Source organism: Arthrobacter sp. 01T428 (assembly GCF_056398685.1).
Genome location: NZ_JBFTPW010000010.1, coordinates 111,288 through 155,438 on the forward strand (window position 1 = coordinate 111,288; position 44,151 = coordinate 155,438).

Annotated in this window: 41 protein-coding genes and 1 pseudogene (1 of these 42 cut by a window edge); 27 read left to right on the forward strand and 15 right to left on the reverse strand. The window is 63.4% G+C overall.

The window, feature by feature from the left end; genetic code table 11:
* The 4 genes from aepY to AC1DJB_RS13330 form a co-directional block, all read right to left on the reverse strand.
* Positions 1–703 carry the 5' portion of a phosphonopyruvate decarboxylase gene (gene aepY, locus AC1DJB_RS13315; RefSeq protein WP_476910491.1) on the reverse strand. It extends 434 nt beyond the left edge of the window, so only the first 703 of its 1,137 coding nucleotides appear in the window; it begins with the start codon at positions 701–703; its stop codon lies off the left edge, out of view.
* Complete coding sequence (locus AC1DJB_RS13320; protein ID WP_476910492.1) at positions 682–1,539, reverse strand: isocitrate lyase/phosphoenolpyruvate mutase family protein; 858 nt, start codon at positions 1,537–1,539, stop codon at positions 682–684. The genes aepY and AC1DJB_RS13320 overlap by 22 nt, the downstream gene beginning before the upstream one ends.
* A 95-nt stretch (positions 1,540–1,634) precedes the next feature.
* Positions 1,635–1,856 (reverse strand): hypothetical protein, encoded by a 222-nt coding sequence (locus AC1DJB_RS13325; RefSeq protein ID WP_059389675.1) that lies wholly within the window; start codon positions 1,854–1,856, stop codon positions 1,635–1,637.
* A gap of 3 nt (positions 1,857–1,859) precedes the next feature.
* Positions 1,860–2,672, reverse strand: a complete 813-nt coding sequence (locus AC1DJB_RS13330; RefSeq protein ID WP_476910493.1) for a COG4280 domain-containing protein — start codon at positions 2,670–2,672, stop codon at positions 1,860–1,862.
* A 251-nt stretch (positions 2,673–2,923) separates the two neighbouring features.
* Here AC1DJB_RS13330 and AC1DJB_RS13335 point away from each other — a divergent pair, with 251 nt between their 5' ends.
* From AC1DJB_RS13335 to AC1DJB_RS13365, 7 genes are all read left to right on the forward strand, one after another.
* A complete protein-coding gene (locus AC1DJB_RS13335) occupies positions 2,924–3,562 on the forward strand; it encodes a Chromate resistance protein ChrB (RefSeq protein ID WP_476910494.1) in 639 nt (212 codons plus the stop codon).
* A gap of 264 nt (positions 3,563–3,826) precedes the next feature.
* Complete coding sequence (locus AC1DJB_RS13340) at positions 3,827–4,813, forward strand: ABC transporter substrate-binding protein (protein WP_476910495.1); 987 nt, start codon at positions 3,827–3,829, stop codon at positions 4,811–4,813.
* Between the two features lie 109 nt (positions 4,814–4,922).
* A complete protein-coding gene (locus tag AC1DJB_RS13345; protein WP_476910496.1) occupies positions 4,923–5,801 on the forward strand; it encodes a TauD/TfdA family dioxygenase in 879 nt (292 codons plus the stop codon).
* A 438-nt stretch (positions 5,802–6,239) separates the two neighbouring features.
* Entirely contained in the window at positions 6,240–7,082 is an 843-nt protein-coding gene (locus AC1DJB_RS13350) for a polysaccharide deacetylase family protein (protein WP_476910497.1), read from the forward strand.
* Positions 7,083–7,415: 333 nt separating this feature from the next.
* Positions 7,416–7,835 carry a MarR family winged helix-turn-helix transcriptional regulator gene (locus tag AC1DJB_RS13355; protein ID WP_476910498.1) on the forward strand — a complete coding sequence of 140 codons (420 nt, stop codon included), beginning with the start codon at positions 7,416–7,418 and terminating at the stop codon, positions 7,833–7,835.
* Positions 7,832–9,100, forward strand: coding sequence for an MFS transporter (locus tag AC1DJB_RS13360; RefSeq protein ID WP_476910499.1), 1,269 nt, complete (start codon positions 7,832–7,834; stop codon positions 9,098–9,100). Before AC1DJB_RS13355 ends, AC1DJB_RS13360 begins: the two co-directional genes overlap by 4 nt.
* Positions 9,101–9,104: 4 nt before the next feature.
* Positions 9,105–10,403: a hypothetical protein gene (locus AC1DJB_RS13365; protein WP_476910500.1), complete on the forward strand. Its 1,299-nt coding sequence runs from the start codon at positions 9,105–9,107 to the stop codon at positions 10,401–10,403.
* Between the two features lie 52 nt (positions 10,404–10,455).
* Here AC1DJB_RS13365 and AC1DJB_RS13370 read toward each other — a convergent pair whose 3' ends face one another.
* Complete coding sequence (locus AC1DJB_RS13370) at positions 10,456–11,466, reverse strand: PstS family phosphate ABC transporter substrate-binding protein (protein WP_476910501.1); 1,011 nt, start codon at positions 11,464–11,466, stop codon at positions 10,456–10,458.
* A 264-nt stretch (positions 11,467–11,730) separates the two neighbouring features.
* Between AC1DJB_RS13370 and AC1DJB_RS13375 the strand changes: the two genes are divergently transcribed.
* Positions 11,731–13,422: an ABC transporter substrate-binding protein gene (locus AC1DJB_RS13375; protein WP_476910502.1), complete on the forward strand. Its 1,692-nt coding sequence runs from the start codon at positions 11,731–11,733 to the stop codon at positions 13,420–13,422.
* Positions 13,423–13,440: 18 nt separating this feature from the next.
* Here AC1DJB_RS13375 and AC1DJB_RS13380 read toward each other — a convergent pair whose 3' ends face one another.
* Both AC1DJB_RS13380 and AC1DJB_RS13385 read right to left on the reverse strand, forming a co-directional pair.
* Complete coding sequence (locus AC1DJB_RS13380; protein WP_476910503.1) at positions 13,441–14,013, reverse strand: NUDIX hydrolase; 573 nt, start codon at positions 14,011–14,013, stop codon at positions 13,441–13,443.
* Entirely contained in the window at positions 14,010–14,141 is a 132-nt protein-coding gene (locus tag AC1DJB_RS13385) for a hypothetical protein (RefSeq protein ID WP_476910504.1), read from the reverse strand. Before AC1DJB_RS13385 ends, AC1DJB_RS13380 begins: the two co-directional genes overlap by 4 nt.
* A gap of 209 nt (positions 14,142–14,350) precedes the next feature.
* Here AC1DJB_RS13385 and AC1DJB_RS13390 point away from each other — a divergent pair, with 209 nt between their 5' ends.
* The 7 genes from AC1DJB_RS13390 (at position 14,351) to AC1DJB_RS13420 (ending at position 23,312) form a co-directional block, all read left to right on the forward strand.
* On the forward strand, positions 14,351–15,457 hold the full coding sequence (locus tag AC1DJB_RS13390; protein ID WP_476910505.1) for a YncE family protein: 1,107 nt from the start codon (positions 14,351–14,353) through the stop codon (positions 15,455–15,457).
* Between the two features lie 110 nt (positions 15,458–15,567).
* Positions 15,568–16,542, forward strand: coding sequence for a PstS family phosphate ABC transporter substrate-binding protein (locus tag AC1DJB_RS13395; RefSeq protein WP_476910506.1), 975 nt, complete (start codon positions 15,568–15,570; stop codon positions 16,540–16,542).
* Positions 16,543–16,999: 457 nt separating this feature from the next.
* Positions 17,000–18,028: a 6-phosphofructokinase gene (locus tag AC1DJB_RS13400; protein WP_476910507.1), complete on the forward strand. Its 1,029-nt coding sequence runs from the start codon at positions 17,000–17,002 to the stop codon at positions 18,026–18,028.
* Between the two features lie 845 nt (positions 18,029–18,873).
* Positions 18,874–19,044 (forward strand): hypothetical protein, encoded by a 171-nt coding sequence (locus AC1DJB_RS13405; RefSeq protein WP_476910508.1) that lies wholly within the window; start codon positions 18,874–18,876, stop codon positions 19,042–19,044.
* An 87-nt stretch (positions 19,045–19,131) separates the two neighbouring features.
* The gene (locus AC1DJB_RS13410) at positions 19,132–20,139 is read left to right on the forward strand and encodes a PstS family phosphate ABC transporter substrate-binding protein (protein WP_476910509.1); all 1,008 of its coding nucleotides are present in this window, start codon (positions 19,132–19,134) and stop codon (positions 20,137–20,139) included.
* 166 nt (positions 20,140–20,305) lie between these two features.
* A complete protein-coding gene (locus AC1DJB_RS13415; protein WP_476910510.1) occupies positions 20,306–21,952 on the forward strand; it encodes an ABC transporter substrate-binding protein in 1,647 nt (548 codons plus the stop codon).
* Between the two features lie 190 nt (positions 21,953–22,142).
* Entirely contained in the window at positions 22,143–23,312 is a 1,170-nt protein-coding gene (locus AC1DJB_RS13420) for an NAD(P)/FAD-dependent oxidoreductase (protein ID WP_476910511.1), read from the forward strand.
* Between the two features lie 720 nt (positions 23,313–24,032).
* Here the strand turns inward: AC1DJB_RS13420 and AC1DJB_RS13425 are convergent.
* A complete protein-coding gene (locus tag AC1DJB_RS13425) occupies positions 24,033–24,308 on the reverse strand; it encodes a hypothetical protein (protein ID WP_476910512.1) in 276 nt (91 codons plus the stop codon).
* Between the two features lie 32 nt (positions 24,309–24,340).
* Here AC1DJB_RS13425 and AC1DJB_RS13430 point away from each other — a divergent pair, with 32 nt between their 5' ends.
* The 6 genes and pseudogenes from AC1DJB_RS13430 to AC1DJB_RS13455 form a co-directional block, all read left to right on the forward strand.
* The gene (locus AC1DJB_RS13430) at positions 24,341–26,806 is read left to right on the forward strand and encodes a molybdopterin oxidoreductase family protein (protein WP_476910513.1); all 2,466 of its coding nucleotides are present in this window, start codon (positions 24,341–24,343) and stop codon (positions 26,804–26,806) included.
* Positions 26,803–27,285: a hypothetical protein gene (locus AC1DJB_RS13435; RefSeq protein WP_476910514.1), complete on the forward strand. Its 483-nt coding sequence runs from the start codon at positions 26,803–26,805 to the stop codon at positions 27,283–27,285. The genes AC1DJB_RS13430 and AC1DJB_RS13435 overlap by 4 nt, the downstream gene beginning before the upstream one ends.
* Positions 27,286–27,499: 214 nt before the next feature.
* Positions 27,500–28,174 (forward strand): acetate uptake transporter, encoded by a 675-nt coding sequence (locus tag AC1DJB_RS13440; protein WP_476910515.1) that lies wholly within the window; start codon positions 27,500–27,502, stop codon positions 28,172–28,174.
* 6 nt (positions 28,175–28,180) lie between these two features.
* A complete protein-coding gene (gene acs / locus AC1DJB_RS13445; protein ID WP_476910516.1) occupies positions 28,181–30,160 on the forward strand; it encodes an acetate--CoA ligase in 1,980 nt (659 codons plus the stop codon).
* A 264-nt stretch (positions 30,161–30,424) separates the two neighbouring features.
* Complete coding sequence (locus AC1DJB_RS13450) at positions 30,425–30,823, forward strand: hypothetical protein (RefSeq protein WP_476910517.1); 399 nt, start codon at positions 30,425–30,427, stop codon at positions 30,821–30,823.
* A 344-nt stretch (positions 30,824–31,167) separates the two neighbouring features.
* Positions 31,168–31,451 (forward strand): annotated as a pseudogene (locus tag AC1DJB_RS13455) (DUF4193 domain-containing protein); the annotation flags it as partial.
* A gap of 81 nt (positions 31,452–31,532) precedes the next feature.
* Here AC1DJB_RS13455 and AC1DJB_RS13460 read toward each other — a convergent pair.
* The 7 genes from AC1DJB_RS13460 to AC1DJB_RS13490 form a co-directional block, all read right to left on the reverse strand.
* Positions 31,533–32,990, reverse strand: a complete 1,458-nt coding sequence (locus AC1DJB_RS13460) for a purine-cytosine permease family protein (protein ID WP_476910518.1) — start codon at positions 32,988–32,990, stop codon at positions 31,533–31,535.
* A 394-nt stretch (positions 32,991–33,384) separates the two neighbouring features.
* Positions 33,385–33,651: a hypothetical protein gene (locus tag AC1DJB_RS13465; RefSeq protein WP_476910535.1), complete on the reverse strand. Its 267-nt coding sequence runs from the start codon at positions 33,649–33,651 to the stop codon at positions 33,385–33,387.
* An 811-nt stretch (positions 33,652–34,462) separates the two neighbouring features.
* Positions 34,463–34,681 (reverse strand): hypothetical protein, encoded by a 219-nt coding sequence (locus AC1DJB_RS13470; protein ID WP_476910519.1) that lies wholly within the window; start codon positions 34,679–34,681, stop codon positions 34,463–34,465.
* Positions 34,682–34,720: 39 nt separating this feature from the next.
* A complete protein-coding gene (locus AC1DJB_RS13475) occupies positions 34,721–34,951 on the reverse strand; it encodes a hypothetical protein (protein ID WP_476910520.1) in 231 nt (76 codons plus the stop codon).
* 181 nt (positions 34,952–35,132) lie between these two features.
* Positions 35,133–36,239 carry an ABC transporter substrate-binding protein gene (locus AC1DJB_RS13480; RefSeq protein WP_476910521.1) on the reverse strand — a complete coding sequence of 369 codons (1,107 nt, stop codon included), beginning with the start codon at positions 36,237–36,239 and terminating at the stop codon, positions 35,133–35,135.
* A 66-nt stretch (positions 36,240–36,305) separates the two neighbouring features.
* Complete coding sequence (locus tag AC1DJB_RS13485) at positions 36,306–37,178, reverse strand: ABC transporter permease (RefSeq protein ID WP_476910522.1); 873 nt, start codon at positions 37,176–37,178, stop codon at positions 36,306–36,308.
* Positions 37,179–37,204: 26 nt separating this feature from the next.
* Complete coding sequence (locus AC1DJB_RS13490; RefSeq protein WP_476910523.1) at positions 37,205–38,062, reverse strand: ABC transporter ATP-binding protein; 858 nt, start codon at positions 38,060–38,062, stop codon at positions 37,205–37,207.
* A gap of 195 nt (positions 38,063–38,257) precedes the next feature.
* Here AC1DJB_RS13490 and AC1DJB_RS13495 point away from each other — a divergent pair, with 195 nt between their 5' ends.
* The 6 genes from AC1DJB_RS13495 to AC1DJB_RS13520 all read left to right on the forward strand — a co-directional run bounded on the left by AC1DJB_RS13495 (position 38,258) and on the right by AC1DJB_RS13520 (position 43,918).
* On the forward strand, positions 38,258–39,913 hold the full coding sequence (locus AC1DJB_RS13495; protein ID WP_476910524.1) for an ATP-binding protein: 1,656 nt from the start codon (positions 38,258–38,260) through the stop codon (positions 39,911–39,913).
* Positions 39,891–40,559: a response regulator gene (locus AC1DJB_RS13500; protein WP_476910525.1), complete on the forward strand. Its 669-nt coding sequence runs from the start codon at positions 39,891–39,893 to the stop codon at positions 40,557–40,559. Before AC1DJB_RS13495 ends, AC1DJB_RS13500 begins: the two co-directional genes overlap by 23 nt.
* 634 nt (positions 40,560–41,193) lie before the next feature.
* On the forward strand, positions 41,194–41,463 hold the full coding sequence (locus tag AC1DJB_RS13505; RefSeq protein ID WP_476910526.1) for a DUF3040 domain-containing protein: 270 nt from the start codon (positions 41,194–41,196) through the stop codon (positions 41,461–41,463).
* A gap of 330 nt (positions 41,464–41,793) precedes the next feature.
* Complete coding sequence (locus AC1DJB_RS13510; RefSeq protein ID WP_476910527.1) at positions 41,794–42,156, forward strand: SPW repeat protein; 363 nt, start codon at positions 41,794–41,796, stop codon at positions 42,154–42,156.
* A gap of 797 nt (positions 42,157–42,953) precedes the next feature.
* Positions 42,954–43,370, forward strand: coding sequence for a PRC-barrel domain-containing protein (locus AC1DJB_RS13515; protein ID WP_476910528.1), 417 nt, complete (start codon positions 42,954–42,956; stop codon positions 43,368–43,370).
* A 287-nt stretch (positions 43,371–43,657) separates the two neighbouring features.
* The gene (locus tag AC1DJB_RS13520; protein WP_476910529.1) at positions 43,658–43,918 is read left to right on the forward strand and encodes an SAP domain-containing protein; all 261 of its coding nucleotides are present in this window, start codon (positions 43,658–43,660) and stop codon (positions 43,916–43,918) included.
* The last annotated feature ends 233 nt before the right edge of the window (positions 43,919–44,151 follow it).

The window sequence follows — 44,151 nt, forward strand, 5'->3', positions numbered from 1 at the left end:
CCAGGGATGAGACATGCCCCATCGATCCTTGCATGTAGAAATGCCCCGGCCGGTCCCCGGCATCGTGGAGGTAGCGCGAGGTGTAGCCGGTCGTTGCGAAGATCGCCGCGCCGGGCGGGCACGCGGCCACGACTGCGGAGGCTACCTCTGCAGTGTCGGGGCCGGCCGTACCGATGGCCGGCGAGGCGCCCGGGTGCTGGCCGATGGACCGGTGGGGAAGCAGGAGGAACGCGCTTTTCCCGCCGGAGATTACCTCGTTTGCCTGATCAAGGGCGGGTTCGAGGGATTCGGCGGTAAGCACGGTGTGCCAGACGCCGAGGGCCGACAGTATCGTTTCCGTCGTCTGGCCCATCAGCGCGTGCTGGGGCTCGTCTGCGCCGGTGTCCGGCCAGCCCCGCATACTCACGAGGGCAAGCACGGGAACAGCGTACGGTTGGCAAAGGGATGTCAGGGGATTGATGAGGTTCCCGATCCCGCTGTTCTGGAGGAAGACCGCCTCCCGGCGGCCGGCGAGCTGGGCGCCAGCGGCCCCGGAAAGAGCAAGGCCCTCGTTGGCCGCTGCCCGGTAGCGTCCGTATGCACTCAGGTGGGCGATGGGCCCTGCGAAGGTACTGCAAGGCACGCCGGACCCCTGGTTCCAGCCCCGGACCGCGAGGCCGGAGACGAGGTCACAGCAGGCGATCATGCTTCCAACTCCAGCCATTGGTCCATGCGCTGCAGGTCGAAGATCTCCTTCACACTGGCGATCTGTCCTTCAAGGGCGCTCGAGCAGCCGTCATTGAGCATGATGCTGAAAGCGGACATCATCGCCGTGACAGTGGCCCTGAGTCCCTGGTTGGCGTGGATGACAATCGAGGCTCCCGCGCGGCCGGCGTCGCTCGCGCTCCACTCGTAGTAGGTCGTGGGCACAATGACCACGGGAAGCCGCCCGCTCCAGCGGGACATGAACTCCTCGACCTCGGCGTGGGTCTTGGCTTTGGAGTGGATGAGGATGGCGTCCGCCCCGGCGTCGGCGTAGGCGTGCGCCCGGTCCATGGCCTCGTCCATGCCGGCTCCCGCGATGAGGGCCTCGGTCCGTGCGATCACCATGAAGTCCGGGTCCTTCTGGGAGGCCTTGGCCACGCTGATCTTGTGCGCGAACTCACCTGTGGGGGCGAGCATCTGGCGGTGGCCGGCGAAGCTGTTGACCTTCGGGAAGACCTTGTCCTCGATGCAGATCGCGGCGATGCCGGCCGCCTCGTACTGCTGGACGGTGTACGCGGCATTGAGCTCGTTGCCGAATCCTGTATCGCAGTCGGCGATGACGGGCAGTCCACAGGCCTGGTTCATGGTCCGGGCCGCGGCCAGATAGTCGCTGATACCCAGGAGCCCGATGTCCGGAACACCGTGGGCCGCCGATACCTCCAGCCCGGACGCCCAGACCGCACGGTACCCGGCCCGTTCGGCAAGGACCGCGCCGAGCCCGTCGTGGGCTCCCGCCGTCAGTACAGGGCCCCTGCCCTCTCGGATGAGGCTGCGTAAGTGTGCGGCTTTGGTCACGACGACTCCTTTTTCTACAACGGATATGGAAGCGGCCCGGTACCAGGACAAGCGCTGGCACCGGGCCACGTTCAGGGCAGAAGCGCTCCGGGCGGCTAGTCGCTCGGGTGCTGCTTCACGTCGATGGCCAGGGCCACGACGAAGGATGCCGCCAGCGCGACGGCCAGGACCGGGGGCAAAAGCAGCGACGCCTCGAATCCGTTCAGGACGAACCCTGCTCCGACAACGAGCGGGATGAGGACCGACACTGCAATCTTCCAGTCGTCGCCGATGATGAAGTCGTACCAGAATTCGAAGAATCCCTTGATGAATTTCATGGCCTAGACTTCCTCTCGCACACTGACAGGCTGGACGATTTCGATGACCGGGACTTGGTCTGCCGGTACCTTCAGGATCTTGACGAGGATCGCCGAGAGCAGCACCCAGCCGGCGAGGATCGGCAGGAGGACCATGTCCGAGAGCACCCACTCCAGGCTGGTGTGGGAGGGTGTCAGGGCGCCCAGGCCCTCCGTGGCCCAGAAGGTGCCGAAGGTGGTCAAGAGCAGCCCGACGCCGAATTTGAGCGTGTTTTCCGGGACCTTGGTCAACGGTGCGTGGATGACGATTGCAGCGAGCAGGACAACCACGACGGCCGCGACTGCACCCATGATGGCAACCGGCATGTTGTTGGCGTTGAGGCCAAAGGTGATGACGATGAAGACGACCTCCACGCCCTCGAGGAAGGTGCCTTTGAAGCTGACGACGAAGGAGAACCAGTCAAGCCCGAAGCGGACCTTGTTACCTGCCGCGGCCGCCGCGTTGACCTTGTTCTGGTAGATCCGAGCCTCATCGTGCATGGCCTTTCGGCCAGCAGAGCGCAGGATGGCCTTCTTGAGCCACTGCAGTCCGAAGATCAGCAGCAGGACGCCGATGATCAGCTGCAGGCTAGAGCGCGGCAGCCAGTTCGCCAACGCATACCCAGTCACCGCGGTGAAGCCGGTCAGTGCTACGAGCGCTGTCCCGACACCGTACAACGTGGACTTCCAACTCCTTGTCATGCCCATGGCGAGCACGATCGTCAGGGCCTCGACCATTTCCACGATCGCGGCCACGAACACGGAGATGGCCAAGCCCCAGTCGGTACTTGAACCCATGACAACCACCTTTCTGTATCTCTAAGAATGTGCGTTCGTTGAACATACTAACGGCCGTTAGATCTGTTAAGCAACAGAGAGTCGGATATTTAATTGATGGGTTATGCGGGGAACGGAACGGCTGATCACTCCATGGGGGAATCTATCGAGCATTCAGGACTTGGCGGTCGTCAAGGATTCAAGGGGTCGGTTGTCACGGTACTTTCGAGCGTGCGCGGGGTACGATTGACTAGCTCGAGTGAGGAGACCAGATGAGCGTCAATACGAACAAAGAGGCCCCATTGGATCTTGAGGCCGCGATCCCGGATACCGCAGCTGCGGCGCCCGAGCGGCAGGCGGGGGCCAGGGCCCAAGGTTCGCCCACGTGGCTGCTCCTTGTGTACCGCGTGCCAAGTGAGCCAACACGCCTGCGCGCCGCCGTCTGGCGCAAGCTGCGCAACCTGGGAGCGATCTACATGCAGAACTCCGCCGCTGCGGTGCCCCGCACCGCACAGAGTGAGCGGGCCATGAGGGCTCTCCGGAATGAAATCGTCGAAGCGATGTCCGGAAAGGCATTTCTCATCAATTCGACGTCGATCATCGGCGAAACGGATCTGGTCGAGATGTTCAATGCGGCCCGCAATGATGAGTATGAAGAGATCCTCGACAAGTGCGGGGACTTCCATGCCGGGGTTGAGAAGGAAGTCAGGGAGGAACACTTCACCTACGGCGAGCTCGAAGAAAACGAGGAGGACCTCGTCAAGCTCAAGGGGTGGTACCAGAAGGTCAAGGCACGCGACATGCTCGGTGCACCCCTGGCGGACAAGGTTGCGGACGCGTTGACGGACTGCGCCGCCACCCTGGAGGACTTTGCCGCCCGTGTCTACGAGGCTGACAGCGCCGGACTCTGACAGCGGGTCCGCTCACCGGAACGGCGGATGAGCGGCGCCCGGAGTCAAGGACTCCCGGCGCCGCTCTTCTTGCGCCCGACCGGGTGGAGGAAGACAACCCCTCGCTTCAATTCTCCGGCCTATTGCAGTCGCAATTTTTAAAAAGTAACAGCTGATAGATCTATGCATCGCATTTCGTTAGTGATACGTTGTAGTGCATTAGCGAACGCGAGCGGGCCGGTCCGCATCCCGCGACACCGGAACCCACTCCAGAAGGAGGGTTCAATGACTGAATCCCAGGAACCGCAGCTTCCGCTGCGGCTCGGCTCCAAGGCATCGTGGCTCGCCTACGTCGCCCAGCAGCTCGGGTACTTCAATGACGAGAATCTCGCCGTCACCCTGTTGAACAAGCAGGAAATCAAGGACCTCGAGGCCGGCGGTGGCCGCCTCGACGCCCAGGTGAACTGGTTCCAGCACGCAGTCTTCGGCGTGGTCAACGGCAAGCCGCAGGTCGCGGTCATGGTCCTGCACGACGCGCCCGGCATCACGGTAATGGTGTCGGAGGTGTCCAAGGGCGAGATCCGCTCCGCCGCAGACTTTGCCGGACGCCGGATCGCCGAGGGTGCCAGCCACTCGGCCAAGGGGATCGTGACAAGCTACCTCGCCAGCAGGGCCGGGTTGCCCAGCGGAAGCTACACTCCGGTGATGGCGGCGGTCGACGGCCGGCGTGAGGCCGTCACGCAGGGGCTGCAGGAAGGCACCGTCGATGTGCTGACCTTCATGGAACCCATGACGACCTACATGAAGGAAACCGGGCTCGTCTCCACGCTGTATGACCTGGCTACCCGCGAGAGCACGGTCGCCGAGCTCGGCGCGGTCTGGCCGGCGGAATCCTTGCTCGTCACCCCGGAATTCGCAAAGGACCACCCGGACATCGTCCAGCGTCTGGTCAACGCGATGCGCCGCACCCTCGAGTACGTCCGCTCAAGTACCCCCGAACAGATCGCCGAACTCCTGTCCTCCACCTACCTCGCGGGCAAGGAAACCGCTGATGCCGTCCAGGCCATCGCCAAGAGATGGCCCACCTTGTCCCAAGGCGACTACACGATCTCCCCCGGATCCGCGCAGCTCGTCATCGATGCGATCAAGTCCGCACCGTTCGATGACACCCTCAGCGGACAGATCCGCGCAAAGGTCAAGACCGTCGACATCGACGCCTCCACCCTCTACGCGAACGCCTTCGTCCAGGAGCAGAGTCCCGTCGCCTCCTGACCCCCGGATTGTCCTCCCTCCGGCGAAGGCCCCAGCCGCGGGCCTTCGCCGGAGCTGTATCCGTAGCGCGGCACCGCCGCGAAGAACCCGCCCTGTAAGGAGCCCGCCCATGGAACACCTGACATTCCCGCAGTCCGTCCTCGATGCCACCCCGGAGGGGCGCTTCGAGGACCCTTCTGTCCATGCCTTCCGGGAGGAAGTCTTCACGAGCCCGGGCTGGAGCGAACACGGCCTGGCAATCGTCGAGGGCATCCCGGTGGAGGATCCGGCGCTGGCGGCCCGGTGCGCCACTGCGGTCTCCTCCGCGCTCGGGCGCCTGCTTCCCCAGGACGGCGCCGGCCAGCTGGTGCGCGAGGTGAAATACCGCGGCGTCAAACTCGGCGAGGGCGCCACGGGACGGTACTCGGACAGCCGGGAAGGAGGGCAATTCCACACCGACGGCCCGCACCGGCCCGACACGGCGCCGGACTGGTTCGCCCTGCTGTGTATCCGACAGGCCAGGGTCGGAGGCGGCCTCATCCTTGTCCCTACCGGCGAAATCATCCGGAAGCTCGATCCCGACGCCCTTGCCGTGCTCCAGGAGCCGTTCCTCTTCGACCAGCGCGAGGACGGCGTGCCGCCCGTGCCGCGGCCCGTCCTCGTCCAGCAGCCCGATCGCCAATGGCACGTGAACTACCTGCGCGAGTACATCGAACTCGGGCACAGACACCCCCTCGGCACACCATTGACCGATCGGCAGGTCCACGCACTTGACCGCTTCGACCAGGAAGTGGCCTCAGCAGTGGCCAACCCCGACCGCATTGAGGTCAAACTGGCACCGGGCCAGCTGGCAGTGATCGACAACCGCCGACTTCTGCACGGTCGAACCACCTTCGGAGACGACCCCCAAGACCGCGACCGGCTCATGCTGCGGACCTGGATCCGCGAACTGATCCCGGCCGGATCCGCCGCAGCCGCCAGGCCCGATGTCATCATCAGTGACCGCTGAACAGACAAGGAAGCGGCTGCCTCCCCGAGGGGAGGTAGCCGCTTCTTCCTTTCGAGAGCACTTCTAGCCCACGGGCACGGAAGCGCCGCCCTCGAAAACCAATGCCCGGCGCCGGACCCAACCTTCGTCACCACACCACCCACCAAACGCCAGTCAAACCCCTGCGCCTCCCAAGCGCACTGCACCCGGCCGTGGGATCGCCCGAAACGGCGGGAATCAGGAGAACAGTTGAATCCATACGACGCGGACATCACGCGGCCTACACGGAGGACGGCCGGCCTTGGAGAACCCCCGCATGACCAGCACCCAGCGTCCCCATCCCAAGGGCACCCGGAAACGCACCGGACCGCTGCGCGACCCGGTGCGGTGCGGCTTTCCCGTCGATCCCTTCTCGCAGCTGTCGGCGCAGCAGCCGCGGGAGCGACGGGATGCGGACTCGTGGCACCGGCCTCGTCAGCCCCGACGACTACCCCGACGTCACGAGCGACCCCGACCGCGAAGGCAGCGGCCGTTCCGAGTCCGAAGACATCCGCCGCGTCGGCTGCACCGATCCCGGCCATCAGGGCCGAGATCGAGAAGCGCTTCGCCGGCCGCCCGCCGGGCCAATGGGGTATCGATCTCCCTGGGATCGTCACCCACACGGGTTCCCGGGCCGTCGCCCTAACGTTCGATGCCTGCGGGGGTCCCGGAGGATCGGGCTACGACGCCCAGCTAATTGATACCCTCCGCCGTCTGCGAGTGCCCGCAACCCTCTTCCTGAATGCACGTTGGATCAACACCAACCCATCGCTGAGCGGAGAACTCGCCTCCGACAGCCTGTTCGAGATCGGAAACCACGGCCTCGCCCACGTGCCGCTCTCCACGACCGGTCGAAGCGCCTACGGAATCGCCGGGACAAGAACGATCGATGGAGTGATAGACGAGGTCTCAGGCGGCGCAAGTCGAATCGTCGCCCTGACCCGGAAGCGGTCGTCGTGGTTCCGCGCCGGGACCGCGTTCTACGACGAAACCGCTGTTCAAGTCGTGCGCGCCATAGGCTTCACTCCCGTCAACTTCTCGATCAACTCCGACGGCGGAGCAACCTTCCCGCCCGGCACCGTCGCCGCGCAACTGGCCGGGGCCCAGCACGGAGACATCGTGATCGGCCACATGAACCAGCCCGGGTCAGGAACATCAGCGGGCTACGCGACGGCCTTGCCAGCGATGATCGACCAGGGCATGGACTTCACAACCCTGTCCCGCACCAGAATTCCCGTCCCAGGCCAACCCAGAATCGGATGACTAAACCGCGCACCGGCAAACCAGGACAGAACCTGCCCGTAACACGGGGTCAGCCGGGCGGGAACAGTGCACTCGTGACGCATCGATCGCCGCTGCCGTCGGGTTCGGGCTGCTCGCCTTCGCCCGCCTAAGAGCCGGCGAAGGCAGCAGACCGGGCAGCAAGGCTGGATGGTGTTTCTTGCTCCGATGCGGGTGCGTCACAGGGCGGTTGCAGTGCTGCCGGAGGCCACTGGCGGGGTCCGGTGGTCTTCCAGTGCCGTTACTCGGTGGCTTCCCTGAATATTGCTATGCCATATAGCTATGTAAGATAGCTATATGGATAGTGTGGAGGCAATGCGACTAGAGGACCAACTCAAGCGGTTCATCCGGTGGAACCGCTCAGCCCATCCACCCATCGAGGGACTGTCCCGAACGGCGATTTCAGTGCTCGCTGCGATCGTCCGCGCCGGGAGCCGGGCCTCTCGGCCAGGCGAACTCGCACGGGAGCTGGGCATGACCACTTCGAATACCGCGTCCGCATTGCGCGAGCTGGACGCAGGCGGGTATGTCACGCGCGGACGCGATGCAAACGATGGCCGCCGGGTCAACATCATGCTCACAGACAAGGGTAGGACTGCGATGGCCCACCGCCGGGCAACAAGATCCACCCACCTGCAGCACGCGATCGAGGCGACACTCGATGACCGCGAGCAGGGCGAGCTAGTGGCGGCCGGAAACCTGCTGGAACGCATCTCGAACTTTCCCGCCTCGTGACTTTCACGCGCGAGGCCATGCGTCTCAGGCTTGTGGCCGCGGGTAGTTCGCTACGCGTCCGCAACTACCGGCTGTATGCCGTGGGGCAGTCCGTGTCCATTGCGGGCAATTTCATGCAGACTTTGGCGATCGCGTTCCTCACTCTTCATCTGACAGGTAGTGGGAGCGCGCTCGGGTTGGCTGTGGGGGTCCGGCTTCTGCCGTATCTTGTTGCAGGGCCGATCAGCGGAGTGATAGCGGACAGGCACGACAAGCGCCGCATGCTGCTGTTCACGCAGACCGCATGCGCTTTCTGTTCAGTGGTATTCGGTGTGCTCGCCATGACAGGGTTGATGACGTATCCGCTCCTGCTCGGGCTGAGCTTCGGGCTTGGATGTCTGACGGTGTTCGACAACCCTGCACGCCAGAGCATTATCTCCGAACTGGTCGGCGAGTCCGAGCTGTCCAACGCCATCATCCTGAGTTCCGTCATGGTCAACCTGGCCCGCGTGCTGGGCTCGGGCATGGGTGGTGCGTTGGTCGCAATCATTGGCATTCCAGCGTGCTTCTTCTGCAACGCCGCGTCCTTCGGCTCGGTCATTGTGAGCCTCGTGATGATGCGTCCATCCGAGATGTTCCGGTCGGCCCGGGCCCCACGCGCACCCGGACAGGTGCGCGAGGGGATACGGTACGTATTCAGGACGCCCGGACTAGCGGTCACGCTCCTGATGATCACCGTGACCGGCACCCTTGCATGGGAGTTCCCGACAACGCTGCCCCTGTTGGCGACTGATGCGTTCGCGGGGAACGCGGCCACGTACAGTGCCTTGGTCATGGCGTTGTCCATCGGCTCCATCGTCGGTGGACTGTTTGCGGCCGGACGGCGCGCCGCGTCCCGCCCCATCATGCTGTCGCTGACAGCAATCGCCTGGGGGGCAACCATGATTTTCGCGGCGTTAGCCCCCACGCTTGCCCTGGCGCTGGCAGCCCTGGCACTCGTGGGAATTGCCAGCATTGCCTTCAACGCGGGTGCAAAGACCAATCTGCAGTTGACCTCGCGGCCCGACATGAGGGGCCGCGTGATGGCGTTGTGGGCCATGTGCTGGGGCGGAAGTGCGGTCATCGGGGCCCCACTGGTTGGCTGGATCGCGCAGGAGTTCGGGAGCCGGTGGGGGCTGCTGGCGGGCGGCATCCCGACGATGGTCCTCGGGCTGGTGCTCCTTCCGGTTCTGTGGCGCGATGGACGCGCCCGAAAGAGAGGCGAATCGAAACATGTTGGCAAATGAAGCTATGACGACCATTGGCTCGCGCGGGAAGCGGCCGAAGTTCGCGGCGGTGGTGAACGAGTTCTGGCCTGGATCGCACGCCGACCTCCTCGTGGGTCGCCTTCACGACGGCTATGAAGTGCTGTGGACGCCGACGGAACCGCTCTGCGAGCTGGCGTCGCTCCACGTGCTCGACCCCGGGCCAAGCGACCTCGGAGCGAGTCGTATAAGGGAATGGGACGTCCGCCCGGCCGGGAGATTGCGCGACGCGCTGTCCGGGACCGGCGGAGGAATCGACGTCGACGGTGTCGTCCTGATCGCTGAACGCAACCCGCGCTCGGGGCGGCCCGCGGAGTTCGACGAGCGAGGCAGGCCGAGGGACCGTCGCCACGAGATGTTCATGCAGGTCGCGCGGGAGTGCGAGCTGTCGGCGCGACCGGTTCCAATATTTCTCGACAAGCACCTGGGGAACACGTGGGAGGAGATCAGCGAGATCTACGAGACTTCACGGCGCTTGTCGATTCCGGTCATGGCCGGCTCCTCGGTTCCTGTGACCGTGCGCTGCCCTCCCGTCGAGATCCCGGTCGGATCACGGGTGAAGGAAGTCGTGGCCGTCGCTACCGGTTCGGGAGAGCCGCCCATCTTCCACCCGCTCGAACTGGTCCAGTCGATGATCGAACGGCGGGCAGGGTTCGAGACCGGCGTAGCGTCGGTGCGGTTCGTCTCCGGTGACCGGTTCTGGGATGCGTTCACGAACGGCGGGCTATGGTCCCGGGAGCTCGCCGATGCGGCGATCGAAGCCGTGCCCCACTATGCCGGCGGCGCCCGCGAGTACTACAGGAGGTATCCTTCTTCAATTGCCGACGGGCCGGCGAGCTCCCCGCGCGGACGAGAGGAGGCCGTCGTCGTGGACTATAACGACGGGACCCGGGTCAGTGTGCTGCTGCTGACAGGGTTCATGCTGCGCCGCGCCGTCGCCGTCCGAGTGGACGGGACGCGCGACCCCCTGGTCACCTGGACGCCCACCGGCTCCAAGCTCACCGATGTACCGATGATCGGGGCCAGCGTCGCGACGCCCGGACAGAAGAAGCCACCGACCTGGAACTTCGACCATCTGGCTGGATTCCTCGACCGATTCCTGTTCACCGGGCACTCGCCCTTCCCGATCGAGCGGACCGTACTCACCAGCGGTATCCTGGACGCCGCGATAACCTCACGCCAGTCCGGGGGCGAGGCGGTGGACACTCCGCACCTCGACATCGGCTACCGGCCGGCCACAACACCGGGCCAACTGGCGCGTCGGATCGAGAAGCAAAACGCATGACGGTGCTGCCGGGGCCCGTCCGTGACCCGGCCCCGGGCAGCACGACGCCGATCTACTCCGAGGGCGACGACAGGTTCATCAGCCGCTCGAGTTCCGGGCCTGCGATCGATTCGGGGAGTGGCAGGTAGTCGCCTTCCGCGGCGACCACGGATTGCCCCTCGCGGCTGAACACGAATCGCATGAACTCCTTGACCTTCGGATCCCACCGGGAATGGGGTGCCTCGCGGACGAACGCGTACACCGACCTGCTGAGCGGATACTCACGACTTGCTGTCGTTTCCCGCGTCCCCGCGACCGCAGGACCGGAGTCCTCGGCAATCGGAACGGCTTTCAAAGCCCCGGTCAGGTTCCGGAATCCCGCCAATCCGATTCCATAGCGATCATTCTCCAGAGTGGTGACAAGAGCCTCGGCGGCGTGCCCCCCGGACCCTGCGTACATCCGGGTCGGCGCACCCTCGGGAAGCATCGCCCGATCGGACCATGGTCCCTCCTGCAACACCCGCAGCCATATGTGCTGGGCCGTCCCGGTATCGCGGTCCAGGCCGTAAGCGTGGATCGGCGCGTCGGTCCACTCTCCGGTGAGACCGAGCTGACCCCAGCGGGTGATGGGCTCGGGACAGCCGCGCCGGCGCTCCGCCGAGTAGATGGCGTCCAGCTGGGAGAAACTCAACCCGGCGATCGGGTTTTCGGCATTGACCAGCACTGCGACCGCCACGGTTTTGGCGAATGTGTCGAACGCCCCGGTAGCGATCGCAAACCCCTCCGGCTGGTGATCGAAGATGCGCTTCCACGATGTGCGCTCCAGCTTGCGGATCTCCCGACCGAAGAGACCGATGTCCGCGACACCCGTGTAAAGGCCTCCCACGGCGGTCGACGTGCCACGGAGGAAGGAGTCGGGCTCCAGCCTGGGATGGAACTCCCCGAAACGGCGGATCCATCCGTCCCAGAGCTCCTGGAAGGCGGGGTCGCCCCAGGCAACGAGCCTGCCGCTCAACTCGCCGCGCGGCTCATACTCGGGCAGGGCCTTCCAGGATAAGGAGGCACTCGTCTGCACTGTCGACATGGTTTTCCTTTCATGAGGAAGGATGCCGTCTCACCTCGGCGGCGTCTTCCTCGCTCTTGGTTACGTTGCATTCAAACTCTAATCCTATTTCTGAAATAACGACGGTTAATTTATCTATTGCTACGATGTTGCATTAAGGTCTAATATCTTGTCTCTAAGGAATATAGCTTCCGTTAGATTCGCGTCGCCGTCGGGCCGCCTGGCTTTCCACCGTGCGGCACGATCACGCTCTGCGCGGTCGCCGCGCACAACGAAAGAAGAACAATGAAGTTCCTGACGACAACGAGTCCGCTGCTCCGGGCCAGGGTGACCATGGCTGCCGCCATGGTGGGTTGCGTGCTTGCGACGGCGGCATGCACCGGCACCACCTCAAGCGCCACCAACACGGCAGGCGGTACCCTCAAAGTGACCGCAGGCGCCTCCGGACCATTTACCGACAACTTCAACGCGCTCATAGCCAGTTCGTCGAGTGCATCCGGATTTGCGGCATACGCGATCTTCGAGCCGTTGCTGCAGGAGGACTTCGGCAGCGGCAAGACACGGCCGTGGCTCGTATCCTCATACACTTGGGGTCCGGACGGCAAAACCCTCACGCTGAAGACCAAGGAGGGGGTGAAGTGGTCCGATGGCGAAACGTTCACGGCTAAGGACGTGGCTTTCACCTTCAATCTGATGAAGGCGAACGCGGCGTTCAACGCAGTGTCCCTTCCGCTGACTGGAGCCGAAGCTACCGACAACACGACCGCCGTCATCCACTTCAGTAAGCCCGCCTACCAGGTCATGTGGTGGCGCACCGAGACCGTGCCCGAGCACATCTGGAAGGACGTCCAGGATCCGGTGAAGTACGCCAACCCCAACCCGGTCGGTACTGGCCCCTACATGCTCAAGTCGTTCACTCCGCAGGCCATCACGCTGCAGAAAAACCCGTACTACTGGCAGGCGGGGGGAAACTTTTCCACCGTGCAGTACCTTGCGGCCGATTCGTCCAGCAGCATGATCGCCAACCTGCAGTCCGGCGGCGCCGATTGGATCGGAACGGCTGGCATCGACGGCGCGACGGTCAAGAAGCTCGCCCCGAACGCGATCGACTACTGGAACACCACGATCAACCCGTCGGTCGCGCTCCTCCTGCCGAACTTCGCCCACGCCCCGCTCGACCAACTCCCGGTGCGCAAGGCGATCGATATCGCACTCGACCGTGACGAGATCTCCAAAATCGGCACCGCCGGTCTGAATGCAGCGGTTGAATCACCCACCGGGATGGACGTCAAAACGCGAGGTGATCTGATCGCCGCAAACTACTCCGATCAGAAATACGGCAAGGCTGATCCCGAGGCCGCAAAGAAGATTCTCGCCGCCGCGGGTTACCAGCTCGGCCCGGACAACGTGTTCGTGTCCCCGAACGGCCAGCGGCTGGACTTCAAGCTCACGGTGCCTACGACCTACCCGCAGGCTGACCTCTTCGGCATGACCCGCGTGATGGTGCCCGAGCTGGCGGCCGCGGGGATCAAGGTCACGGTGAAATCGGAGCAGCAGCAGGCCTATGTAAAAGATGTCGAGATGGGCAACTACGAGCTGACCATGCGTACAAACGGGGGAACACCCTCGGTGTACGACTTCTATAACCGGATCATCAACCAACAGCCGATCAGCGCCCCCGCCGGAACGGGGACCCAGCTCAACTACGAGCGGTACCCGAACTCGAACGCGCCCGCTTTGCTTAGCGCCTATGCAGCGGCGGCACCGGGCAGCAAGCAGGAGCAGAGCGCCGTAGGGGCGATCCAGAAGGTCATGGTTGATGACCTGCCCGGGATGCCCTTGGTGTTCTCGGGCGGTGCCGGGATGTGGCGGACCGATCGGGCGACTGGCTGGCCGTCGGCGTCGGACCCGTACGCCGCCCCGGTGCCGGGCAGCGTCAACGCCGAGCTGGTCCTTCTGAAACTGTCGCCCAAGTGAGGTTGTCCAGGCGACGTCCTACGGGTGATAAGCCGGAAGCTGGAGGAGAGTTTCGATGGTGTCGGCCTGATTGAGGACCCTGGCAGGGATTCCTCGTGCGTCAGGCTGCGTTGCGACCGTTTTCAGGGTGTTCAGATCGACGAGTTGTGCCTGGATCCGCTCGCCGCTGTCAGGGCTTGGCGCTGTCGCGTAGTCGAATCCGGTGGCCAGGAAGACGTAGACGAAGTGCTCTATCTTGGCGTGTGGCTGAGTCACCTCCAGTAGCCTCCAGTCAGAAAAGACCATGCCCGTCTCTTCCCGAAGTTCCCTGCGGGCCGCGTCGAGTTCTGTCTCGCCCTCCCGGTCATGCCTGCCGCCGGGGATTGAGAGGTACGGCAATCCTCCCGGTTGCCTTTCACGAAGAAGCACGATTGCGTCGTTCTTCACCGCGAGGATCTGAACGGTGTCCGGACGTTTCAACATCTCGAAGGTCTGGTACGTGCCGTCGAAGGTTCTTTGCCGCCACTGGTACGTGCGGTAAATCACGCCTTCAAAGGCGAGCCTCGCCTCCGGCGGGACGAGGACTGCGTGCTTCGGAAGGATGGTCCTCATTTGACGGCGCCTTCTCCGGGACGCTGCAGGTCCCCGGCCTGGGGGAGAAAACACGCGCCGGCCACCGAGGCGGCATCCGACGCAAGGGTGAGCAATTCAGCAATCGTCCATTGTTCATCTTCCGTCATGTTGTCATTCTCACACCCTGGTCAGTCTCTTAGCTATGTTTGCTCAGGTATTTTCTAACAGCTGTTTTCATTAGATCTAGCAATCGGCGCATTTTAAGGATAAGTTTCGTTTGATTGGTCTCTTGCGGTCGATCGTGTAAGGAGTCGGCGGACTCAAGGTCAGAACGAGAGGAACGAAGAACAATGACGATGATTCAAGAGGTCAACCGGTGACGCCGGCAGTGGGCACGGCCGTACGGTATCGGGAGGTCACGACCGTGGACGTGGGCCGTGGCCCGCACCTCCACATCGGATACGTGAAGGAGTCCGGCCACGTCTGGGTCTCGGACACCGGGGGAGACACCATCACGGTGCTCGACCACGCCGACGGTCGTGTGGTTGATCGATGGCACCTGGGCGGGGGAGCGGCGCACTTCTCCTTCGATGCTGGATGCACGGTCGGGGTGGTTGCGCTCCGTTCCGCGGATGAGGCGGTGATTGTCAGGCCGCAGACCCGTGAAGTGGTCAGGAGGGTCGCGCTACCGGCGGGATGTGCCCCGACCGGAACCATGCCCGCTTTCGACCGGGGTATTGTGTACACCCTCAACGAGGGAAACGGCACGGTGACTGCCGTCGAGGTGCCTTCTGCCCGGATCACTGCGTCGATCCCGGTTGGCGGCCTGCCCAAGTGGGGCCAGCCGTGGGGGGCAAGCTACAAACCGATCACCCAGCCCGTCGGCAAGACGTACGTCGTGAGCACGGAATCCGATGATGTAACCGTATTTGATGACAGCACCAACGAGGTCATCCGCAGGATTCCGGTGGGGCACCGGCCCAACCGGAATGCGATCTTCCGCGAGCATGGAAATATCTACATCTCCAATGAAGCCGACGATACCGTGACGGTCATTCGCATCGCCGATGATCAAGTGCTCGCTACCGTTCCGGTGAATCACCGCCCATTCCGGATGCTGCCGATCCAGGCCATCAATGGTCGGGACGAGATGTGGGTTCTGGGCGCTGGCGAGGCAAAAACGGGTGCCGGCACCGTGGCTGCGGTCTCCGGAACAGAACACATCGTCACCCGGACGATCGATGTGATCGATGAGCCGGCGAACTGGGTCGTGAACCCCCAGAAGCGACTCTTCATCGTCGGTTCATCCTGCCGTCAACTGATGGTCTACGACTTCGTGTCCGACGCCCCGGTCGGGCTTACGGAGCTTGGACACGACCCGGCGCCCGGAGCCATCAGCGGACTCATCCACACCTCCGCCGGGAGCCTTTTCATCCTGAACAACGACAGCACCGTCACAGTGCTGCGCGACCAAAACGAATGAATACCACCCCGAACAACCCCGGGTCTCGACTCAGAACAGTGATTGGTGGCTGAAAAACCGTGGAATACAGTGAAGAAATCGTGCGGTCGGTCGAGGATTTGCCGCCCTATGTGCCCAAAACCCGATTCTCCGGTGTGCTGCGGCATTACGGTGTTTCGCTCGCCGACATGGTTCCTCGGTGGGAGGAAGGCTTTCGTCGATTCCACCCGGACGCGCAGTTCGAAGACGACCTCTGCAAGGCATCCGGCGTCGTCGGCGTCATGGCTGGGAGCGCGGACCTCGGCGCGAACGGGCGGGAGCTGGTCCTCACCGAGTTCCTCTCGTTCGGGGAGAAGCTTCGACGCATGCCAGCCGAGATAGCAGTGGCCACCGGTGCGCTCGATGTCGCAGGAGGAAGCTACGGACTCGCTGCCTTCGTGCACACAAGCAATCCCATCGAGGGATTGACGATGGACCAACTGGACGGTATCTTCGGTGCCGAGCGGACGGGCGGCTTCAAAGAGATCCGCTGGAATCCAGAGGTTGCCCGCAGCGCGGAGCAGAACATCCGCGCGTGGGGCCAGCTCGGCTTGGGGGGCGAATGGGCCGATGCGCCGATCCAGACCTACGGCTTCGCCCAGACGGGGATGACCACCTTCTTCGAACGGGTGGTCTTCGGCGGCGGCCGCAAGTGGAACCCGAACTATCGGGAATACGTGGAGGCTGGATCGAAGCAGGTGTCCCCAGGGTCCCTGACAACGAAGGACATGATGACGGAGCTGTCCCAGGATCCCTTCGGAATCGCGCTTGCAGGCCTCTACCACGCGGAGGGGGTCGAGCAAGTCAAGCCGCTGCCGCTCGCGCCGCGAGGCAGCGACAAGTTCTACGCCGCAGACGTTGGTTCCTTCGGGACGCGCAAGTACCCGCTGGCCCGCAACGTCTACCTCGTCATCGACCCGGGAGCAGAGGGACCCCAGGCTGAGGGAGCGCGCGAATACCTGCGTTACGTGCTCAGCCGTGAGGGTCAGCGAGCCATCCTTGACCAAGGCGTCTACTTCCCCCTTCCCAAGGAAATTTTGCTCAGAGAGAGGGCAAAACTGAGCTGACACGAACCCGTCAGTCCCACTTCAACGCCGACTCGCCGGGGAGCATCATGTTCACACAGGGTCGACCGGAGTTTGTAGCGGCGCTCCGCGGCTCAGTCGTCACGGACCGCCCCGACGCCGAGCTGAAGTGGTTCATCGATGCGAATGGCGCAGCAACCACATCTTCCGGCGCCGGCATGTACCTTCGCAACAGACACCCCGACAGCCGGGGGCCGGCGCCGGAACCCCCTGATAGGCCGCCGTGGGGCGCCACGTTCGGTACCTGGACACCACATTGGGCTTGCCCTAAAGGTGTTCCCCACTGTGGCTTTCTGGCCGATGTTTCCGTCCGCTGATCGTCAAGAGCGCTGCCCGGTTTGCCGCCGGGCCAAACGCCGCGCGCTGTCCTTCCCAGCGAACCTAGCGGCATCAGCTCGCCCACTCCGGCCCTGCCCCGCGCAAAGGAAAGCTGCACAGGATGAAAATAGGTATTCTCACCAGCGGCGGTGACTGCCCAGGACTGAATGCAGTCATCCGCGGATCCGTCTTGAAAGGCATCAAAGCCTATGGTCACAGTTTTGTCGGCTTCCGCGACGGATGGCGGGGAGTTGTGGACGGGGACGTGATCGAGCTCCCAAGGGAAAGCGTCCGGGGAATCTCCAAACAAGGAGGCACGATCCTCGGTACGTCGCGCACCAACCCCTTCGACGGTCCCAACGGCGGCGTCCACAACATAAAGTCCACGCTAAAGGCCATGGGCGTTGACGCCCTCATCGCCATCGGCGGAGAAGGAACGCTAACGGCCGCCGAACGACTGTCCCACGACGGGCTCACCATCGTTGGCGTCCCCAAAACCGTGGACAACGACCTGGAAGCCACGGACTACACCTTCGGTTTCGACACCGCCGTCCAGATCGCCACGGAAGCCATCGACAGACTGCGGACCACCGGCGAATCACACCACCGATGCATGGTCGCCGAAGTCATGGGAAGACACACCGGCTGGATCGCGCTTCACGCCGGAATGGCCTCAGGCGCACACGCAATCCTCATACCCGAGCAGCCGCTGCACGCAGACCAGATCGCAACCTGGGTACGGGAGGCACAAAACCGCGGACGCGCACCCCTTGTCGTCGTTGCAGAAGGGTATATCGAACAAGGTCACACCTCGGCACACTCCGAACGCGGCCTCGACGCCTTCGGACGTCGACGCCTAGACGGAATCGCCGACAAACTCGCCCCCGAAATCGAGGCGCTGACCGGGATTGAAACCCGCACAACTGTCCTTGGCCACATCCAACGAGGGGGAGTGCCCACCGCGTTTGACCGTGTCCTGGCCACGCGGCTAGGCATGGCCGCCGTAGAATCGGTCGCCCGCCGACGCTGGGGAACCATGGTCTCTCTCAAAGGCACGGAAATCGAATCCGTTCCTTTCAATGAGGCCCTCGGACGCCTAAAGACCGTAACCCAGGAGCGATGGGACGAAGCCAGGCTCCTCTTCGGCTAACGTCCAGGCACCCGGCCAGCCAGCTCCCGGTGACCGCACCCCCAAGAGGTCCGACGACGTAGGAATCATGAGCACAGAACGCAATTCCCATCACTGAACAGATGAATTCCTCCCACCGAACGAGCATGAAGGGCACCCCCTCCAGCCGATGAACCGCCCGTGTACGACTCTGGCGCCCGGACGATTCCTGGGACTCAGGAACAGTTGACCACATCATGGCCGAGGCGGCCCTCTTTTGGGTATGGCTCGACCAACTGCAAGTGCCGCGTGCTCGTCCACCCGGACGGCCGGACCGCCGTATGGCACATCGCTGCAGGATAGAACTCGTCCAGTCGTCCCGCTCCAGCTACACAGACGGGCACCGGCCACGAGCTGCCGGGCTGGTGCTTCTCTTCGGTCCAAAGTGGGGCACGGCCCGCGCTTGCTACGCTTCCGGAGGCGGCGTGAATCTCAACGCCGACGAATAGTCGTGCCCGATCACGGAAACCCACCCCTCCGACCCCAGCATCCACCCTCGACCCCGGTGACGCTCCGGGTTTACCCTCTGTATGGCGACGGCGACTCCACGGAGGTCGATACGGAGGCGGGCGCTGCTATCCGGTCCCACCTCATGGGAGGTTTGCCGATCCAGGGGGACTTGATGTCTCCGACGCGATCCCCCGCGCATTTCATCGTCCCGGTGTCCCTACATTGATGGCTGCGGGACGGAGCGACATCGACGCTCGTCTCATCGAAGCGCTCCGGAGGTTCGACGGGCCAGGGACCCTCTTTCTCGATGCCCGCCAGCTCGACTCCAACTCGGCGCTGAGCGCTGAGCGCAGAGCGCAGAGCTGACCCTGGACCCGTTGTTCGAGATCGACAATCCCGACGAACCCCATTGGCTGACCGCCACCGGCCCTTCGTTCCTGCGGGTCATCGCCGCCGCATCCTCGGCCATCTGCCGGGCAGGGATGGCGGCCAATCAGGCTTTCACGGCGCCGGCGCCGAATTCATTGACACTCCGTCGTCGCCAGTGATATTTTCCCCATGTAACAGTTGTTAATTCCTCACTCTATGAGATGCCATCCCTACGCGGACCCATCCGATAGATATTGGGAGATCGAATGCCAGTCATCACCAAAGTTCCCCGCGAGATGCCCACCCTGAGCGCCCCCACACCCGAGGTCGACCCGGCCCTGCCCGCGTTCGAACCGCACCGTCCTGCACTCAGCGGGACAGTGCGATTCGTCCACTCCGACCGCACAATCGGAATCGTCCCCCGCTGGGTCGAGTCCTTGGGCCAGTACCACCCGGACCTGAAAATCGAAACTCTGATCGTCGCCTCGAGTGTCGCCGCCCAGACATTCGTTGACGGTGACGCCGATTTGGCGTTCATCGGGCGCGAGATGCTCTGGGGCGAACGCGACCTCTTCGCAGCACACTTCGGCGGGCTCCCGCGTCGCTTCGCCGGCTGCGGCGGCAACCTCGACATTCCGGGCACCACCCACGCCGTCGCGGTCTTCGTCCACAAGGACAACCCCCTGACCCAGATCTCCCTCGACCAGCTCGACGCAGTCTACTCGACAACCCGCAACCAAGGCCTAAACACCATCCGCACATGGGGCGACCTCGGCCTCGAGGGCGAATGGGCAGACCAGCCGATCAAACTCTGGGGGCAGACACCGGACGTCGGCTTCGACAGATTCGTCCAGGAACGCTCGCTCCTTGGCGGCGACTACCGCGAGGACATCGAACTCCTGCACCAGGTCGACACGATCCCCCACCGTATTGCCGAAGACCGCTTCTCGATCGGATACGCCGGATTCGGCCACGGTCAAAACGCCGCCGGGGCGAAGGCCCTCGCACTGTCGACAAGGGTAGGCGACCCCGCAGTCGAGTGCACCCGTGAAACCGTGCTCTCACAGGAGTATCCCTTCAGCCGCCGGCTCTATCTCTTCCTCCCCGACGCTGACAGCGAGCCGATTTCGCCGGCCGTCGCCGAGATCCTGCGCTACGCACTCAGTAGAGAGGGGCAGGCCGCGGTCGCGCAAGACGGTCTCTTCCTGCCGCTGCCCGAACGCGTGCTGCGCAGTGACCGCGCCCTGCTCGCGCGCCTCATTCAGGGACAGTAGCGCAAAAGCGGTGTGCGGGACGGCCTCCCGCACACCGTCCCTTAGCCAGGAGCAGGTCGATTCGTGCCCTCGGTAGCGGCCAGCCTCCACTCGTGTTCCAGAAAGGGAGTTCGTGACAATGAAGTCCGGGAACAGAACAAGGAAGTCCGGCTATAGAACAAGGGGGGTGCTGGCGCTCCTTACGGCAGCCTCGATGCTCTTGGCGGCCTGCAGCAACACAGCAAAGACTCCGGGGACCGACGAACCGGCGGTCCGGATAGCCGCAGGCGCGACCGGCCCGTTCACGAGTCAGTTCAACCCGCTCCTCAACGCGTCGAAGGATGCGAGCGGCAACTCGTCCTACGTGATCTTCGAACCGCTGATGATCGATGACGTCGCAAACTCCCAAAGCAAGCCTTGGCTCGCCAGATCAGGTGACTGGTCCAACGGAGGCAAAACGCTGACCATCAAGCTGCGAGATGACGTCAAGTGGTCCGATGGGCAGCCGATGACAGGGGAAGACGTCGCGTTCACCTTCGAATTGATGGGCAAGTTCCCTGCCCTCAACTTCTACGGGCTGCCGATTGCCTCGTCCTCCTCTCCCGCTCCCGATACCACGGTGGTGACGTTCACCAGGCCGGCGTTCCAATATCTGTGGTCAAACACCACACCTGTACCCGAGCACCTCTGGAAGGACGTCGCCGACCCGGTCAAGTTCACCAACCCGCACCCGGTCGGCACCGGCCCGTTCGCCCTGAAGTCCTTCAGCCCACAATCAATCACCCTGGATCGCAACAACCATTACTGGGGCGAACAGCCAAAAGTCAACACGGCCCAATACATCTCTTTCGACTCGGAGAGCAGCATGCTCGCCGCCCTGCAGGCGGGCCAAGTCGACTGGATCACCACCGGAACAGCAGACCCTGCGGCCATCGCGAAACAGGCACCGTCCAAAATCGGCTACTGGGTGACCAACCCGAGCCCGGCCATGATCTTCCTCTACACCAACGATGCCAAAGCACCCACAAACGACCCAAAGCTGCGGCTGGCGATCAGCCAAGCCATTGACCGGGCCAATGTTTCGAAGCTGGCCTTCGGGGACAAGAACGCACCGGCCGAGTCGCCGACAGGGTTGGACCCCAGGAGCAGGACCAAATCCATCGCCCCCGAATACAAGGACCTGACCTTCTCCGATACGGGGCCTGAGGCTGCCAAGCAGACGCTGATATCCGCGGGATACACGGCAGGGACGTCGGGTGTCTTCTCCACCCCTGACGGCAAGCCGCTCCAGCTGACGCTGACCGTGCCGACCACCAACCCCTATGGAGACTGGGTGCGCGCAGGCCAAGCCATTGCCGCTGACCTCGTCGCAGCCGGCATCCCCACGACAATCAAGACCGAGGCACAGCCGGCTTGGCACACCGACACGTCAAATGGCAACTACCAACTGACACTCAGAGCACTCGGCGGCATCCTCCCCGTCTACGACCTCTACTCGCGGATCTTCAGCCAAGACAACCTCACGCCCCTGGGTAAATCGGCCAACGTGAACTATCAGCGCTACGCGAATCCGCAGGCAGGCCAGCTTCTCTCGGACTTCGCGGCGTCCGCGCCCAACAGCGCCGGGGAGAAGACCGCCCTCGCCGGACTCGAGAAGCTCATGGTCGACCAAGCCCCGATCATCCCACTCTTCCACATCTCGGGTGTAGGAATGTGGCGGACCGACCGGTTCACCGGCTGGCCGAGCCAGGCTGACCAATACGCCGTCCCGACCGCCAACCACAACAACGCCGAGGAAGTGCTCACGGCTATACTGCCAGCCGGCACAAAGTAGGCCGTGCCTGACGGGACTATGAGAAAACGAGTCCCGTAACCGAAAGGCCTCGGCGAGAGGCACGGGGCGTTAGATTGCACGAACGTGCGCAACGAGACCTATTCCAAGACCGTTTCCACGCGGGGTCGGACGACTGCCCACACGATGCGCGAGCATCAAATAACGGGGAACAGAAAAGGAGAATCAAACAATGAAAGCCATCGTCGTCGGTGCCGGAGTCCTTGGCACATCCATCACCTACCAACTCGCCAAACGCGGCGTTGACGTAACCCTCCTTGACAAGGGGATCCCGGGGGAAGCAGCCAGCGCAGCCAGCTTCGCCTGGCTTAACTCCAACGCCAAGGAGATCCGGGCCCATCACCACCTGAACGTCATCTCGATCGCCGAATGGGCGCTCGTTGCGCGGGAGGTGGGCAACTCTGCATGGCTTCACCGGGATGGTCATCTCCACGTGGCCGGAACCGCGGCCGAAGCCGAGAAGCTCCTAGCGCGGGCAGAACTCCTCGAGTCCTCCGGCTACGCCGCAATCCCCGTGTCCCCCCAGGATATCCCGCGCCTCGACCCGGTGATCCGCGTACGCGACGAGTACGAGTTGGGCATATTCTTCCCCGGCGAAGGGCATATCACCGTTCCTTTGCTCATCCACGACCTGCTCGCCGCTGCAACCGGTTACGGCGCAGCCGTACGCCACTCGACCAAAGTTGCCGAACTCCTACGGGACGCCGAAAGCATCAAAGGGGTCATCCTCGAGGGCGGCGAGAGGATCGAGAGCGATGTCGTCGTAGTCTCGGCAGGCGCCGGCATCGGGGGACTTCTGGAAACGCAAGGGGTAAGCGTGCGCACGGAGGGCACCCCTGGAGTCACCGTCACCACCTCGCCCGGTACGTCAAAGCTGACCACCGTGCTGCACCTCCAGGGGCTTAGCGTGAGGCCGGATACCAGCGGGCGCGTTGTCGTCCGCTCCTCTGCCATCGACGCGGAGATCAACCGCCAAACCTGGACTCTGCCCGAGCCCGCCGTACGGAAGTTGTTCGCGCAGCTGGGAGACGGGCTGACCGACGTCGACCCGGCCGCGGTCCGAGCGGAACGGATCCGGATCGCCCACCGCCCATACCCCTTCGACGGACTCCCCGTTGTCGGTTCCTGGGACGCCCGCCCGGGCCTGTATGTCGCCATCGTACCCACCGGCGTGACTTTGGGTGCCGTGACCGGGCGCCTGGCCGCCGAGGAAATCACAACCGGCAAGGTGCCCAAACTCCTCGAATGCTTCCGGCCGAACCGGGACATCGGAGCGCCCGCCAACAAGTTTGACCACTTCGACCCCGACGCCATCGAAGGTGAGCCCGCCGTGTCGCACTAGGTCTACGCGAGGCACCTCCCTTTAATAATCCATGGCCCGCAAGGCTGTACCACCTCCCCCTTTAGGACCAAGGGAGGCTGCAAGCCCAGCCCTTTTACACTCTCCTCTCCAGCCCTACTCTCGGCTGGCCACCGCTGTCTCCAGTCCCAACCGCTGCCGTCCGCGTTGCTGGTTTCGAAGAGGAGGCGAGGTGCGTTCCTTTTACGCGGCCCACCTGGCGCGGAGGGTCTCACTTGCGCCCTCGTTAAGAAGGTCTGACACTGCCCGCGGCAGGCCGGCGAAGATCAGACCGATGGGCACCCCTCGCGAATGAAGTGCTGCACATAGGCTGCGACCTGGGAGATTTCGGTCCGGTCCACGTCATTGATTTCATCGATCGTGCTGACCAACACTCCACCTACAGAAACATTGCCCAGCATCCGTTGTCGCCGAATCCGCGGCGCGTCGAGTTGTACGCAGCAGGTCCGCTTACTCAGCGTCAAGCGCAGGCAGGACGGTTCCTTCTCCCACTCACGAAAACCTGATTGGCGGCCCTGCTGGCGCCAGGTCGAGGTCCATGCTGCTCAAGGAGCTGAAAAAGTTCACGATTCGTATCCTGGCCACTCTGTATCCGTAAGGAGTCTTCTTATATCCGCGCATACTTTCTTATGCTTCAACGCCCTGCGTGGACCGGGCAGCGTCGTAAGCCGTCAGTATGACGAGACAGCGACTCCGCCGCGATCATTCGTTCGTCGTCGATGGATTCCCGGTTCCCGACAGTCCCTTGTTCCAAAGCAGCCGTGATGGCGGCGGGGGAGGGAGTGCCTCACGCTCCTTGTCCGGGAGTGTCTCGTACGTGTACGAGGCGACGGCGATAGGCTGCGATGAGCCATCGAGGACGTAGCGGACGGTGGGGTCGTGTTTCGACCCGCACACGAGGATCCCGACCAAAGGCGCCATGCCGGGGAATTTCACGAGGTCGTTGACCGAAACACCGTTCAAGGTGTACGTAGGCACTATGGCTACGGTTTCGGACAGGAGATGGACTGATGGTTCGGATTGATCGGATTGCTGAACCGTGGGGGACCCGCACGCCCTACGGCAGTGGCGAGAAATGGCCGGTCAGGGTGGATTCGCACTTTGCTGAGGGTGTGGTTCCTGACGATGTAGAGCGTTGGGTTCAAAGCGCTTCCATACTGCACTCCAACGGAGACGCGATGGACATTGCGGTCAAAAATGATCGCATCGTAGGGGTGCGGGGCCGCCCGGGGGACCGGGTCAATCACGGACGCCTCGGTCCGAAGGACCTTTATGCCTGGCAGGCGAATGCCGCTCCGGACCGCCTTACGCGGCCGCTGATCCGCGACGGTGGAAAGTTGGTCGAAACAGACTGGGACACGGCCATGACCAGGGTGGTTTCCCGTTCCAAGGAACTTCTGGCAGAACAGGGTGCCAGCGCGATTGCGTTCTACACCACAGGACAGCTGTTCGCAGAGGAGTATTACACGCTGGGCATGCTGGCCCACGGCGGTATCGGCACAAACCACGTAGACGGCAACACCCGGTTGTGCACCGCCACTGCGGCCGAGGCATTGAAAGAGTCCTTCGGTTGCGACGGGCAGCCAGGTTCCTACACTGATGTGGACCACGCCGACGTGATCGCTCTATACGGGCACAATGTGGCGGAGACCCAGACGGTGTTGTGGACCAGAATGCTGGACCGCCTGGCCGGACCCAACCCCCCGAAGATCATCTGTGTTGATCCAAGGCGTACCCCGGTCGCCGCTGTAGCAGATGTACATCTCGCTCCGAGGCCCGGGACAAACCTGGCCCTCATGAACGGGATCCTGCACGAAGTCATCGCCAATGGGTGGGTGGACCACACGTACATCCAGTCCCACACTGTGGGCTATAAGGACCTGGAGCAAGAGGTCAGGAAGTACCCGCCGGCGTTGGTAGCGGACATCTGCGGGGTAGCGGCAGAGCAGATCAAGGAGGCAGCCAGCATTATCGGCCACGCCGAGCGACTGTTGTCCACGGTTTTGCAGGGCTTCTACCAGTCAAATCAGGCAACAGCCGCGGCGGTCCAGGTCAACAACGTCAACATCATCCGGGGAATGCTGGGCAAACCCGGGTGCGGGATCTTACAGATGAATGGCCAACCCACGGCTGAAAACACCCGTGAGTGCGGTGCAGACGGCGACTTGGCGGGATTCCGGAACTGGTCAAACGATGCTCATGTGCACGACTTGGCACAGGTCTGGAACGTTAACCCGAAGTCGATTCCCCACTACTCACCCCCGACTCATGCCATGCAGATTATGCGCTACGTCGAAGAAGGGTCCATCCGCATGCTGTGGGTCACTGGTACGAATCCGGCCGTATCCTTGCCCGAACTGGCGCGGATCCGCTCGATCCTGGCCCAAGACCGTCTCTTCCTGGTGGTACAGGACGTCTTCCTTTCCGAGACGGCCCAGTTGGCCGACCTGATCCTGCCTGCTGCCACCTGGGGAGAGAAAACCGGGACATTCACCAACGTAGACAGGACTGTGCACTTGTCCGAGAAAGCAGTGAACCCGCCGGGTGATGCCCGCCCGGACCTGGACATCTTCATCGACTACGCGCATCGTATGGGCCTGAATGACAAGGACGGTGGACCGCTGATCAAGTGGAATGACTCCGAGTCTGCTTTTGAAGCATGGAAGGAATGTACCCGCGGACGACCGTGTGATTACACAGGAATCACCTACGAGAAGTTACGTGGCGGTTCCGGTATCCAGTGGCCGTGCAACGACGAGAACCCCGAGGGCACTGAACGCATCTATCAGGACGGGAAATTTTGGGCCCACCCTGAGTATTGCGAGACGTATGGCCGGGACCTGATCACTGGAGCCCCGGTGGAACCGAGTGAATACAAGGCCATGAACCCTGAAGGAAAAGCCATGATCAAGGCGGCCGAGTACATGCCGCCCCACGAGATTCCCACCGAGCAGTATCCGCTTCAGCTCATCACCGGCCGCACTCTGTTCCATTTCCACACCCGCACCAAAACAGCGCGGAGCCCTGAGCTGCAGGCAGCTGCCCCCGAAGTCTGGGTGGAAATCTCCGCCCAGGACGCCGAACGGTACACGCTGGCCGAAGGAGACTTCTCAGAAGTCCAAACCCCCCGAGGGGCCGTCAGGGCGCAAGTGCGGGTCGGCGGTATCCGCGAGGGGGTCGTGTTTCTGCCGTTCCACTACGGTTACTGGGATACCGACGGCGGGCACGAACCAATCGACGCCGGACGTGCAGCCAACGAACTGACCATCACCGACTGGGACGCTGCCTCCAAGCAACCGATCTTCAAAACCGCTGCCGCCCGCATCAGTCGCATTCATAACGGGAGCGGACCTTCGCCGGCACCGACCAACACCGCATCAGCGCCTGTTGGCGACTTCCCCGACAACGCCAAAACCAAAGGTATACCGTCTGCTTTTGCAAACGAAGGGCTAACACCTACGGAGGTGAAAGGGTGAAAATCGGACTCGTACTTGAGGGCCTTCACAAGGATGAATATGAACTGGCCCAACACCTGCTCCATATCTCCGAGCACTACAAAGTGGACCATGAAATCTTCCATCTGGGACACGACCTGGCCGCGTGGTCCCAGCAGCATCTGCGCGAAATAGCAGATATCGCAAAGGAATACGGACAAGTCCTTGACCCGGAACCGCCCAGCGAGAACGCTCTGCTGGCCAAAATTCGTGAGAAAGGCAGCGAAATTGTTGGCCGGGAGAGTGAGACAGGACTTCTGCTCCTTCGGGACCTGCGCGGGGTCTACATTCGCGCCTGCGGTGTTTCATCTGATTGGGAAATGCTCGCCCAAGCAGCCCAAGGAATCCAGCACACCAAGCTCCTCAACGTCGCACAGCGCTGCCACCCCCAAACCCTCCGGCAGATGAAATGGGCCAACGGCAAGATCAAGGAATCCTCCACACAGGTCCTGGTCAGCTAAACCAGCAGGCAACCGGTAGCGGTGCAAATTCGAAGAATTTCGACAGGGTTTTCGCGGCTCGAGTCAATGACTCAGCCAGCAGCTGAAATGTGATCTGCGCCACAACGTATTGTGAGCTGAACCACAACGCTTTTCCAGTTTTGCCTTGCATACTCAGGTGTAGTCTGGTATAAGTCACCAGCGATGGTGCTGGTGCTGACCAAGGAGTCGTACCATGAGTATCGAATCAAGTTCTGCCGCGGGAACCGCCCCGGCCGGAAGTGGTCGCAGGACTGAAGATCCCCTTTCAGCCAAGGGACCTGCAATCTCCCCACAGGCGAGCAGCAGTCCTCCTTTTGCCGATCCGGCAGCCTTGGGTTTGGGCGCTTTCGCAATGACCACCTTCGTCCTGAGTGCCATTAACGCCGGCCTGATCGTCAAAGCCGACGAACCCGTCGTCCTCGGACTGGCATTGTTCTATGGCGGGCTGGCACAATTCGGCGCAGGGATCTGGGAGTTTGCCAACCGAAACGTCTTCGGCGCAACCGCCTTCTGCTCGTACGGCGCGTTTTGGCTCTCGTTCTGGTTCTTGAGCCAGTTCAGTGCAGCCAGCCTTCCCGCCGCTGAAGCTGGCAAGGCAGTGGGCCTCTACCTGCTGGCCTGGGCAATCTTTACGGCCTACATGACCATTGCCTCGTGGCGCGTCAGCCTGGGCGTCTTTGCCGTCTTCGTCTTCTTGACCCTCACCTTCATCGCGTTGTTTATCGGCGCCTTCGCGGGGGCAAGCGGCATGACGATGCTGGGCGGCTGGCTGGGCCTCGTAACGGCGCTCATCGCGTGGTACTGCTCCCTCGCGGTGGTCGCGAACTCCACCTTCAAGCGGACCGTGCTCCCGGTAGGACGACGGTGACCAGAGATGGTCGACTACCCGACAGAATCGGATGAAACCCTCGCGAACCTGCTGCACGAACAACGGCGCTTCCCCCCGGAAGCCAGCTTTTCCGCTCAAGCCAACGCCACGGCGTCGGACTATGACCAGTCCGACGACGACAGGCTGGCGTTCTGGGCGCGGCAGGCGGAGCGGCTGGACTGGTCGCAAAAATGGGCGGAGGTCCTGGACTGGTCCAACCCGCCATTCGCCAAATGGTTCATCGGGGGCAGGCTCAATGCCGCATACAACTGCCTGGACCGGCATGTAGCCGCCGGCCGCGGAGACAAAGTCGCCTACTACTTTGAAGGAGAAGCCGGAGACACCCGCACCATCACCTATGCCCAACTCACGGACATGGTCTGCCAGGCGGCGAACACGCTGAGCGGTTTGGGCGTCAAGGCCGGAGACCGGGTGGCCATCTACATGCCGATGATTCCGGAAACCGTGGTGTCAATGCTGGCCTGCGCCCGCATTGGGGCTCCGCACACCGTCGTGTTCGGCGGGTTCTCTGCGGACGCCCTCCGGACGCGGATCCACGACTGCGATGCCCGGATCGTGATAACGTCCGACGGCGCCTACCGCCGCGGCAAGGCCACCGGGCTGAAGTCCGCCGTCGACGAGGCCCTGCTGGACTGCCCGGACGTCCGCAACGTCCTGGTGGTCCGCCGCACAGGCCAGGAGGTCAACTGGACACCGGGGCGCGATATCTGGTGGCACGAATCAGTTGAGCTGGCTTCCGCCGATCACCAGGCCCAGGCATTCGATGCCGAGCATCCGCTGTACGTGATGTACACCTCGGGAACCACCGGCAAGCCCAAAGGCATTCTGCACACCACCGGCGGCTACCTGACCGCCTGCGCCTATACCCACTGGGCCGTGTTCGATCTGAAGGCTGAGTCCGATATCTTCTGGACAGCCGCGGACATTGGCTGGGTGACCGGGCACAGCTACATCGTGTACGGTCCCTTGGCCAACGGCGCCACCTCCGTGCTCTACGAAGGCACCCCCGACACCCCCCATCAGGGCCGCTGGTGGGAAATTATCGACAAATACAAGGTCTCGATTCTTTACTGTGCTCCGACCGCCATCCGGACGTTCATGAAGTGGGGCGCCCAGATACCGGCCAAGTACAGCCTTGAGAGCCTGCGTGTGATCGGCACCGTGGGAGAGCCGATCAACCCGGCAGCTTACATTTGGTACCGGGAGAACATCGGGCACAACCGAACCCCGGTGGTGGACACCTGGTGGCAGACCGAGACCGGAGCCATCATGATCAGTCCGCTCCCGGGAGTGACGGCAGGTAAGCCGGGCGCCGCCATGAAGGCACTGCCCGGGGTCGTGGCCGACGTCGTCGATGATGCGGGCGCACCTGTTGCTAATGGTTCAGGCGGCTACCTGGTGCTGAGGGAACCCTGGCCATCCATGCTGCGCACCATTTGGGGCGACGACGAGCGATACGTGGAGACGTACTGGTCACGGTTCCCGGGACTCTACTTCACAGGAGACGGCTCGAAAAAGGACGAGGACGGGGATATCTGGCTCATGGGCCGGGTGGACGATGTGATGAACGTGGCAGGGCACCGGCTTTCGACCACGGAAATCGAATCGGCCCTCGTCTCCCATGCGAAAGTCGCCGAAGCCGCCGTCGTCGGCGCCGCGGACGAAACCACCGGGCAAGGCATCGTTGCCTTCGTCATCCTCCGTAGCGAGGCGGGCGACGGCGGCCCGGAAGTCGTGCAGGAGCTTCGTGAACATGTGGCCAAGGAAATCGGCAAGATCGCCCGGCCCCGGCAGATCATGGTGGTCGCGGAACTGCCCAAGACCCGGTCCGGGAAGATCATGCGACGGCTACTCAAAGACGTCGCACAGGACCGGCCGATCGGGGATGTCACCACCCTGGCGGACTCGTCAGTCATGGACCTGATCAAGGCCGGCATGCCGGGCGGCGCAGGAGGGCCGCACTAGCCGGCAGCATCCGGACGACACGGGCTTGAGGACGTTGGATATTCTCAAGACGCCGGTGCGTACCCGAGCCGCCTAGGCTAGCGGGACCCGGCACTGCAACATTGCACGGCAGTCTTCTGCAACGCCGGGCGGGTCTGCGAACCGGGGGCCTGCTGGGGTGCGGCGCGACAGTGACAGAAGCTGCCTGTCGCGCCGCGATGCCGCTCGCTAGACTTGAAACGCGCCCAAGGAGACGCATCAGTTGGTCGCGGGAAAGGCAAGATCATGGCCGACATCAACGACGCAGCAGAACCCACTGAAGAGACGAGTGACGGAGCTTCCGAGGAACTGGAGCTCCGGGGCCGGTACGTCGAGGGCAACTACGGGAAGACGGGCAGGCAGCCCGGACGGCACCCAGCTGACGAGGAAGGCCAGTACAGCGAAGGTGACTACGGCACCGCCGGTAGCCAGGGCGGTCTGCCCGAGCCCCTGGGCGGGAAGGCCCGGGAAGCCGGGCGCTATGCGAAGTCCGACTTGGGAGACGCCGGAAGCGTTCCGGGACGCACCGCGGAGTCCGAGATAGGCCAGTACGCCGAGGGAGACTACGGAACCGACGGAACGGTCGGTCCCCTGCGCAAAGCAACGGTCCGACCCCAGACACCTGACCCGGACAGCGGCAGCTGACGGCAGACCTGGACAATTGCCCGTACAACCGAACGGCGTATTTGTGGCGAGATTAAGGCAGGCCGGGGTGTCATCGATACCCTGAACGAGCGTGTCGATCCTGGCGGGTCTGGAACCATCGCCATACGGGCTGGGCGTTCGACTGCGGAGCAGCAGTGGTACGGGTGGAAGAAAGCCGGTGGCGCATTGCCGCAGCGGAGCAAAAGTTGATCGCTGCGAATGCGGAGAAGGAAGCCTTCCTTGCCGCCCCGCGCAAAGCTCTGAACCCTCTCTGCTCGGGAATTATGCCGGCGCCCCGTACGTTTGATGTCCGACCGTCCCGAGCAGGAAAGGGATGCATCCACGTGGCAACTGATTACGACGAACTGCGCACCGAGGTCAGGGAATCACAGAACGACTCCCTCGAGGCCCTCAAGTCAGCCAACGCACCCGACCCGCAAAGCGTGGTCCGCGAACTGGACGAAACCGACGATATGGATAGTACAGGGGTCCCCGGCGGGGAATCATCGCCGAGGAACTCGTCGTCCAGGTCGTTCCGCAACGCGAGGACGAATTCACCTGCTACTCCTGCTTCCTGGTCCGGCACCGCTCCCAGATGGCCCGCGAATGCGACGGCCACGCCTACTGCAAGTCAGGCGGCGGTTTTTGCACGACGGCGCCGCTCGCCTTGGTGAGGCACGGCGCCGTCGTCCGTCAGCGGGCCGTCGTGCTAGGGCGTCACGTGCTCGTGCGCGGCGATGTCGAGGTCTGCTTCTTCAGCTTCTGAAAGCTCGGTCTCAGCAGCGACATTTGTCTTGTGCGCGAGAAGCCAGTAGAGGACGGCCGCGACGGGAAGCCCGATGAACAGGGAAATGTCTGCTCCGCTCATCGCCTGGGCCACGGGACCGACGAAGAGCTTTCCTGCGGAGAAGAAGGGAACCATTACCGCGAAGCCGACGAGGTAGGAGATGATGCCGGGCCATCCCCAGCGGCCGTAGATGCCGTTGGGCTTGAAGATCTCGGCGATGGCGTAGTGGCCCTTCCTGACGACGAAGTAGTCCATGAGGTTCACTGCGGTCCAGGGGATGAAGAAGTACAGCACCAGCAGCAGGAAGTCGTTGAAGTTGGCCAGGAAGTCGTCGGAGGCGATGTTGGCGAGGACCACGGAGATGGCGGCGGTGATCGCGATGGTGACGATCCGCAGCTTGAGGGTCGGCTTGATCTTCTTGAGGCTGTCGATTGAGGAGATGAGTGTCAGCGAGCCGCCGTACATGTTCAGCGCTGTGACGGAGACGAGGCCCAGAGCGGCGATGAAGAGCGCGATCGAGCCGAAGCCGCCGAAGAGCTTGTCCGCCGTCGCCTGGATAGACCCTATGGTGTCGAAGTCCTTGCCCGCGGAGGAAGCGATGAACGCTCCGAGGAACATCACCCAGATTCCGCCGAGCGCGCTGCCCCAGAAGGTGTAGCTGAAGGTTCGGCGCGCGGCGCTCGGGGGCAGGTACCGCGAGTAGTCGGAAACGTAGATGGCCCAGGAAATCTGGTATCCGGCGGCAACACCCAACTGGGCGAGGAAAGGCACCGGCTGGAAGTCGCCGAGGTTAAGCGCACCGGCAGGTAAGTCGAGCTTGGTGAGTGCCGCTATGGTCAGCAGCGCCAGCATCGCGATCGTGAGGTAGGTCAGGTAGCGCTCGAAGCGGTGGATCAAGTCGTACCCGAAAAGGGCGACGACGACGGCGACGACCGTCACGACCCAGAACCAGAGGTTGTCTGAACCGACGTGAACGGAGCCTGCAATGGCCTGCCCGGCCAGCACCGTGTTGAAGATGTTGAAGCCGGCGTACTGGAGGTAGGCGAAAAGCCAGACCAGCAGGGCGCCGACGTATCCGAACTGCGGGCGGGACTGGATCATTTGAGGCAGGCCCAGTTGAGGCCCCTGAGAGGAGTGGGCCGCCATGAAGAGCGTCCCGAGGAGCACACCGACGGCGATCGCGATCAGGGACCAGACCAGGTTCCCGCCCGTGGTGACGCCGATGAGGCCCACCGCCAGCGTGGCGATCTGCGCGTTGCTCATGAACCACAAGGGCCCGATGCTGGAGACTTTCCCGTGGCGCTCGTCCAACGGGACGTAGTCGATAGAGCGGACTTCAAGTCCGCCGCTTTGGGCTGGGCCCGTCGTTGAGGTGGTCAAAATCCATCTTTCCTTGAACTCGAGTCGACCCCTCTGGGAGCCGACCGCCGCCAGTGATGGCAGCCCCGGATATTGTGATCTGCACAACATTCGAATAGAGACTAGGGGACCGTGATCAACCTGAATATGTGCGTTTGCACGGACGGGCTGCCCGGCGTCTAGGCGGGCGCACCGTATGTAACCGTGGTGTGCAACCTATGTTTCTCTCTTGTGAACTATAGGGGCAACATAGAGGCCAAAGGGTGGCGAGGGGTAGATTAGCCGCAGGCGAACACACCTTGTCGAAGGTCCCGGCGTTGGCCTCGGATGAACACTCCGCCGACCGGGCGCTTCAGCAGCGCTTTCCTTTCTCGTCGGCCTTTCCGCAACACACAGTTAGCTATGACCTTCGTCCTTATCGCAAGGGTTCCTGCGTGAGAGCGGGGAGGACGGCGGCGACGGCTTCTTCGGCTTTGATCGGGGGGTTGGGCACGTCGTCGCGACCTTCGAATGCGGCGAGGAATCCTTGATGGAAAGCAACTCCGATGAGGATCTGGGACACTGAGGCGATGTTGCTCGCTGCGGCGACGCGTCCGGTGTCTCGTTCTGCGTCCAGGTAGGCCTTGAGGCTGAGAATCGGTCCGGCTGGCCCGTATCCGCGGTTCGTTACTCCGGTGCGCATCTTCGGATCCCCGGAACTTATCGCCCAACACCGGAGGCTGCCATGGGAAAGGTCTGCACGAAGAATTCCATGAGCTGCTGGACAATTCGGGTGAGATTCTCGTCAAGGTCTCCGCTGCCGGGGGTCTGGATTTCCCTTCCCGCCCTATCACGGGATCGAGCTTGTTCTCGGCCGCAGCCTGGGTGAGGTTGCGGCCGAACTGGTCCAACACGGCCGAGACCGCGGGTACCCATGCCTGCGGCGCCGGTCCGGGACCGGCGTCCCCACGGGCGGTGCGCGCGCCCGTGGAGCCCGGGAGCATCCGCATGATCTGCCGGCGCAGCCGGCCCGGGTCCGTTCCTCGCCTGACCAGCACCTGGACGCTCGGCCAAAGAAACCCCTGCCCGCACGGGGAAGGGAGTGCCTCCTCAAAGGGGCTGCGACTTCTCTTCAGCGTTACGGCGGCGCTGCGGCCTCGGAGATCATGTCGCATTGCTTTCCAAGGTTTGGAACCGGGCAGATTCCAGGAATTCTCAGCACCGACACTCCGCGTACCGCCCTGTCGAACGGCACGCGGAGCTAGGGCCCGGTCATGCGCCGCTGCAGAGGCTGGCGCATCACTGGAACCGCAGCCGGCCCATGCACCCGACCTTCGGGTTTCCTGTTGCGATGGATTGCCGGGACCTGGCTGACGTTTGTTCCACGCGGCTGCGGGTTCTTCCTTGGTGGCTTCTTCGAAAGCTTCCGTGGGGTAGCGGGCGTAGGGCGGGATGGTCAGGAAGGTGGGGAATTCTCGGGCCTGTTGCCGCACCGGGGATATTTCGGTTCGTTTTTATGTTTCCGGGCGGCTTTTTTCGTGGATGGTTCCGCAGGGGACGGACGGGTGTATCTCGAGGGTGTATCTGGCGGTGTCGTGTTGGGTGACGAGTATTCCGTGCCGGTGTTCCAGGGCGGCGGGTATCAGTTCGTTGACGGCCTCGGTGAGCTGGTCGTCTCTGCTGCGGGTCTGGCTGACGGTGATGTCCAGGCGGAGCGTCGCGGTTTCGTGCATGGGGATGTCCTTGTCGGAGCGGGCTTGGCGGGCCGCGGGTCAGATCTGCCGGGAGGGTCTTGAGGCCTTGATGCGGAAGGCGAGGATATCGTCCTGGCGGGTGAACATGGACCGTCCTTTTCCGGCGGGTTGGATCAGCCAGAGGGTGTTCCCGTCGTCGGTGACGCCGTCGGCGCGTCCGCGGGCGACTTCCTGGCCATCCTTGCTGAGCTTGATCTCGTCGCGGGTCCGGATCCTTGTCCAGTCGCGCAGGTATTCCTCGATTGTCACGGTCCTCTTTCTGCCGGCCGCACATGGTGCGGGTCTCGGGTTCTGTTTTGTGCGGCCGCGTTGATTTGCGCGCGGCTGCGTTGAGAGGTGCGGCCGGCCTGCGTGGAGGACCACGCCGGCCGGCCGTGAGGCGTCATTTGCCGGGTGTCGTGCCGCCTATGCCTTCTGTGTGGAGATTACGTCAGCCGTCGTTGCCGGCGGGGGTGGTGGTGCTGGTGTAGCCCTCGAGCTTGAGCGCGGCCTGGGCGTACTTCTGGGTGAAGGTGTCGGGGATGTTGACCTTGGAGGTGTCAACGCCGATGGTCTTTTCCTCGTCGAAGATCGTCTTGGGGCCGCCTGCAGGCATGAGGCCGTCCGGGAGGAACTGGCCCTTGTCCTGGTTCAGGGCGGCGACGTACTGGTCCTTGGAGATGGTGCTGTTCTGGACGTAGGACTGGGGCAGCTTATCGGCGATGTCCTGGGCGGAGTGGGTGCTGATCCAGTGCATCGTGTCGACGAGGGCGTTGACGACCTTCTGGGCTGCGTCCTCGTGGGTCTTGACCCAGTCCGACTGGGCAAGGAGACCGGCCGACGGCAGGGTGCCGCCAAGTGCTGCCTTGGCTCCGTCAGAGGTGGCGAGGTCGATCGAGGAAACGGCGAGGTTCTTGTTCTCAAGGGCGCCAACGGTCGGCTGGGTGGTCATGACGCAGTCAGCGGACCCGCGCTGGATGGCCGCGATGGCGGTTGCACCGGCGCCGACGGCGATCGTGTGGTAATCGCTCTTCGCGAGGCCGGCCTTCGCAGCGATGAACTGGGTGAGCTCATCGGTTCCCGAGCCGAGGTCGGTGACGCCGACGGTCTTGCCCTTGAGGTCAGCACCCGTTTTCACGTTCGCCTTGGGGCTGCACATGATGCGTTCGCCCGGGGCACTGGAGAGCTGCACGAGGTTGATGACGTTCTTGCCCTTGGACTGGAAGTCGACGGTGTGGACGTACCATGCACCGGCCATGTCCACCTGCCCGGATGCCATAGCGTCTTCGGCGCCGACGCCGCCCTGGGACTCGGTGGAAAGCTCCACCTTCACGCCGTACTTCTGGTAGTAGCCCAGCTGCTCTGCGAGCTGGTAGGGCAGGTAGATCTGCTTGTCGATGCCGCCGACCATCATCTTCACGGTGGGCATCGAGGCGGTGTCCGCGGAAGCACCGCCGCTTGCCGTGCCGTTGCTGCTTGCGGTGCTGGTGCCGCAAGCAGCGAGGCTCAGGGCGATCACTCCGGCAGCGCCGACGGCGTAGATCTTGTTCTTCATCATGGTTGTGCTTTTCCTTCTATTGTGAGGATTCGAGCGTTGGGTAAGGGGAATGGAAGCCGGCGGGTATCAGATGGCCTGGGCTTCGGAACGGTTCGGCGGCCGCCATTTGAGCAGCTTGTGTTCGAGCAAGGTGAGGAGGGCTTCGGCGCCGAGGGTGATGACTGCGATGATCACCATGCAGGCGAAGACCGTGTTGGGATCGAAGGTCCCCTGTGCCTGGCTGATGATCAGGCCGATTCCCTGCTGGGCGCCGAGCACTTCAGCGACAAGCGCGCCGATGATCGCGAAACCGAATGCCGTGTGCAGGCTGGCGATGATCCAGGTCATGGCCGAGGGGATTGTCACGTGGATCGCTACCTGAAGCGGCGAGGCACCCAGGACCCGCACGTTTCCGACCAGGTTCTGGTCCACTTCACGGACGCCCTGGAAGGCGTTGAAGAACACGACGAAGAAGACCAGGACCGCTGCGAGCAGCACCTTAGGGAAGGTGCCCAGGCCGAACGCGACGATGAAGATCGAGCCCAACACGATGCGGGGGATGGAGTTCACGATCCGGATGTACGGGCCGACCACGGCTGAGAGGTACTTGTTCGAGCCCAGGAGCAGGCCCAGGACCACGCCGACGAGCGTTCCGAGCGCGAAGCCCATGAACGCTTCCTGCATGGTGACCCAGAGGTTCTCCCAGATAGTGCCGAATGCCGTGCCCTCGGTGAAGAGCTTGACCAGGCTGTTCCAGATTTCGGTCGGCTGGCCGAAGAAGAACTTGTCCACCCAGCCCTCGGTGGTGAACCACTGCCAGCCCCCGATCACGACGACGGCGAGGATGGCACGTCCGGCCCAGACCCACGTGGTGCGGCGGGTTAGGGAACGCCGGGCGGAAGCCTTTAGCTCACTCGCTTGACGTTGCGCTTGCGCTTGTGCTTGATCTTGCTCTTGCACGGGAGCACCTCTATTGATTGTGGTTGTCATGCTGCTGCACCTGCCGATTGCTTGTAGGCGCGGGTGACTTCGTCCTTGAGGGACTCCCAGATCTGGCCCTGCAGCTCCAGGAATCGTTCCTCGTGCCGGATTTTCTGGACATCTCCACGCGGCCTGGGGAGATCGATGTCGAAGACATCCTTGATGGTTCCCGGGCTGCTGGTCATGATGACCACCTTGTCGGCCAGGGCCACGGCTTCGTCGAGGTCGTGGGTGATGAACAGGACAGAGGGGCGCAGTTCCTCCCAGAGCTGCAGCAGCTCGTTCTGCATGATGGCCTTGGTCTGCACGTCGAGTGCGCCGAACGGTTCATCCATCAAGAGGATCCGCGGGTTGTTGATGAGCGCCGCGGCCATGGCGACGCGCTTGCGCATGCCGCCGGACAACTGGTGCGGGTAGCGGTCCTCGAAGCCGGCCAGGCCCACGCGGCGCAGCCAGTCCCTTGCGAGCAAGGTGGCTTCCTTCTTGGGCGTCCCGAGCAGGACCGGTCCGATCAGGACGTTCCCGAGAACGGTCTTCCAGGGGAAGAGCGCGTCTGCTTGGAACATGTAGCTGACGCCGTTGGTGATGCCGTCAACGAGCTGGTCGTGGACCCTCACCGAGCCGGCGCTTGGCCGTTCCAGCCCGGAAACCTGAGCCAGGGTGGTGGACTTGCCGCAGCCCGTCGGTCCGACGATCGCGCAGAACTGGCCGGGTTCGACCCTCAGCGTCACATCGCGGATGGCAGTGAATGTCTCGTGCTTGGGAGTGAGGTAACGCTTGGTCAACCCGACGATGTCGATACCGGCCGCGACCTCGGCCCTCTCGGGGGCCAGGGGCGGCCGGCTGGGATGGGTGGTATTCATACTCCAAGACCTCTCTGTCTTAGGTGTTGCGCAGGTTCTTCGATTTCGTGATCTGGATCACTGGAACTATGTAAAGCTTAGAAAGTGATCATTCGTGCAAGAAGACTTCAGTAACATGTGCGCTTTAGCCGCAAAAGTGCACGTTTTGTGCGTTTTCTGCAGGGCGGTAAATGCAGTGCCGGAAGGCGGATTCCGATGAGCCGTGTGTCAATGGCACAGCGGCTGCGGGCCGGCGGCCATTTCTCGACCCTGACCGCCCAGATCCTCCTGGCCTCGCTCTCGCTGCTTGTCCTCACCGTCGTCCTGGGCGGTGTCCTCTTCACGATGATCAGCAACCAAACCTTGGACCAGCAGTACCAACTGCGTGCCCTCGGCATAGCGACTACCACGGCACAAATGCCGGAGATCCGCTCGGCTTTGGTCGCAAAAGATCCCAATCACGTCATAGCCGGACTCGCCCAGAAGATCACGGAGGCCGCGCAGCCTGACTACGTGGTGGTCACCGATCGCGCCGGAATCCGGTTCTCCCACCCGGACCCGGCACTGATCGGCCAGAGGCTGGAGGAACCCGTGGCGGTCCTTGACGGCCAGACTCATGTGGGGTTCGATCCCGGCAGCCTGGGTACGTCGGCCAACGCCAAGGCTCCGATCTTCGGATCGGACGGCTCCGTAATAGGCCAGGTGTCGGTGGGCATCGAGGAGACCCACGTCTTCAGCAACCAGATCCAGAACATCTGGTTGATCGTCGGGTTTTCGGCACTGGTCCTGGCCTTGGGGGTCGGCGGTTCGCTGTTGCTCTCCCGCAGGATCAAGCGTGTCACCTTCGATCTTGAGCCGGCCGAGATCTCATCCTTGTTGCAGGAGCGCGAGGCCTTGCTGCACGGGATCCGCGAGGCCGTCCTCGGGCTCGATGACGACGGGAAGGTGACGGTGATCAACGGCGAGGCCCGGCGGCTGCTCCGGATCGAGGAGCCGGCCCTGGGAAAACCGGTCGCCGAACTGGTTCCGGAAGGCCGGCTCCGGGACCTGCTCACCGGCGAACTCCCCGGCGCGGACCAGGTGGCGCTGACCGAGGACGCCCTGCTGGTGGTCAACCGCATGCCCGTCTCGACTGCCGGGCGGAGCGTCGGCTCGGTGGTGACCCTGCGGGACCGAACGGAGATCGAAGGTCTCGTCCGGGACCTGCATTCCGTCCGGGGCCTGATGGAGGCGATGCGCGCCCTGGAGCACGAATACGCCAACCGGCTGCACATCGTCGACGGCCTGCTGGAGATGGGGGAGGTGGACCAAGCCAGGACATTCGTCTCGCAAGTGTCCACGATGTCCAGGTCGCTCGGGGAAGGGCTGCGCTCAAGGATCGCGCCGCCGGAGCTGGCAGCCCTGCTGCTGGCCAAGGTCACCGTCGCCGCCGAACAGGACGTGCAAATGTCAGTGACCGCCGAGTCCCGGCTGGAACGCCCGCAGGTTGACCAGGCGGAACTCCTGACCATCGTCGGCAACCTCCTGGACAACGCCGTGGACGCCCTGGCCAATACGCCCCGGCCACGCACGGTGACCGTACAGTTCGACGACGCCGACGGCGTTTTCATCGCCGTGCGGGACAACGGCCCCGGCGTCCCGGCGGACAAGATCGACCAGGTGGTGGTGGACGGCTATTCCACCAAGGACCCGCGGCCGGGCATGCGGCGCGGCATCGGGCTGGCCCTGGTGAGCAGGATCGTGCACCGGGCAGGGGGGACCCTGGACGTGTTCCCGGGTCCCGGCGGCAACTTTGAGGTGTGGCTTCCGGCAAACCCACACCTCGCGGCGACGGACAGGAGGGCAGGCGATGATCAGGACATTGGTGGTTGACGACGACTTCCGGGTCGCCGGAATCCACGCCGCCCGTGTCGCCAGGGTCGAGGGCTTCGAATCCATAGGCCAGGTCTACAACGCCGCAGCCGCACGGGAGGCAATCGAGCGCCTCAACCCGGACCTGCTCCTGCTGGACGTGCACCTTCCCGACGAGGACGGGCTCTCCCTGCTGCGGTCCCTGCAGGCAGCCGGAACCCCGGTGGATTGCATCATCATCACCGCCGCCCAGGATCTGGCCACCGTCAAGTCAGCCATGGCCAGCGGCGCCGTCTACTACCTGGTCAAGCCCTTCAGCTTCGAGCGGCTCCGCACACAGCTGGAGGCCTACCGGACCTGGCGCCAGGAACTGGAATCCGCATCGACCGCCAACCAGGCAACCATCGACAGCCTCTACAACGCCCGCACGGCCGGGCTCAGGGCCGCCGCCCCGGCACCGCGCCTGCAACCCACCATGCAAAAAACCCTCGACGCCGTCCGCGCCGCCGGCGCTCCCGTCACCGCCGCTGAGATCGCCGAACAGCTCGGAGTCAGCCGCCCGACCGCCCAACGCTACCTCAGCGCACTCGAACGCAAAGGCCTCCTCATCCTGGACCTCACCTACGGCACCACCGGCAGACCGCTGAACTCCTACACCGTGCCCTAACCGAGCCGGCGCCAAGCCCTCCTTTCATGCGGGTAACGGGTTTGGCAAGTGTTTTCTTGAAGTCGGTGAGATATTCCGGCCACGCGGAGTTCACCGTCCGCCGCCGGGCTTCAAAGCTGCGCTGCGGCGGGTCCACGGCAAATCCGCGCGTCCTGGCGTTCTTTGCAGGCTGCCGCTGCCACTGTTGAAAGGAGCCCAAAAACGGTGCCTACATGTTTCGCATGGCGAATGAAACTTTGGAAAGCTCAGAAGCGCCGCCGCGGCTGAGGATCGGAGCATCCAGAGGGTCTTCGACAAGATCTACTTGCCGGCTCTCGACAAGTAGGGGAGTGGGGGCGGATGCGATGAATTCCTGAGCGATATGGTTGCACTGTGCATTCATAGTGGTTGCCTGTGGCTGACAACTCGTAGTGATCTGGGCGGAAAGCTAGGTACGCCCGTCGGCACCCAGCCCCCAACCCAGAGTTGTGCAGGAAACTGACAATCCCGGCCCGGCGGGGGGCCTTGCCGCGGCCGGGATGCACACCGGGGCCCGGTCTGGAACCTGTTCGGTTGCCGGCCGATAATGAAAGCAAGCTCCCGGTGGCTTGTTGGTGCGATATCTCAAGGCCGGGACGGGAAGGAACGGTTGGCGATGCCGCTGTCGGAATCTGAGCGCAGGCGACTTCGGGACCTCGAAAGGGATCTGGCTGATGATGACCCGGTCCTGGCCAGAGAACTGGCGACGGGGAGACCTCCCGGATGGCGGCTTCGCTGGTCCGCGGGTCTCGTCCTGGTCCTGGTGGGTTTCGCAGTGATGGTTCTGGGAATTTCCGCGCAGCTTCCGGGTCTGGGCTTCCTGGGGTTTCTGCTGATGTTCGGCGGTGCTTGCGGGCACCTCGCGCACAGGATTCCCCCTTCCTGAGGCAGGGAACAGCATGCGCATCCCGGGCATCCACGACGGTTTTGATGGCCGCCGGGTTGTTGTCCTGGCCGACCGGTCCAGCTGCACGCCTCCGCCGGCGGTCGTCGCGTCGCCGGAACTGTGCACGGGCGGTGCGTGGCGGGAAGAGCCAGCGGGTGGTTTTTGTTAATCCAATAACGGTCCGGCTGCAGATGCTGCATGCGCGGTGAGCCGTGCAGGGTCCTCACCCCGCCGGGCCGTGGACGGTACCGCGCGGCGCGGCATCCGTCGGAAAAAGGCTCCGGGAGCATTTCAGGCCCGGGGATGGTGCGAATCACGGAGGTGGTTTCAATGAAGAAGTGGACGCGATGGCAGGATTGGGTCACGGTCATTGCCGGTCTCTATGCTGCCCTGTCGGTCATCTGGACCATGGCGGCCGGTTCATCAGCCGCGCTGATGGTTGTGTTCGGCGCTTTGCTGGTCATCAGCGGTGTCATCAATCTGGCCCTGCCCGGGACACCGGTCATGGAGTGGGCGCAGGCAGTTCTGGGCGCCTTGCTGTTCCTGTCTCCTTGGCTGGGTTCCTACGCCACGCAAACCGGCGTGGCCTGGACATCCTGGATCACCGGCCTGGTGGCGCTCGTCGTCACCGCGACGGCGATCAAGCCCAGCACCGAGGAACACCGGCACCACATGGTCAGCCCTTCGCACTGACCAGCCGGGAGAGCCGAATATCGGCCGGCGGGGTCGTCAGCGGACCCGCCGGCCATCGTGTGTTGTCGACCTTGGCGGCGTTCGCGCCTGGCCTGAACCGCTCTTGAGCTCAAGCGGCCTTGTCCGGGCGGGGTCACGCTTGCTTTGCCCGGGACTTGCCGGCGTTTCGGTGGCGCTCCAGAGCGGCAGACCCCGGGCCGGACGGGCGGTGCCGTGGACAGAGCGGTAGCGGTCCGGGCAGCAGTCCGGGAGTGATCCGATGGCCGGTGGAGGGTGATCAGGCCCGTCCCGGCGGATTCGCGGACCGCGGTGATGCCCGCCACGGCGGCGGCCTTGTCCGGAAACGGCCCGGAGAGGACCGTCAGGGTCCCGTCGGGGCCTGTGAGCCGGATCTGAAGTGGCCGGAACCTGAAGTGCTTGTCTTCGTCGTTGAAGAGTTCGAACGCACCTTTCATGGTTTATCTTTCTGGACGCGGAAATGACTGCGCCGGCTTCTCTTCGGGTCCGGACGCGGCGTTGCGTTCCGGAAACTCTGCTCGGGCAAGGGATCCAGTCGCGCGGCGGTGACGCGAGATACACATGTGACCTTAGGCTATGCGGCCGGCCCGCTGACCAGTGCCCTTGGGTGATAAGGCCGGCAATGTGATGGTCTGCAGTAATAGCCGGTTGCGGCAAAGCCGGTCATCGAGACGCCGGCGCATATGACCGGTCGGCGGGCATTGCCTGCTTTCTGCCGGAGTTTCTACGATGGAGACATCCCGGGTGAAGCAGCAAAACGAAGAGCGGAAGGGATTGCGATGACTGCACATGAGGCCCGTCAGCTGGTGAAACTGAGCGAGACGGACAGGACCGTGGCGTTGGGGGAGGAAGACATTCGCGGGTTCGTGGTCAAAGACCGCGACGGGGAGGATCTCGGCAAGGTCGATGACCTTCTGATCGACCCCGAGGGCGGCACGGTGCGCTTCCTGTTGGTCGCCTCCGGAGGGTTCCTCGGCATCGGGAAGGAGCACTCTTTCATCCCGGTGGATGCCGTAACCGGCATTGGCGCCGAGGAAGTTACCGTGGACCTTACGCGCGAACACGTTGCCGTGGCACCTGAGTACGACCCCGAACTAAGCAGTAACCAGGCCTTCCAGGAAGAGGTCTATGGCCACTACAACTACACGCCCTACTGGATGGAAGGCTACTTTTCCCCCCAATTCCCCCCGGACTGACTCGAAATTGAACTGTCCCGTCCGGGGTTTGAGCAGCTTCTGCTCCTGACCGCAAGCCTGAACCGGTCCCGCTCCCGGGCCCTGTGCCTCCTTTCCCGGATCCCGGGCACCAGTCCGTCCCGGATCCCGGGAAGCCCCGGACCATTTCCATCACCGGATCCGGTACCGGTTGCCGACCCTGCTGTGCCGGATCCCGATGCCGATCCTGAACTGCCGCGTTCGGCTGCGGTGGGGTGAACCGGCGATGCCGGTCTATGACGATTTCCCCCCCGAAGGAGTGAGAAAGCATGCCGAACAAGAAGAATCCGGGCCTGAAGGACCCGGAGTTGTACGAAGAACTCAGGAAAGACGGTGCATCCAAGGAGAAGGCTGCCCGCATTTCCAACGCTGCCGCCAAGGAAGGACGTGGAACCGTCGGCAGCCGCGGGGCCAACGCGGAAGACTACGACGAACGCACCGTTTCGGAACTGAAGGCCCGGGCCAAGGAACTGGGCCTGCACGGTGGAAAGAAGAAGTCAGAACTGATTGAAGCCCTTCGAAACCACTAACGCCCGGAAGCCGCGGCCAGCCGGTGGTGGGCCATCCCGGTTTTCCAAAAGCGCCCTGCCCTCTTCCAAGGGCACCCTGCGGGACGCTTTGGTCTTCCCGCAGCACCGACCGGTCGTGGGGGCAAGAATACGCCGGGGCGCTGACCGACGTCGTCCGGGCTGGGATGTTCGCGCCTTGGCCGGCGGTGACTTGGTGCGGATCCGGCCGGTCATGCCGCCGCCGGTATGACCGG

Bases quoted from the DNA above. Each gene is read 5' to 3' on its own strand.
- AC1DJB_RS13325 (WP_059389675.1), bottom strand. From the start codon at position 1,856: ATGAAATTCATCAAGGGATTCTTCGAATTCTGGTACGACTTCATCATC.
- AC1DJB_RS13330 (WP_476910493.1), bottom strand. From the start codon at position 2,672: ATGGGTTCAAGTACCGACTGGGGCTTGGCCATCTCCGTGTTCGTGGCC.
- AC1DJB_RS13335 (WP_476910494.1), top strand. From the start codon at position 2,924: ATGAGCGTCAATACGAACAAAGAGGCCCCATTGGATCTTGAGGCCGCG.
- AC1DJB_RS13340 (WP_476910495.1), top strand. From the start codon at position 3,827: ATGACTGAATCCCAGGAACCGCAGCTTCCGCTGCGGCTCGGCTCCAAG.
- AC1DJB_RS13345 (WP_476910496.1), top strand. From the start codon at position 4,923: ATGGAACACCTGACATTCCCGCAGTCCGTCCTCGATGCCACCCCGGAG.
- AC1DJB_RS13355 (WP_476910498.1), top strand. From the start codon at position 7,416: ATGCGACTAGAGGACCAACTCAAGCGGTTCATCCGGTGGAACCGCTCA.
- AC1DJB_RS13365 (WP_476910500.1), top strand. From the start codon at position 9,105: ATGACGACCATTGGCTCGCGCGGGAAGCGGCCGAAGTTCGCGGCGGTG.
- AC1DJB_RS13370 (WP_476910501.1), bottom strand. From the start codon at position 11,466: ATGTCGACAGTGCAGACGAGTGCCTCCTTATCCTGGAAGGCCCTGCCC.
- AC1DJB_RS13375 (WP_476910502.1), top strand. From the start codon at position 11,731: ATGAAGTTCCTGACGACAACGAGTCCGCTGCTCCGGGCCAGGGTGACC.
- AC1DJB_RS13380 (WP_476910503.1), bottom strand. From the start codon at position 14,013: ATGAGGACCATCCTTCCGAAGCACGCAGTCCTCGTCCCGCCGGAGGCG.
- AC1DJB_RS13385 (WP_476910504.1), bottom strand. From the start codon at position 14,141: ATGACGGAAGATGAACAATGGACGATTGCTGAATTGCTCACCCTTGCG.
- AC1DJB_RS13400 (WP_476910507.1), top strand. From the start codon at position 17,000: ATGAAAATAGGTATTCTCACCAGCGGCGGTGACTGCCCAGGACTGAAT.
- AC1DJB_RS13410 (WP_476910509.1), top strand. From the start codon at position 19,132: ATGCCAGTCATCACCAAAGTTCCCCGCGAGATGCCCACCCTGAGCGCC.
- AC1DJB_RS13420 (WP_476910511.1), top strand. From the start codon at position 22,143: ATGAAAGCCATCGTCGTCGGTGCCGGAGTCCTTGGCACATCCATCACC.
- AC1DJB_RS13430 (WP_476910513.1), top strand. From the start codon at position 24,341: ATGGTTCGGATTGATCGGATTGCTGAACCGTGGGGGACCCGCACGCCC.
- AC1DJB_RS13440 (WP_476910515.1), top strand. From the start codon at position 27,500: ATGAGTATCGAATCAAGTTCTGCCGCGGGAACCGCCCCGGCCGGAAGT.
- acs (WP_476910516.1), top strand. From the start codon at position 28,181: ATGGTCGACTACCCGACAGAATCGGATGAAACCCTCGCGAACCTGCTG.
- AC1DJB_RS13450 (WP_476910517.1), top strand. From the start codon at position 30,425: ATGGCCGACATCAACGACGCAGCAGAACCCACTGAAGAGACGAGTGAC.
- AC1DJB_RS13465 (WP_476910535.1), bottom strand. From the start codon at position 33,651: ATGCGCACCGGAGTAACGAACCGCGGATACGGGCCAGCCGGACCGATT.
- AC1DJB_RS13470 (WP_476910519.1), bottom strand. From the start codon at position 34,681: ATGCACGAAACCGCGACGCTCCGCCTGGACATCACCGTCAGCCAGACC.
- AC1DJB_RS13480 (WP_476910521.1), bottom strand. From the start codon at position 36,239: ATGATGAAGAACAAGATCTACGCCGTCGGCGCTGCCGGAGTGATCGCC.
- AC1DJB_RS13490 (WP_476910523.1), bottom strand. From the start codon at position 38,062: ATGAATACCACCCATCCCAGCCGGCCGCCCCTGGCCCCCGAGAGGGCC.
- AC1DJB_RS13495 (WP_476910524.1), top strand. From the start codon at position 38,258: ATGAGCCGTGTGTCAATGGCACAGCGGCTGCGGGCCGGCGGCCATTTC.
- AC1DJB_RS13500 (WP_476910525.1), top strand. From the start codon at position 39,891: ATGATCAGGACATTGGTGGTTGACGACGACTTCCGGGTCGCCGGAATC.
- AC1DJB_RS13505 (WP_476910526.1), top strand. From the start codon at position 41,194: ATGCCGCTGTCGGAATCTGAGCGCAGGCGACTTCGGGACCTCGAAAGG.
- AC1DJB_RS13510 (WP_476910527.1), top strand. From the start codon at position 41,794: ATGAAGAAGTGGACGCGATGGCAGGATTGGGTCACGGTCATTGCCGGT.
- AC1DJB_RS13515 (WP_476910528.1), top strand. From the start codon at position 42,954: ATGACTGCACATGAGGCCCGTCAGCTGGTGAAACTGAGCGAGACGGAC.
- AC1DJB_RS13520 (WP_476910529.1), top strand. From the start codon at position 43,658: ATGCCGAACAAGAAGAATCCGGGCCTGAAGGACCCGGAGTTGTACGAA.